The sequence below is a fragment of the Myxococcus sp. CA051A genome, from assembly GCF_013336705.1.
Taxonomy (GTDB): domain Bacteria; phylum Myxococcota; class Myxococcia; order Myxococcales; family Myxococcaceae; genus Myxococcus; species Myxococcus llanfairpwllgwyngyllgogerychwyrndrobwllllantysiliogogogochensis.
Window position 1 is genome coordinate 866,609 of the sequence record NZ_JABUMS010000001.1, and the last position, 54,667, is coordinate 921,275.

At 69.6% G+C, this 54,667-nt stretch carries 55 protein-coding genes (1 of these 55 only partly in view); 24 read left to right on the plus strand and 31 right to left on the minus strand.

The window, feature by feature from the left end; translation table 11 throughout:
- Together HUA74_RS03470 and HUA74_RS03475 are read right to left on the minus strand one after the other, a co-directional pair.
- Positions 1–37, minus strand: partial view of a GGDEF domain-containing protein gene (locus tag HUA74_RS03470; protein ID WP_141644120.1) — the beginning only. 875 nt of this gene lie to the left of the window's left edge; the window shows 37 of its 912 coding nt (coding positions 1–37); the start codon lies at positions 35–37; the stop codon falls past the left edge of the window.
- 85 nt (positions 38–122) lie between these two features.
- Complete coding sequence (locus tag HUA74_RS03475; RefSeq protein WP_141644119.1) at positions 123–1,169, minus strand: asparaginase; 1,047 nt, start codon at positions 1,167–1,169, stop codon at positions 123–125.
- Positions 1,170–1,225: 56 nt separating this feature from the next.
- On the opposite strand from HUA74_RS03475, the gene HUA74_RS03480 reads away from it, so the two are divergent.
- The 3 genes from HUA74_RS03480 to truD are packed head-to-tail and all read left to right on the plus strand — an operon-like array spanning position 1,226 to position 4,612.
- Positions 1,226–2,236, plus strand: a complete 1,011-nt coding sequence (locus HUA74_RS03480) for a DsbA family protein (RefSeq protein ID WP_371817187.1) — start codon at positions 1,226–1,228, stop codon at positions 2,234–2,236.
- A gap of 7 nt (positions 2,237–2,243) precedes the next feature.
- Entirely contained in the window at positions 2,244–3,590 is a 1,347-nt protein-coding gene (locus HUA74_RS03485; RefSeq protein WP_141644118.1) for a DUF4388 domain-containing protein, read from the plus strand.
- Positions 3,587–4,612, plus strand: a complete 1,026-nt coding sequence (gene truD, locus HUA74_RS03490; protein WP_141644117.1) for a tRNA pseudouridine(13) synthase TruD — start codon at positions 3,587–3,589, stop codon at positions 4,610–4,612. Before HUA74_RS03485 ends, truD begins: the two co-directional genes overlap by 4 nt.
- Before the next feature lie 514 nt (positions 4,613–5,126).
- On the opposite strand, the gene HUA74_RS03495 is transcribed toward truD, so the two are convergent.
- Together HUA74_RS03495 and HUA74_RS03500 are read right to left on the minus strand one after the other, a co-directional pair.
- On the minus strand, positions 5,127–6,542 hold the full coding sequence (locus tag HUA74_RS03495; protein ID WP_174453407.1) for an OmpA family protein: 1,416 nt from the start codon (positions 6,540–6,542) through the stop codon (positions 5,127–5,129).
- Positions 6,543–6,559: 17 nt separating this feature from the next.
- Positions 6,560–6,886, minus strand: coding sequence for a DUF4398 domain-containing protein (locus HUA74_RS03500; RefSeq protein WP_141644115.1), 327 nt, complete (start codon positions 6,884–6,886; stop codon positions 6,560–6,562).
- A 151-nt stretch (positions 6,887–7,037) separates the two neighbouring features.
- On the opposite strand from HUA74_RS03500, the gene HUA74_RS03505 reads away from it, so the two are divergent.
- Positions 7,038–8,030: a HEAT repeat domain-containing protein gene (locus tag HUA74_RS03505; protein ID WP_141644114.1), complete on the plus strand. Its 993-nt coding sequence runs from the start codon at positions 7,038–7,040 to the stop codon at positions 8,028–8,030.
- Positions 8,027–8,983, plus strand: coding sequence for an N-acetylmuramoyl-L-alanine amidase-like domain-containing protein (locus tag HUA74_RS03510; RefSeq protein ID WP_174453408.1), 957 nt, complete (start codon positions 8,027–8,029; stop codon positions 8,981–8,983). The genes HUA74_RS03505 and HUA74_RS03510 overlap by 4 nt, the downstream gene beginning before the upstream one ends.
- A gap of 3 nt (positions 8,984–8,986) precedes the next feature.
- Here HUA74_RS03510 and HUA74_RS03515 read toward each other — a convergent pair whose 3' ends face one another.
- Both HUA74_RS03515 and HUA74_RS03520 read right to left on the minus strand, forming a co-directional pair.
- Positions 8,987–9,433, minus strand: a complete 447-nt coding sequence (locus HUA74_RS03515) for a putative signal transducing protein (RefSeq protein ID WP_174453409.1) — start codon at positions 9,431–9,433, stop codon at positions 8,987–8,989.
- Between the two features lie 84 nt (positions 9,434–9,517).
- The gene (locus HUA74_RS03520; RefSeq protein WP_141644111.1) at positions 9,518–9,907 is read right to left on the minus strand and encodes a response regulator; all 390 of its coding nucleotides are present in this window, start codon (positions 9,905–9,907) and stop codon (positions 9,518–9,520) included.
- Positions 9,908–10,055: 148 nt separating this feature from the next.
- On the opposite strand from HUA74_RS03520, the gene hpf reads away from it, so the two are divergent.
- Together hpf and HUA74_RS03530 are read left to right on the plus strand one after the other, a co-directional pair.
- On the plus strand, positions 10,056–10,415 hold the full coding sequence (gene hpf, locus HUA74_RS03525; protein WP_141644110.1) for a ribosome hibernation-promoting factor, HPF/YfiA family: 360 nt from the start codon (positions 10,056–10,058) through the stop codon (positions 10,413–10,415).
- 145 nt (positions 10,416–10,560) lie between these two features.
- Positions 10,561–12,627, plus strand: coding sequence for an MXAN_5187 family protein (locus HUA74_RS03530; protein ID WP_174453410.1), 2,067 nt, complete (start codon positions 10,561–10,563; stop codon positions 12,625–12,627).
- A 117-nt stretch (positions 12,628–12,744) separates the two neighbouring features.
- On the opposite strand, the gene HUA74_RS03535 is transcribed toward HUA74_RS03530, so the two are convergent.
- The 5 genes from HUA74_RS03535 to HUA74_RS03555 all read right to left on the minus strand — a co-directional run bounded on the left by HUA74_RS03535 (position 12,745) and on the right by HUA74_RS03555 (position 20,993).
- Positions 12,745–14,424, minus strand: coding sequence for a PAS domain-containing sensor histidine kinase (locus tag HUA74_RS03535; RefSeq protein ID WP_174453411.1), 1,680 nt, complete (start codon positions 14,422–14,424; stop codon positions 12,745–12,747).
- A 70-nt stretch (positions 14,425–14,494) separates the two neighbouring features.
- Positions 14,495–15,868, minus strand: coding sequence for a peptide ABC transporter substrate-binding protein (locus tag HUA74_RS03540; protein WP_174453412.1), 1,374 nt, complete (start codon positions 15,866–15,868; stop codon positions 14,495–14,497).
- The gene (locus tag HUA74_RS03545; RefSeq protein ID WP_174453413.1) at positions 15,865–17,217 is read right to left on the minus strand and encodes a VCBS repeat-containing protein; all 1,353 of its coding nucleotides are present in this window, start codon (positions 17,215–17,217) and stop codon (positions 15,865–15,867) included. The genes HUA74_RS03540 and HUA74_RS03545 overlap by 4 nt, the downstream gene beginning before the upstream one ends.
- The gene (locus tag HUA74_RS03550) at positions 17,214–19,832 is read right to left on the minus strand and encodes a penicillin-binding protein 1A (RefSeq protein ID WP_174453414.1); all 2,619 of its coding nucleotides are present in this window, start codon (positions 19,830–19,832) and stop codon (positions 17,214–17,216) included. Before HUA74_RS03550 ends, HUA74_RS03545 begins: the two co-directional genes overlap by 4 nt.
- 99 nt (positions 19,833–19,931) lie before the next feature.
- Positions 19,932–20,993 (minus strand): tetratricopeptide repeat protein, encoded by a 1,062-nt coding sequence (locus HUA74_RS03555; protein WP_174453415.1) that lies wholly within the window; start codon positions 20,991–20,993, stop codon positions 19,932–19,934.
- 195 nt (positions 20,994–21,188) lie between these two features.
- On the opposite strand from HUA74_RS03555, the gene xth reads away from it, so the two are divergent.
- The 4 genes from xth to HUA74_RS03575 all read left to right on the plus strand — a co-directional run bounded on the left by xth (position 21,189) and on the right by HUA74_RS03575 (position 25,340).
- Entirely contained in the window at positions 21,189–21,959 is a 771-nt protein-coding gene (gene xth, locus HUA74_RS03560; RefSeq protein WP_141645701.1) for an exodeoxyribonuclease III, read from the plus strand.
- Positions 21,960–22,017: 58 nt separating this feature from the next.
- Positions 22,018–22,839 carry an alpha/beta hydrolase gene (locus tag HUA74_RS03565; protein WP_254624929.1) on the plus strand — a complete coding sequence of 274 codons (822 nt, stop codon included), beginning with the start codon at positions 22,018–22,020 and terminating at the stop codon, positions 22,837–22,839.
- Between the two features lie 70 nt (positions 22,840–22,909).
- The gene (locus HUA74_RS03570; RefSeq protein ID WP_174453416.1) at positions 22,910–24,082 is read left to right on the plus strand and encodes a threonine synthase; all 1,173 of its coding nucleotides are present in this window, start codon (positions 22,910–22,912) and stop codon (positions 24,080–24,082) included.
- A gap of 304 nt (positions 24,083–24,386) precedes the next feature.
- Positions 24,387–25,340, plus strand: coding sequence for an alpha/beta hydrolase (locus HUA74_RS03575; protein WP_217443328.1), 954 nt, complete (start codon positions 24,387–24,389; stop codon positions 25,338–25,340).
- A gap of 25 nt (positions 25,341–25,365) precedes the next feature.
- Here HUA74_RS03575 and HUA74_RS03580 read toward each other — a convergent pair whose 3' ends face one another.
- Positions 25,366–26,220 carry a DUF4157 domain-containing protein gene (locus HUA74_RS03580; protein ID WP_174453417.1) on the minus strand — a complete coding sequence of 285 codons (855 nt, stop codon included), beginning with the start codon at positions 26,218–26,220 and terminating at the stop codon, positions 25,366–25,368.
- Between the two features lie 93 nt (positions 26,221–26,313).
- Between HUA74_RS03580 and HUA74_RS46770 the strand changes: the two genes are divergently transcribed.
- Both HUA74_RS46770 and HUA74_RS03585 read left to right on the plus strand, forming a co-directional pair.
- Positions 26,314–26,502, plus strand: a complete 189-nt coding sequence (locus tag HUA74_RS46770) for a hypothetical protein (RefSeq protein WP_174461309.1) — start codon at positions 26,314–26,316, stop codon at positions 26,500–26,502.
- Between the two features lie 128 nt (positions 26,503–26,630).
- A complete protein-coding gene (locus HUA74_RS03585) occupies positions 26,631–27,182 on the plus strand; it encodes a hypothetical protein (RefSeq protein ID WP_141645705.1) in 552 nt (183 codons plus the stop codon).
- A 177-nt stretch (positions 27,183–27,359) separates the two neighbouring features.
- On the opposite strand, the gene HUA74_RS03590 is transcribed toward HUA74_RS03585, so the two are convergent.
- The 7 genes from HUA74_RS03590 to HUA74_RS03620 are packed head-to-tail and all read right to left on the minus strand — an operon-like array spanning position 27,360 to position 33,431.
- Entirely contained in the window at positions 27,360–28,286 is a 927-nt protein-coding gene (locus tag HUA74_RS03590) for a hypothetical protein (protein WP_141645706.1), read from the minus strand.
- A gap of 21 nt (positions 28,287–28,307) precedes the next feature.
- Positions 28,308–29,030 (minus strand): double-CXXCG motif protein, encoded by a 723-nt coding sequence (locus HUA74_RS03595; protein WP_174453418.1) that lies wholly within the window; start codon positions 29,028–29,030, stop codon positions 28,308–28,310.
- Between the two features lie 6 nt (positions 29,031–29,036).
- Positions 29,037–29,201, minus strand: a complete 165-nt coding sequence (locus HUA74_RS03600; protein ID WP_174453675.1) for a DUF2380 domain-containing protein — start codon at positions 29,199–29,201, stop codon at positions 29,037–29,039.
- A complete protein-coding gene (locus HUA74_RS03605) occupies positions 29,198–31,150 on the minus strand; it encodes a 3-oxoacyl-[acyl-carrier-protein] synthase III C-terminal domain-containing protein (protein WP_254624876.1) in 1,953 nt (650 codons plus the stop codon). The genes HUA74_RS03600 and HUA74_RS03605 overlap by 4 nt, the downstream gene beginning before the upstream one ends.
- Positions 31,151–31,193: 43 nt before the next feature.
- The gene (locus HUA74_RS03610) at positions 31,194–31,925 is read right to left on the minus strand and encodes a LytTR family DNA-binding domain-containing protein (RefSeq protein ID WP_174453419.1); all 732 of its coding nucleotides are present in this window, start codon (positions 31,923–31,925) and stop codon (positions 31,194–31,196) included.
- The gene (locus tag HUA74_RS03615; protein WP_174453420.1) at positions 31,922–32,968 is read right to left on the minus strand and encodes a sensor histidine kinase; all 1,047 of its coding nucleotides are present in this window, start codon (positions 32,966–32,968) and stop codon (positions 31,922–31,924) included. Before HUA74_RS03615 ends, HUA74_RS03610 begins: the two co-directional genes overlap by 4 nt.
- 10 nt (positions 32,969–32,978) lie before the next feature.
- Positions 32,979–33,431: a nuclear transport factor 2 family protein gene (locus HUA74_RS03620; protein ID WP_174453421.1), complete on the minus strand. Its 453-nt coding sequence runs from the start codon at positions 33,429–33,431 to the stop codon at positions 32,979–32,981.
- A gap of 339 nt (positions 33,432–33,770) precedes the next feature.
- Between HUA74_RS03620 and HUA74_RS03625 the strand changes: the two genes are divergently transcribed.
- The gene (locus HUA74_RS03625; RefSeq protein WP_174453422.1) at positions 33,771–35,408 is read left to right on the plus strand and encodes a GMC family oxidoreductase; all 1,638 of its coding nucleotides are present in this window, start codon (positions 33,771–33,773) and stop codon (positions 35,406–35,408) included.
- A 91-nt stretch (positions 35,409–35,499) separates the two neighbouring features.
- On the opposite strand, the gene HUA74_RS03630 is transcribed toward HUA74_RS03625, so the two are convergent.
- The gene (locus HUA74_RS03630) at positions 35,500–36,015 is read right to left on the minus strand and encodes an OmpA family protein (RefSeq protein ID WP_141645711.1); all 516 of its coding nucleotides are present in this window, start codon (positions 36,013–36,015) and stop codon (positions 35,500–35,502) included.
- Positions 36,016–36,245: 230 nt separating this feature from the next.
- Here HUA74_RS03630 and dgt point away from each other — a divergent pair, with 230 nt between their 5' ends.
- The gene (gene dgt, locus HUA74_RS03635; protein ID WP_371817188.1) at positions 36,246–37,697 is read left to right on the plus strand and encodes a dGTP triphosphohydrolase; all 1,452 of its coding nucleotides are present in this window, start codon (positions 36,246–36,248) and stop codon (positions 37,695–37,697) included.
- Positions 37,698–37,715: 18 nt separating this feature from the next.
- Here the strand turns inward: dgt and HUA74_RS03640 are convergent, their stop codons facing one another.
- Positions 37,716–38,171, minus strand: coding sequence for a VOC family protein (locus HUA74_RS03640; protein ID WP_174453423.1), 456 nt, complete (start codon positions 38,169–38,171; stop codon positions 37,716–37,718).
- A gap of 244 nt (positions 38,172–38,415) precedes the next feature.
- Here HUA74_RS03640 and HUA74_RS03645 point away from each other — a divergent pair, with 244 nt between their 5' ends.
- Both HUA74_RS03645 and HUA74_RS46570 read left to right on the plus strand, forming a co-directional pair.
- Positions 38,416–39,489: a histidine kinase gene (locus tag HUA74_RS03645; protein WP_174453424.1), complete on the plus strand. Its 1,074-nt coding sequence runs from the start codon at positions 38,416–38,418 to the stop codon at positions 39,487–39,489.
- Complete coding sequence (locus HUA74_RS46570; protein WP_174453425.1) at positions 39,482–40,312, plus strand: response regulator; 831 nt, start codon at positions 39,482–39,484, stop codon at positions 40,310–40,312. The genes HUA74_RS03645 and HUA74_RS46570 overlap by 8 nt, the downstream gene beginning before the upstream one ends.
- Positions 40,313–40,457: 145 nt before the next feature.
- On the opposite strand, the gene HUA74_RS03655 is transcribed toward HUA74_RS46570, so the two are convergent.
- From HUA74_RS03655 to HUA74_RS03675, 5 genes are all read right to left on the minus strand, one after another.
- Positions 40,458–41,492 carry an NADP-dependent oxidoreductase gene (locus HUA74_RS03655; protein WP_174453426.1) on the minus strand — a complete coding sequence of 345 codons (1,035 nt, stop codon included), beginning with the start codon at positions 41,490–41,492 and terminating at the stop codon, positions 40,458–40,460.
- A gap of 158 nt (positions 41,493–41,650) precedes the next feature.
- A complete protein-coding gene (locus HUA74_RS03660) occupies positions 41,651–42,253 on the minus strand; it encodes a TetR/AcrR family transcriptional regulator (protein ID WP_141645716.1) in 603 nt (200 codons plus the stop codon).
- Positions 42,254–42,489: 236 nt separating this feature from the next.
- On the minus strand, positions 42,490–44,013 hold the full coding sequence (locus HUA74_RS03665) for a hypothetical protein (protein WP_174453427.1): 1,524 nt from the start codon (positions 44,011–44,013) through the stop codon (positions 42,490–42,492).
- Between the two features lie 106 nt (positions 44,014–44,119).
- The gene (locus tag HUA74_RS45380) at positions 44,120–44,845 is read right to left on the minus strand and encodes a hypothetical protein (protein WP_254624877.1); all 726 of its coding nucleotides are present in this window, start codon (positions 44,843–44,845) and stop codon (positions 44,120–44,122) included.
- A gap of 60 nt (positions 44,846–44,905) precedes the next feature.
- Positions 44,906–45,124 carry a hypothetical protein gene (locus tag HUA74_RS03675; RefSeq protein ID WP_174453428.1) on the minus strand — a complete coding sequence of 73 codons (219 nt, stop codon included), beginning with the start codon at positions 45,122–45,124 and terminating at the stop codon, positions 44,906–44,908.
- Between the two features lie 96 nt (positions 45,125–45,220).
- Here HUA74_RS03675 and HUA74_RS03680 point away from each other — a divergent pair, with 96 nt between their 5' ends.
- Positions 45,221–45,895 (plus strand): SOS response-associated peptidase, encoded by a 675-nt coding sequence (locus HUA74_RS03680; protein ID WP_141645719.1) that lies wholly within the window; start codon positions 45,221–45,223, stop codon positions 45,893–45,895.
- 11 nt (positions 45,896–45,906) lie between these two features.
- Here HUA74_RS03680 and HUA74_RS03685 read toward each other — a convergent pair whose 3' ends face one another.
- On the minus strand, positions 45,907–46,296 hold the full coding sequence (locus HUA74_RS03685; protein WP_174453429.1) for a DoxX family protein: 390 nt from the start codon (positions 46,294–46,296) through the stop codon (positions 45,907–45,909).
- Positions 46,297–46,432: 136 nt separating this feature from the next.
- Here HUA74_RS03685 and HUA74_RS03690 point away from each other — a divergent pair, with 136 nt between their 5' ends.
- Positions 46,433–47,848 (plus strand): neprosin family prolyl endopeptidase, encoded by a 1,416-nt coding sequence (locus HUA74_RS03690; protein WP_174453430.1) that lies wholly within the window; start codon positions 46,433–46,435, stop codon positions 47,846–47,848.
- A 237-nt stretch (positions 47,849–48,085) separates the two neighbouring features.
- Positions 48,086–48,400, plus strand: coding sequence for a hypothetical protein (locus HUA74_RS03695; RefSeq protein WP_141645722.1), 315 nt, complete (start codon positions 48,086–48,088; stop codon positions 48,398–48,400).
- A gap of 46 nt (positions 48,401–48,446) precedes the next feature.
- Here HUA74_RS03695 and HUA74_RS03700 read toward each other — a convergent pair whose 3' ends face one another.
- Positions 48,447–49,961, minus strand: coding sequence for an Hsp70 family protein (locus tag HUA74_RS03700; RefSeq protein ID WP_141645723.1), 1,515 nt, complete (start codon positions 49,959–49,961; stop codon positions 48,447–48,449).
- 120 nt (positions 49,962–50,081) lie between these two features.
- The gene (locus HUA74_RS03705; protein ID WP_141645724.1) at positions 50,082–50,654 is read right to left on the minus strand and encodes a helix-turn-helix domain-containing protein; all 573 of its coding nucleotides are present in this window, start codon (positions 50,652–50,654) and stop codon (positions 50,082–50,084) included.
- A 47-nt stretch (positions 50,655–50,701) separates the two neighbouring features.
- Between HUA74_RS03705 and HUA74_RS03710 the strand changes: the two genes are divergently transcribed.
- Entirely contained in the window at positions 50,702–51,394 is a 693-nt protein-coding gene (locus HUA74_RS03710; protein WP_174453679.1) for an AzlC family ABC transporter permease, read from the plus strand.
- Positions 51,391–51,699, plus strand: coding sequence for an AzlD domain-containing protein (locus tag HUA74_RS03715; RefSeq protein WP_174453431.1), 309 nt, complete (start codon positions 51,391–51,393; stop codon positions 51,697–51,699). The genes HUA74_RS03710 and HUA74_RS03715 overlap by 4 nt, the downstream gene beginning before the upstream one ends.
- A gap of 51 nt (positions 51,700–51,750) precedes the next feature.
- Here the strand turns inward: HUA74_RS03715 and HUA74_RS03720 are convergent, their stop codons facing one another.
- Positions 51,751–52,014: a hypothetical protein gene (locus HUA74_RS03720; RefSeq protein ID WP_174453432.1), complete on the minus strand. Its 264-nt coding sequence runs from the start codon at positions 52,012–52,014 to the stop codon at positions 51,751–51,753.
- A 295-nt stretch (positions 52,015–52,309) separates the two neighbouring features.
- Here HUA74_RS03720 and HUA74_RS03725 point away from each other — a divergent pair, with 295 nt between their 5' ends.
- Both HUA74_RS03725 and HUA74_RS03730 read left to right on the plus strand, forming a co-directional pair.
- The gene (locus HUA74_RS03725; protein WP_174453433.1) at positions 52,310–53,731 is read left to right on the plus strand and encodes a hypothetical protein; all 1,422 of its coding nucleotides are present in this window, start codon (positions 52,310–52,312) and stop codon (positions 53,729–53,731) included.
- A gap of 78 nt (positions 53,732–53,809) precedes the next feature.
- Entirely contained in the window at positions 53,810–53,947 is a 138-nt protein-coding gene (locus HUA74_RS03730; RefSeq protein ID WP_174453434.1) for a hypothetical protein, read from the plus strand.
- A gap of 62 nt (positions 53,948–54,009) precedes the next feature.
- Here HUA74_RS03730 and HUA74_RS03735 read toward each other — a convergent pair whose 3' ends face one another.
- The gene (locus HUA74_RS03735; protein WP_174453435.1) at positions 54,010–54,324 is read right to left on the minus strand and encodes a DUF6289 family protein; all 315 of its coding nucleotides are present in this window, start codon (positions 54,322–54,324) and stop codon (positions 54,010–54,012) included.
- Positions 54,325–54,667: the final 343 nt, after the last annotated feature.

A 54,667-nucleotide genomic window follows, 5' to 3' on the forward strand; every position in this document is an offset into this window, starting at 1 on the left:
CCGAAATGGAATGGACGGAAGTTTTCTCCTCGGACATCGCGCCACCCATCTTACGGGCCGTTTTTTCATGGCGGCAAGCATGCTGCCGGCTTCCTTGCCGGCAACCCTCGCCTGGATTGGACTCACCGCGTTGGTTTGTGGCTCCGGCGACCCGGGGGTTCCACTGTCTTGCGTCCGACGGTCAGCTCCCCGGCCACCGGTGTCTGGATGAAGCGCGCGAGCGCCTCCGGAGAGCGGGGGTGATAGGCCAGTCCCTGCATCAGCTTCACCAGCGCCGCCGAGGGCGTCAGGTCCGCGCCGCCCACGGCCCCCTGGGCCAGGGCCGCCGCTCCAGATTCGTAGAGACTGAGATCCACGCCGTTGCGGTGGGCCTGACTCACCACGACGACGGGCACGCCGCGCTCCCGGGCCTGGGTGAACAGGGGCAGGAGCGAGCGCCCGAGGGCCGGGTCGATGGGGAAGTTGCCGGCCCCGTATGCCTCCAGGACGAGTCCCCGGACATGCGGAAGCAACTGCAGGGGCAGGGCGGGGTCCAGCCCGGGGTAGACCTTCAAGAGGAAGACGCGCGGATCCAGCTTCTCGTACAGGCGGAAAGGGCCCTTCGACCGCAGTCCCGGCTCGAATGTCGCGTCCACGCCCAGGGTGCCCAGCACGGGGCAGTTCGGGCTCTCGAAGGCGTCGTACTCGGAGACCTTCACCTTGCGCGTGCGGTTGCCCCGGTAGAGGTGCGAGTCGAAGCAGATGGTGACCTCGCGCGGCCCCTGCAGCGCGGACAGCACCGCGTCGATGAGGTTGAGCCGCGCATCCGAGCGGACCTCCCCCAACGGCCGCTGGGAGCCCGTCAGCACCACGGGGCAGGGCGGGTTGCGCAACATGAAGGACAGCGCGCTGGCCGTGTAGGCGAGCGTGTCCGTCCCATGGGTCACCACGGCCCCGTCGAAGTCCTTGAGCTGCTGGTGCAGGTGGGTGGCCATGCGCTGCCACAGCTCCGGCTGCATCTCCGAGCTGTCCACGTTGCTGATCAGCTGCAGCTCGATGTCCGCGAGCTGGAAGAGCTCCGGGACGCGGGCCTTGAGCGTCTTGAAGAAGGCAGCGGGGCGCAGGGCGGATGGCCGACCTCCGGCCATCCCCAGCGTGCCACCGGTATGCAGGAGCAGGACTCTGGGCATGATGGGCAAGGGTGCTTCCCTGCCAAGGCTTGCGTTGCTTTACAAGCCCCGCGAGCGTGGCTAAGACCCGCCGCGTGCTCCTCTCCTGCTGGAAGCGTGTCATTCCCCTGCTGGCCGCCGTGGCGCTGACCAGCTCGGGCTGCAAGAACCCGGAGGGCTCCGCGCCCGCCTCGAACCCGGCCCCGGCCGCCGCTCCGGCTCCCGCCGCGACTCCGCCGCCGCCCCCGGCCCCTCCGGCCGCCGCCCCGACGGACCCCGCCGCGGCCCTCTCCGGCATCCCGGGCATGGACTTCTCCTCGCTCTCCGCGGCCTCCAAGCGGGAGCTGGCCACCGTCCTGAGCGACGAGTTCTGCTACTGCGGCTGCCCGCACACCCTGGGCGCCTGCCTGAAGTCGCACAACACCTGCCGCCACGCCAAGCGCATGGCCCGCGTAGCCGCGCGCATGGTGTCCGAGGGCAGCCCCGCCACCGAGGTCATCGTCCAGCTGTCCCAGTACTACGGCGCCTTCCGTGAGCAGCGCGCCCAGTTCAAGGTGGACGACCGGATGTGCATGGGCGCTGTGTCCGCCCCGGTGACGGTCGTGGAGTTCTCCGACTTCGAGTGCCCCTACTGCGCCAAGGCCCGTCCCGTCCTGGAGGCCTTCGCGAAGAAGAATCCGGCCCAGGTGCGCTTCTGCTACCTGCCGTTCCCCCTGTCCAACCATGTCAACGCGGTGCCCGCGGCGCAGGCGGCCCTGTGGGCGAGGGATCAGGGCAAGTTCTGGCAGATGCACGACGCCCTCTTCACCCACCAGGAGAACCTCAAGCCGGAGGCGCTGCCCGCGCTGGCGAAGGGGCTGGGGCTGGACGGCGCGAAGCTTACGGCGGTGCTCAAGTCGGACGCCTACAAGCAGGAGCTGGAGGGCTTCCGCAACCAGGGCCGCGCGGCGGGCCTGTCCGGCACGCCGACCGTGTACTTCAACGGGCGCGCGCTCGACCTGAGCTTCATCCAGGAGGACCTGCTCAACCACAGCCTGGAGGATGAGCTGGAGTGGGTGAACAACAAGAACGCCTGGGCAGCCGACTGACACGGAGATGACGCAAAGGTTCCGCATCGACGCGGGGCAACTCGTCCCCGAGGATCGCCAGAGCCCCTCTCCATTGACGGGGCGCTCGGGGACGTACGCGCTGATGCCCACGTCCCCGGACCTGCTCGTCTTCTCCCGGGGCCCGAGCGAGGGTGGCACCATCGCCGCGCCGCGCGTGGTGCTCTCCGGTGACGCGGGCGGCTTCCCGCTGTCGGACCTGATGGCCTTCCTCAGCCAGTCGCGGTGGAGCGGCATCATCCGCGTCCACTCCCCTGGCGGCGAGCGCTCCGTCACCTTCCGGGACGGCGAGGTGCGCGGCGCCTCGTCGGACGACCCCGCGGACCGGCTGGGCGAGGTGCTGGTGCGTCTGGGCTACGTGGACCGCACGCAGGTGGAAGCCGCGCTCAAGGGCCAGCCCCCGTCCAAGGTGGGCCGCGCCCTGGTGGAGAAGGGCTTCCTGCAGGCGCACGACCTCTTCAAGTGCGTCACGCATCAGGTGAGCGAGATCTTCCACGCCATCGTCCTGTGTCGGGAGGGGAGCTTCTTCCTCATCGACCAGCCGGTGGATGAGAAGGCGAGCCACTCCATCCAGCTCTCCACCCAGAGCCTGTTGATGGACAGCATCCGGAAGATCGACGAGATGGCGCACTTCCGGAAGCGCATCCCCCATGGCCGGCTGTATGTGGCGCGCAAGCGTGCCTCGGATGGGAAGCTGGAGGAGGATGAGGACCGGGTGCTGGGGCTGCTCGACGGCCGGCGCACCATCCTGGAGCTGGGCCACGCCGCCCGCCTGTCCGAGTTCGACATCACCAAGGTCGTCTTCCGGTTGCTGGAAGGCGGCTTCGCGTCGCTGACGGACAAGCCGCTGCTCGTGCCCGCCGGCCCCGTGCCGACGGTGGGGCCCACCGGGGCCCAGACTCCGGCCACGCCCGTGCCCGCGGGCCCAGGGCGTCCGGTCGCGAGCGCCGCTCCGGCGGTGGATCCTCGCCCCGTGGCGCGCGTGTTCAACTTCATCTTCCGGGAGATTCGCGACGAGGTGGCCAAGCAGGGCATGGACCGCGAGTTCATCGCCGCCGCCAACGCCGCGCTCTCCGGACAGGCCTTGTCGTCCTCTCCCGTGCTGGAGGGCCTGGCCTTCCAGTCGGATGGGAGCCTGGCCGAGCCCCGGTTGATGGATGCCTTCGAGCGGCACCGCGCCCAACTGGGCAGCGAGCCGCTGGCGTCCTTCAAACAGGCGCTCAGTGACGTGATGTTCTTTTTGCTGTTCCAGGCCGGTGAGCTTCTGGAGTCGCGCGCGGACGAGGACCTCGCCCGTCGCGTGAAGGAGCTGCTGGCGACGCTCGAGGGGCCGTGACGACGGATTCGGATTGGCCGCGGTTGACGGCGGATGTGCCTGGTTGTGGTGGTGCCTTCAAGCTGGTTCCCGAAGACTTCGAGGTCGAGGAGCTTCCCGCCTACCAACCGTCGGGCGAGGGAGAGCACCTCTACCTGTGGCTGGAGAAGCGCGGCCGGGACACGCGCGAGGTGGTGCGGGCGCTGGCCTCGTCGCTGGGCGTGTCCGAGGACGACATCGGCGTGGCGGGGATGAAGGACCGGCAGGCCGTCACGCGGCAGTTGCTCTCGGTGCCCGCGCGCGCGGAAGCGCGACTGGGGGAGTTCGCGCTGGAGGGCGTGCAGGTGCTGTGGTCGAAGCGGCACGGCAACAAGCTGCGCACCGGCCACCTGCGGGGGAATCGCTTCAAGCTGCGCCTGCGGGGCGTGCGTGACGTGGAGGCCGCGCGAGAGTGCTTCTCGCGACTGTCCGCGGGCGGTGTTCCCAACTACTTCGGCGAGCAGCGCTTCGGCCGTGCGGGAGACAACGCGGACCTGGGCCGGTTGCTGGTGCTGGGGCAGCGGCTTCCGAAGCGGCCCGAGCGCTTCCAGCGCAAGCTGTACCTCTCCGCCTTCCAGTCGCGCATCTTCAACCGGGCGCTCGCCGAGCGCGTGCGTTCCGGCACGCTGTCCACAGCGCTGCTCGGTGACGTGCTGCGGAAGGAAGAGACGGGCGGCCTCTTCGTGTGCGAGGCGCCGGATGTGGATGGTCCGCGCGTCGCGTCGTTCGAGGTGAGCCCCGCCGGGCCGTTGTTCGGCCCGAAGATGACGGCCGCCACCGGAGCGGTGGGCGAGTTCGAGGCGAGCCTGCTGGTGGGAGAGGGCGTCACGCCGGATGACTTCAAGCGGGGTGGGGGCGAGACGGAAGGAGGGCGCAGGCCATATCGCGTCCGCCTGGGCTCGCCCGAGCTGACGCCGGAGGGCGAAGACCTGTGGCTCGCGTTCGAACTGCCCCGGGGCGCGTACGCCACCGAGGTCCTCCACGAGCTGCTGAAGGACGACTGACGTCCTCTCGCTGGGGTGATGCCCTGGCGCGAGGCCTGATGGGGCGCGCCCGCGCGGGCCCTTTCGTCCGCGACTCCTCTGGGATGTTGCGCTCGCGTGCGTGACTTCCAGGGCAGCGGATGCGCTGAAAAGCAACGCGCCCTCGGGCTCTGTTCCCGGAGGCGCTGACCGTGCATGCCCCGGCCTTGGGGGCTGCGTACGCGGGACACCCGTCGCGTACACCGTGTGCGGCGAGCGTGAATGCCCCGGCCTTGGGGGCTGCGTACGCGGGACACCTGTCGCGTGCACCGTGTGCGGCGAGCGTGCATGCCCCGGCCTTGGGGTGGGGGACCGCCTGCTGCGTGACTTCGGCCGGGCGGAGAGAGGCCCGGCGTGAAGCCCTGGCGGGCCGCTCGCCCGTGCGTGCTGTCGAGGACACCCCACGCGCTGAAAAGCGAAGCGCCTCCTCGGGACGAAAGCCCGGGAGGCGCTGGTCCTGCTTGCCCCGGCCTTGAGGTGGCCGGGGCGGGGCTGCCTACTGCGTGACGATGTTGAACTCCGTGCGGCGGTTCTGCGCACGGCCCGCCTTGGTGGTGTTCGGCCCGATGGGACGCGTCTCGCCGAAGCCCACCGCCTCCATGCGGCCCGGGTCGATGCCCTTGCGCAGCAGCTGCGCCATCACCGCGTCGGCGCGCTTCTGCGACAGCTTCAGGTTCGACTCATCCTTGCCGAGCGAGTCCGTGTGGCCCTCGATGCGGACCTTCTGGATCCAGGGCGCATCCCTCAAGGCCGATGCCACGTCCTCGAGGATGGCGGTGCTCTGCTTGCCGATGATCTTCGCGGAGCCGGACCCGAAGAGGATCTGCTTCTTGATTTCAATCCGGTCCTTCTTGATGACGACGTTCTTGTACTGCTTCGGGCAGCCGCGCTCTTCCTTCGTGCCAGGCGCATCCACGCACGCATCGAGTCGGTCCACCACGCCGTCATTGTCCGTGTCCTTGTCCGCGCAGCCGCTGTTCTCCGGCGGACCCGCCTCGGTCGGGCACTTGTCCTGCGCATCCGCCAGGCCGTCCGCGTCGTTGTCCAGGTCCGGGCAGCCGTCCTCATCCTGGAAGCCGTCCTTGTCCTCGGGCTCGTCGGGGCACTTGTCCTGCCCGTCGTTGACGCCGTCGCCGTCCTTGTCCGGGCAGCCCATGTTCTGCATGGAGCCCGTCTCGTTGGGGCACTTGTCCTGGGCGTCGACGATGCCGTCGTTGTCGTTGTCCAGGTCCGGGCAGCCGTCCTCGTCCTGGAACCCGTCCTTGTCCTCGGCCTGGTCCACGCACTTGTCCAGCGGGTCGACGATGCCGTCGCCGTCGCGGTCCTTCGGCGCCTCGGCCGGGCAGCCCTGGTTGTCGGCGACTCCCGCCAGCACCGGGCACTTGTCGTTGGCGTCGAGCACGCCGTCGTTGTCGTTGTCCGCGTCGGGGCAGCCGTCCTCGTCCTGGAAGCCGTCCGTGTCCTCGGCCTGGTCGGGGCAGGGGTCGTCCTTGTCCAGCACGCCGTCCCCGTCGCTGTCCGTCTCCTCGATGCGGACCACCACCTGGGGCTGCTGCGGCTTGGTCTCCGTGGGCTGCTGCGGCTGTTGCGGCGCCTCCGGGCGCTCACGCACCAGCACCTGGCGCGGACCGCAGTTCTTCGACAGCTCCAACGCCCGGTCCACCGCCGTGTCGGCGACGCGGACGTGCGAGGCGGCGCGGCCGCTGTTGCCCTGGCTCAGCTCACCCTTGGCGAAGTCGAGGTAGGCCTCGGCGGTGGCCAATTCCACTGGGGCGCAGCGCAAGGCGCCGCTGCGGCGGGCCCGCTCGACATCCGCGGCGAGCACCTGGGTGTCCGCGCGAATCTTGCTGCCGCTCACACAGCCGGCGACCAGGAGGAGGGACAGCAGCGCTGCAAGGGAGGGACGCGTCATCGGGAGCGCTCGGTGCGTCACGGGTTCGGGGTCCGTTCGCCAGTGCCAGTGTCGGAATCGCTGCCAGCCACGGACATCGCCTTCTCGCGGGCTTCATTGGCGAAGCGGGAGGCCTTCACCGCGAAATCCACACCGGCTTGATAGTCGGAGTAGCCAACCTCCTCGCGAGCCTTCTCCAGATACAGGTTGGCGGCGGTCCACTCGTACGGGGCCAACTTGTCGGCCCCGGCCGTGCGCGCTGCCTGAATCTGGACTTCGGCGTCGAGGATGTTCGCGGTGGACTTCACGGGGCCGCACGCGGTGAGCGCCCCCGCCACCGCCACCAGCACCGTCAGGTTCTTCATAGGGTGGCGCCTCTAGAGGAGGGAAAGAGGCATCGGTCGTATCAATCGCCTCTTGGGGGGTCAAGAATCGGGCATACCCCGTTGAGGAGGGGGGCCGGCCGGCGCCTGGGACTTTGACGACCGGCGCCACCCTTGCCATCGTCCCCCTCCCGTGCGCCCGTCCGTCCTCTCCGCCCGCTTCCTGGTGTTGCTCGCGCTGCTCCTACCCCCCCTGGCCCTGTCCGCCCAGGCCTCCGCCGCCAAGCGCGGCGAGCGCCGTGCCGAGACGGAAAAGGTCATCCAGACCGTCATCCAGGGAGGAGCCGTCCCCGCCGCCGTCTCCCGGCTGCGCTACCTGCGCGAGGAGCCCTATGCCGCCGACCTCATCAACGAATCCATGCGCCGGGTGCTGGAGGAGCGGGTCCGCCGCAACCTCGTCGCGGTGCTGGCGGGACTGGACACGCGTTCCGCGGAGCCGGCCCTGGTCCGCTTCGCCGGCGACGGCGACAGCACGGTGCGTATGTACGCCGCGCAGGGCCTGGCCCGGCTGAAGAGCCGCAACGTCCAGGTGCTGCTGCCGCTGCTGGATGACAAGAGCAGTGGCGTTCGCCGGGACGCGGCCCGGGCCCTGGGCGCCTCGCGCAACCCGAAGATGGGCAAGGCGCTGATGGCGGCCGCCAAGCAGGAGCAGGAGCTGGAGGTGCGCGCCATCATGCTGGCCGCCGCGGGTGAGACGGGCGACGCCAAGCAGGTGAAGCCCCTCAAGGAGTACCTGACCAACGACTCGGAGAGCACCCGCTTCGCGGCGGCGCGCGGCCTGTGCCGCCTGGGTTCGCCCGAGGGCTTCGCCTTCGCCAACAAGCTGCTCGGCGCGCAGGACCGCTTCGTGCGCCGGCAGGGGCTGGAGCTGTTCGAGGGAGTCGCCGCCAAGAAGGCCACCCCCGCGCTCAAGCCGCTGCTGGAGGACAAGGACCGGGGCCTGGCCGCCGGCGCCGCGCGCATCCTCTACCAGGGCGGAGACAGCGCCATGCTGGACTGGCTGGTGCTGGCCTCGTGGAACGCCAAGGGCGAAGAGAAGCTGTCGTACGAGAAGGAACTGGAGACGCTCCAGCTCCAGGATGACCGGCGCAAGGCCATCCTCCGAAGGGCGGGCGTGGCGCAATGACGTGGGCGGTGGTGCTGGCCGCGGCGCTCGCCACCCAGGCGACCCCGGCCTCCTCGACGAAGGCCTCCGCCACGCCCGGCGCGGCGCGGATTCTCGACTCCGGCTCGGCGGCGGCCCAGGCGGCCACGGCCACCCCCGCGCGCCCCAACGGCTGGACGGGCATGGACGCGAGCGCCTTCGCCGCCCTGGTGTCGGAGGCGTCCAACGCGCCGTTGACCGAGCGGCTGCTGTCCATGAGCCAGCGCTTCGTCAACACGCCCTACGTCCTGTCTCCTCTGGGAGAAGGCGCGGGCGTCGATCCTGATCCAACGTTCCGCCTGGACGCGGTGGACTGCCTCACCTTCGTCGAGCAGTCCCTGGCGCTGGGGCTCGCGCGCACGGAGCCGGAGGTCGCGCCGCTGCTCGAGCACATCCGCTACGCCCAGGCCCCGGCCTATGAGGACCGCAACCACATCATGGAAGCGCAGTGGCTGCCCAACAACATCCGCAAGGGCTTCCTGCGCGACGTGACGCGGCGCTTCGGGGGCGAGGACGCGGTGGCCGTCACGAAGACGCTGACGCCCGTGACCTGGCAGTCCCGCTCGTCCCAGGCGCTCCAGCTCCCCAAGGCGCGTCAGCCGGTGGGCACCTTCGCGATGAACATGATTCCGCTGGAGCGGGTGATGGAGCATGCGCGCTCCATCCCCTCCGGCACCATCCTCGTGGTGCTGCGCGAGGACCTTCCGCTGAAGGCCACCCGCGTGACGCACCTGGGCTTCGTGGTGCAGCGCAAGGGCCGCACCTACCTGCGCCATGCCTCGCGCGGGGGCTACAACCGCGTCGTGGACGAAGACTTGGAGACCTTCCTCGGCCGCAACTCCCGCTATGCGAAGTGGAAGGTCACCGGGGTGAGCCTCTTCGAGGCCCGCCGTCCGGAGTCCTCCGCGCCCGGCGCCGTCGTCCGCTCACCCTGATGTTCAGAGGGCGGATGGGGGGGCGGCCGACTGCTCGGTCTCCCGCTCCTCGTCCTCGGCGGCCCTGACGGCCTCGTCGTTGGTGGCCGCTTCCTGGGCCCGCTCCCGCTCGATGAGGGCGGCGGCGCGCTCCTGCTGCTCCTCGGGCACCAGGATTTCCCACCAGGGAAGCAGGGTGCCCGTGGTCAGCTTGTCCACCACGCCCGAGCGACCCGCGCGCACCAGCACCGGGATGTCCGTCTCCTGGAGCAGCTCCACGAAGACCTCCACCATCAGCGGGTTGTCCGTGGTGCCCGCGCGCACGAAGACGCGCTTGTCCAGTTCATGCGGGAGCGGGAGCCCCCGGCTGCGCATCTCTCCTACGTCCACCAACCGTGGGTTGCCTGGACAGTCCGAGCATTGCTCGATGTCGTCCCGGTATTCCGATCCGCACCTGGCGCAGTACTTCATGTCTGTCCCTCCTGCCCGTGGATGTCCTGGAGGGACATAGTAGGTCTGGTGTCCTGCCGCGGCACCGGGGGCCAGTCCTTCCGTTCACTGCCGGGCGTCGTCGTCGCCCTGCCAGCGGCGGGCCTCGTCTCCCAGGCTGCCGACGGCGCTGCTCAACCGCTCCACGTCGATGGGCTTGCGCAGCACCAGGTCACAGTGCTCGGCGCCGTCCACCTGGGTGTAGCCGGAGACGAGGATGACGCGGGTGCGTGGCGCGCGAGCCTTCACCCGCCGGGCGAGCTCCGTGCCACACAGCCCCGGCAGCGACTCGTCCGTCACCACCACGTCCGGGAGCGTGCTCTCGAAGGCCCGCAGGCCCGCGAGCCCGTCGTGGGCGGTGACCACGTCGAACTCGAACTCGAGCAGCTCCGCGAGGAGCTCCCGGCTGTCACCATCGTCCTCTACGAGGAGGACCTTGATTCGCTCGGCACCCATGCGTCTGGGTAACTCTGGCCCTTGTCGGATTCGTCCGCCGCGAGGACGCGGGGCCAGGTGCCTCGTCGCCTGGAGGGCAGGCGGGTGGAAGAGCCCCCCTCACCGGCGGGCGGGAGGCTGTCCATCTTCGAGCCTTGGAGGTGATGCCATGAAGGTGTTGATGCGGGGCGTGCATCTGACCCTGACGGAGTCGCTGAGGGACTACCTGCAGGAGCATCTGGTGCGCCACATCGAACGGTATGCGGACGACGAGGCGGCGGAAATCGACATCTCGCTGGTGGACATCAACGGTCCGAAGGGTGGGGTGGACAAGGAGTGCCGGGTGACGGTGCGCATGCCAAACTTCGCTTCCGTGCATGTCACCGAGCGGGCGGAGACGCTGTTTCCCGCCATCGACGCGGCGCGTGACCGGCTGGAGCGCACCCTGCGCAAGGCCGTGGACAAGCGCCGTGACGTGCACACGGACGGGCTGCCCGACGACGTGGCGGCGAACGTTCCGAGCTATTAGCCGGGGGCCTGCCTCGGTGTAGGGCCCGGTCTTCCCGGTCGTCCACCGGGCGGCCGGGCCCGCGTTGTCCGCTGCCCGAATCTTGCTGGGTCCGAATGGTGAACGCTATAAGCGGAACCCTTCACCCATGGGCTAAAGGACGGCGATGGTCCGCCTCAAGTTCCTCCTCTTCGCGTTCCTGGTCATTGGACTGGGGCTTGCTCATCTCCCGATGCTGTCGGGACCGCTTCGCGCGCGCGCGGTGGACGGAGCCACGGCCCAGTCCGCCTCGGGTGTTGCCGAGGTGGCGCGTCGCGTGGACGCGCGTCGCGCGGAGGTGCAGGCGCTGGCGCTGAAGCTGGCCGCCACGCCGGACGTCGCCTCCGCTGTCCACGCGCTGCTTCCCCCCAAGCCCGTCGCCTCCGTGCGTCCCCCGTCGCGGGACAAGGACAAGGCCGACGACAAGGACGCCCTCCAGCCGCTGACGGCGGAGCGCTTCACCGCTGTGCGGACGGCCGTCGAGGCCGTGCTGCCCAAGGAGCTCAAGGGCGCGGTGGTGGCGCTGGCCGCGCCGGACGCCGCGTTCCATGCCGTCGCGGGCGCGGAGCCGTCCTCGGATGCCACGAAGCTGGACGTCGCCGCGCTGGCGAAGGCCGGCACCTCGGTGGTGGACGCGCTCGGTGCGGCGCACGTTTTCGCCTCGGTGCCCGTGCTGTGGGGCGGGGACTTCGGCATGCAGCCGGCGGTGACGCTGGTGGTGGGCGCGCCGCTGCTCGACGAGGGCGCGCTGGAGGCCGCGGTGCAGGCCACCGGCGTCTCCGCGCTCGGGTTGGTGAAGGGGGACTCGGTGACGGCCGTGGGGCCGGACAAGTTGCTCGCGGAGGGCTCGCTGGCGCAGTTGGCCAACGCGAGCGGAGTGGTGCTGCGCCGCGGCAGCCTCCAGAACCTGGGCCCGCTGGGCCTGCCTCTCATGACGGAGGGCGATGCCATGGGAGGCAAGGCGCCCCTGTCGGTGGGCTCTCGCCGCGCGCTGGAAGGCACGCCGCTGGAAGTGCTCGCGGTGGCCGGGACGCAGCCGGTGCTGGGTGCGCTGGCGGACTACCAGCAGAACGCGCTCGTCGCGCTGGCGGGGCTCCTGGGCCTGACGCTGGTGTGGACGGTGCTGATGGGTGGCTCCCGCTCGGGCTCTGGCGACGACGTGCAGGGCACCTCCGACACGCTCAGCCTGTCGGCCGCGATGGCGGCGAATGCGCAGATGCACGCGCAGGTTCCTCACGCGCCGCAGCCGGTGGCGCCCACGCCGACGCCAGGTCCGCTGCCAGACCCGTTCGCCTCGGCTCCGTTCGCCGCCCCGCCGACGCCGGGCCCGTTGCCGGACCCGTTCGCGCGTGGGGCTCCTCCTCCGGCGGTGGCTCCCCTGTCGGATCCGTTCTCCATGGCGCCCCCGCCTCCGGTGGCCCAGCCCTTCGGCTCGGCGGACCCGTTCTCCATGGCGCCTCCGCCTCCGGCGGCCCATCCGTTCGGCTCGGGGGACCCCTTCGCGCTGCCGCCTCCGGCCCCCGCGCCGGTGTCGAACCCGTTCGCTTCGGCGGATCCGTTCGCGCAGGCGGATGCGTTTCCGTTCCCCGCGCCGCCTCCCGCGATTCCGCCGCCTCCCGCGGCCAGTCCGTTCGGTTCGTCGGGCGCGTCCATGCCCTTCGAGCCCGAGCCGGGTGGCTTCTCCGCCTCGGGTGAGCCCCTGTCGACGGCGTCGCCTCGGCGCGGCGCTTTCGCCTTCGAGGACCAGCCCACGGCGGCGTACACGCTCCAGCAGGCGGCGAACCCGTTCGCCCTGGCGGCTGCTCAGTCGCCGGACAACCCGGAGACGACGCGCGTCGCGGCCATTCCGCGCGAGCTGCTCCAGGCCAGCGCCCGGCCGGCCGAGGTCCCCATTCCGTTGCCGCCTCGCGCGGGGGGGCCCGCCGCCATTCCTCTCCCGGGCGCGGGCCCGTCGGGCAACTCCGCGGTGGCGCTCTCCGAGGAGCAGCACTTCCAGGAGGTCTTCCGCGAGTTCGTCACCACCCGTGAGCGGTGTGGCGAGCCGGCCGACGGCCTGACGTACGACAAGTTCGTGCAGAAGCTGCGCAAGAACAAGGAGCAGCTCGTCCAGAAGTACGCCTGCAAGACGGTGCGCTTCCAGGTCTACGTGAAGGAAGGCAAGGCCGCTCTCAAGGCCACGCCCGTCAAGGACTGAGCGCGGCTTCCACCGCGTGACGACATCGGAGCCCGGGGCGACACATCGCCTCGGGCTCTGTGCTTTTCAGGTGCTGGTGCTGAACCGGGCCCGGGCGATGGCTCCTGGCGAGGCTGCCTACGGGGCGCTCGCGGCGCCGGTCGCCATGAGGTCCGCGCGTGGGAGCACCACGCTGAAGCGCGCGCCCTGGCCCGGCTCTCCGCCGACCTCGAGCTTGCCGCCATGCTCCTGGAGGATGCGCGCGGCGATGGCCAGCCCCAGGCCCGTTCCGCCGTCCTTGGTGGTGAAGTAGGGCTCGAAGATGCGGGCGCGGTGCTCGGCGGGGATGCCCGGGCCGCTGTCCTCGACTTCGATGATGGCGTCCGCGTCGGTGCCCTTCACTCGCACGCGCAGGTGGCCACCCTTGCCGGTCATGGCCTCCTCGGCGTTCTTCACCAGGTTGACCAGCACCTGCGTCAGCATGTCCCGGTCCACGCGCGCCACCACGCCCGTCTGGAGCGCCGGGAGTATCTGGATGCCCTCGGGAGGTGTCGCGTAGAGGGCCAGCACGCTCTGCGTCAGCTCGGACAGGTCCACGGGCGCCAGTTGCGGCTTGGGCATCCTCGCGAAGCGGCTGAACTCGTCGACGATGCGCCGCAGCCGGTCCACCTCTTCCAGCACCACGCCCGCGCTCTCCTTGAAGAACTCCGGGAAGCGAGGGTGCCCGGCCTCCTGCGCCGCCAGCAGCGTCTCCAGCGACATGCGGATGGGCGTCAGCGGGTTCTTGATTTCGTGGGCCAGTCGCCGCGCCACTTCCTGCCACGCGGCGATGCGCTCACTGGCCACCAGTCGTTCCGTCGTCGCCTTCAGCTCGGACGTCATGTGGTTGAACGTCCGGACCAGCTCGCCCACCTCGCCCGTGGCGGCGGCCGTCACCTGGACATCCAGCGCGCCTTCCGCCACGCGCCGGGCACCCTCGGTGAGCGCCTCCACCGGCCGGGTCATCCACCGCGACACCAGCAACCCGAGCAGCATGGCGAAGGCGCCACCCAGTCCGGCCAACAGGAGGAAGGCGCGCATGACGCCTTCCTCGGCCTCGCGCGCGGCGGCACGGCTGAAGACGAGTCGCACCGTGGCGGCGTCGCCCAGGGGCAGCTCGCGCGCCACCGTGGGAGGCAGCGCCGTGCCGGCCCGGGCCAGCTCGGTGTCACCAGAGACGAGCGAGACTTGCGCCTGGGTCAGCCGCGCGAGGTGCTGGGCCAGACTGTCGTCGAGCAGCACCCCGCCCACCGCCCACAGGCGCAGGTCCCCGTAGTCCACCGGGCGCGCGGTGACGAGCGCCGGCATCTGTCGCAGGCCCGAGGAGGTGCGCACCTCCACTCGCACCGGGACGGGCTTCGACGAGGCCACTTTCGTGACGGCGAAGAGGGCCGGGTCCGGGTCTCCGCGCCGCGCGGGCAGGTGTCCGGAGGACAGCACCGTGCCGCCCCGGTCGAAGAGGGCGAGCACCGTCAGCCCCCGCGTCTTCATCAGCGCTTCCGCCGTGCCTGCTTGAATGGCTCGGGTGGGGCGCTCTCGGGCCTCGCGGGCGAGGTCCTCCATGGCGGCGCTGTCCACCAGCTCCTCCACCGCGCGTCGGGCGGTGGTGGCCGAGCGCTCCAGCGACTCCTGGGCGCTGGTGGTGGCGGCCTGCATCCGTGCGTCCAGTTCACGGGACAACGTGTCGCGCAGGCGCGAGAGGGTGGGCAGCACCACCACCGCGAGCGGCACCAACGCGAGCAGGGCGAAGGCGAGGGCCAGCCGGGTCCTCAGGCGCAAGGGGCCATCCTCCAGACCGCGCCTCGTGGCCAGCAACTCAAGCGGTCCTCGACGCCCTCCCTCGCGCGCGTCATGGACGCCCCCCGGTCCCCGCTCCCTCGGGTGGAAGAATGAAGGCGCCGTCCAGCATGGGCAGGCCCTGCGCATCCATCACCAGTCCGCCCACTTCCGGCACCACGCGCAGCCCGAGCCCTTGCGCGTACAGCGGGAGCAAGGGCAGCGATGCGGCGAGCGCCAGGGCCCGCTCGCGAACCCGAGCATCCCGCGCCGCCGCGTCCGACAGCGCGCCGATTGCGGGCAGCTCCACGCCCAGCAGGTCCTTGCGCCCCCCCGCGTCCAGCACCACCGCCAGGGCGGGGCCAGGAACAGGCGGAAGGAGCAGCGCGTGCAGCATCAGCTCGAAGTCGCCCTTGGCCCAACGGGCGCGCAGCGCGGAGCGCGTGAGGGGCTCCAGGGCCACGGTGTAGCCCCGCTCGTGCAGCTTCACCTGGATGCGCTCGGCCACCGCGCGCTGGTCCTCCAGCGCCGCGTCGTAGACGAGCGTCACCGTGCGCGCCGGACCCGATGCGGGCGCCGCCGGGCGAGGCTTGGGCCCCTGTTGCATCAGCGCGGGTGGCAGCAGGTGCGGCATGGGCACCGCCGGGCCGCGCACGAAGAGGCGCGTGAGGTCCTCGCGGTCGATGGAGCTCTCCACTGCCTGCCGGAAGTCCGCCGGAACGCGCCGGGGCGAGAAGGCGAGATAAGTGGCGTAGAGCAGTGCGCCCGACGCGTTGTCCGTCTCCGAGGCGACCCCCAGCTCCAACTGTGCCTGCCGGGTGGACCAGAGCCGGGCCAGTCCCCGCTCATCCGTGGAGGTGAGCAGCAGCCGGTCCAGGTACGGGCGCCCACGTGGCCAGCCGAGCTGCGCATCCAGCGTCCCGCGCCCCGCCGAGGAGAACGGGCCCGGAGTCGACGAGGCCACGGGCGCGGCCAGGGCCGGGTGGCACAGCGCGCGCTCCAAATCGGGCCACGGAAACGAGAGCGCGAGCTCCAGCGAGGCACCGCTCGCGTTGACCTGCCGTCCCTCGCCGCGCAGCGGATAGAGCAGGGCGCGGTAGGGCGAAGCCCCTTCGGTGCTGGACAGTCGCATCCACGCACGCGCCAGGGCACCCGCCGTGGCGGCATTGGGGAGCATCACCCGCGCGGATTGCGGAGTAGGGCGCGACAACTCACGGGCCAGCGTGGGGCGCGCCTCGCCTTCCGGTGTCACAGCGCAGACAGGCCGGGACAACAGCCCCAGCAGCGTGGCTTCGAGAGGAGTGTCGGCGAGCGCGGGCTCTCCAATCTCGGGCGGCCCGGCATGGGCCACGCGCAGCTCTCCGCCATAACGGGGCCGTCCGGCCGCGAGCGCGGACGCGGAGCCCAGGAGCACGAGACTGGCGAGGGCGATGCGACGGGACTTCATGGAGCACCCTGGCGAAGGAGGAACAGCTCACCGGTGCCATCCGGCTTCCACAGGCCCACGACCACTTCACGGCGCTCGTCGCCATCCAGGTTGGCCGTCACCACGAACAACGCGCGCCCCGCGGGCAGCGCGCCCTGCCACAGCGGCTCGTGCACCGTGGGGTCTCCTCCGTTGAGGGAGTGGACGCGGAGCACGTCCGGTGAAGGCTGGAGCAGGGTGGACGTGGTGATCAGCTCCGGCGTGCCGTCTCCGTCCAGGTCGCCCAGGGCACTGCCCGCGCCCAGCGCGCTCAGCCGCGTCGGCGCCGCACCCGCGCGCGGATAGAGTGAGCCGGTTCCATCCGCGTGCACGAAGAGCATCCTCGGCGGCGCGAGGCTCGCGGTGGTGAAGGGCGCGGAGGGTGTCACGGGCTTGCCGTCCGCGAGCCGCACCTCGGCCTGGAACGCGGTCTGCCCGGGGACGAAGCTTCCTCGCTCCACGGGCCCCAGCGGCGCGCTGTCCAGCGTGCCCACGGGCCGCAGCGTGCTTCGACCCTTCTCCAGCACGAGCACTTCTCCGTGCGCGCGACGCGTACTCCACGCGGCCAGCCGGGGTGGCCCCGACAGCACGGCCAGCGCGCCAAAGGGCTCCCGCGTGGCGGCGTTGCCGAAGGGCAGTGCGCCCAGCTCCCTGCGGGCCAGCAGCCGTCCATCCGCCGCGAAGACGGACACGTCCGCCTCCGTCAGCACCGCGATTTCGTCGCGGCCATCCCCGTCCAGGTCTCCCGCCGCGAGCGCCGCCACGGGCTGCTCCAGCCGGACCAGCGTCGCACCCAGAAGTCGGATGCCCCGAGGACCACTCGTGGGAGGCGACGTCGTCGAGGGGGCCACCGAGGCCAGGGCGAGCACCTCCGCGTCCGCGTCCACCGACTCGACGAGCGCGCCCGCCGGCCGAGCGGGGCGTGTCGGCGCGCGGCCCGACCAGAAGTTGACCCACGTGCCCAGCGCGTCCCCACGGGCCCGCAAGGCGCCTGCCTCCACATCCAGCGTCAGCCTCACCAGCGTGCGCGCCCCCTGCGCGCGCGCCACGCCCTCGGCGGCCTCGGCGCTCGCGGCGTCCACCACGGTGGGCGCCAATCCCTCCGCCGACAGTCGCGCCGCGAGCACGCTGCCGACGGCGCGTCGCAGCTCGGCCGAGCCTCCCGAGAAGTACAGCGCCACGGGCGCCTCGGCGGGCAGGGCGCGCACGGAGGCGGACAGCTCCCGCGCGAGTCGCTGGACGGCCGAGGCGGTTTCGTCGGGGGAAGTCTGCGATGCGGCACTGGCCGCGAAGGCGAAAAGCAGCGGTGCGAGGACCCGGGCTCGGCTCACAGACCCTTCCTGTTGCCTTCGTTGAGGAAGAACTCGTCGGTCGTCACCTGGCCCGGAGGCGGGGCCTCGGCGGTGGGCTGGGTGCCCTCGAGGAACGGCTCCAACCGGCCTGGGACGGAGGCGCCAGCCAGCAGCCCGGTGGCGGGGTCGATGCGAACCTGGAGGATGCCGGCGGGCACCTCGAAGTCGCGCGCGGGCAGGCCCTCGTGGGCCACGCGCATGAACTGGAGCCAGATGGGCAGCGCGGCGCGACCACCCGTCTCGCTGCTCCCCAGCGGCGAATTGTTGTCGAAGCCCACCCACGCGCTGGCCACCCAGTCCACCGTGTAGCCGGAGAACCACGTGTCCTTGGACTCCTGCGTGGTGCCCGTCTTGCCAGCGGCGGGGCGATTCAGCTCGCGCACGGCCTTGGCCGTGCCTTCCTCCACCACGCTGCGCATCAGGGACGTGGTGAGGTACGCGACGGCGGGAGAAAGCGTCTCCTCGAAGGCTGGCTGATGCTCCTCCAACACCTTGCCGCGCGAGTCGCGCACGCGCAGCAGCATGAGCGGCTCCGCGTAGCGGCCATTCGCCTGGAGCGTGGAGTAGGCGTTCACCGCCTCCAGCATCGTCACCTCGCCGGTGCCCAGCGCCAGCGTCAGGTTCTCCGGCATCGGCGAGTGGATGCCCGCCCGTCGCGCGAAGTCGATGACGGTGGGGGGCGTGAGCGCCTCGATGAGGCGCACGGACACCGTGTTCTTCGACTTGGTGAGGGCCGTGCGCAGCGTCATCGGCCCTTCGAACCGCCGGTCGTAGTTCTGCGGCTTCCACGCCTTGCCCGTGTACGGGTCCCGGATGGACTCCGGCGCGTCGTTCACTTGAGACAGCGGCGTGTAGCGTCCGCTGCCCAGCGCCGCGGCGTAGAGGAAGGGCTTGAAGGACGAGCCCGGCTGACGCCTGGCCTGCGTCGCGCGGTTGAACGACGAGCGCGCGGCGTCATACCCGCCCACCAGCGCCACCACGTTGCGGTTCTCCGGGCGGATGACCACGAGGCCACCTTGCACGAGCGGCACCTGGTCCAGCGTGGCCTCCACGAACGCCGGCGCGGGAGGCGCCTTCAGGATGCGCACGTAGACGAGCTGCCCCTTGGCGAACACGTCCGAGATGTTCTTGGGGGCGCCCTTGCCCTTCTGTCGGGCCCAGGTGACGGTGGAGTACGCAATCTCCGCGGTGCGGCCCACCAGGTCCACGCGCGCCACGTTCCGCTTCTCGTCCAGCTCGGTCACGTAGCCCGTCAACCGCAGCCCTTCCGACAGGGGCTTCAGCAGCACGGCGCGCACCATCAGCTCCTCCTCGGAGGGAGGGGCCTCGTCCTCGGGCGTGAGGTCCGGGCGCTGCTCCTCCGCGCCATCCTCCTCGGTCTCCACCTTCGGCTCCGGCGTCGCCGCCTTCTCCTCCTGCGCGAGAGGCGCCAGGTCCGCCACGTAGCCCTGGTCCTTCAGTCGGCGGCCCGCCTCCTCGATGCGCGTGGCGACCATGCCGCGCAGGCGAGCCCACTTCTCATCCTCCAGCGTGCCTCGCGGACCCCGGTAGCCCTGGCGCCTGTCCACGGCCTCCAGGCCTTCACGCACGGCCTGCTCGGCGGCGACCTGGAGCTTGGGCACCATGGCGATGTCCACCCGCAGGCCACCATTCATCACCGCGTGCTCGCCATAGCGCTCGATGAGCGTGCGACGAATTTCCTCCGCGTAGTACGGGCCCACGCCCCGCTCGGGGCGCGGGGCCAGGACGATGGGCTTGTCCAGCTCCGCTTCCGCCACGTCGCGCGGCACGAAGCCGTGGTTGGCCATCTGCCCGAGCACGTACCGCTGACGCGACTTCGCCCGCGTCATGTTCGTCTCCGGGTTGATGCGGTGGGGAATCTGCACCGTGCCCGCCAGCACCGCGGCCTCGCCCACGTTCAACTCCTTGGCGTGCTTGCCAAAGTAATAGAGCGCGGCCTCCTCCACGCCGTAGCGGCGCTTCCCGTAATAGGACTGGTTGATGTAGAGGCCGAGAATCTGGTCCTTGGTGAGCGCCTCCTCGACGCGCGGGGTGAGGATCCACTCGCGAATCTTGCGCGACAGGCTGCGCTCGGGCGTGAGCAGCAGGTTCTTCACCACCTGCTGCGTAATCGTGGACGCGCCGGACTTGCGGCTGCCGGGGATGAGGTTCTTGATGGCGGCGCGGGCGATGCCGAACGGGTCCAGGCCCACGTGCTTGTAGAAGTCCGCGTCCTCGGCGGCCAGGAAGGCATCGCGGACATGGGGCGGCAGGTCCGCGACGCGCACCACGGTGCGCTTCTCATGCGCGTACTCGGCGCAGATGCTCCCGTCCGCGCACGTCACCTTGGTGACCTGGGGCAGCTCGTAGTGCTGGAGCGCGTCCACCGAGGGCAAATCCCGGCTGTAGTAGACGTACGCCCCCACGCCGACCAGCACGACGAGCAGCAGGCCCACGGCGCCGGTGATGAGCAGCCGCCGGGTCCACTTCCAGAGGCGCGCGCCAAACCCGGGGCGGGGCGGAAGGGGCGCGGGCGCCGGGACGGGAGGCGGGGGAGCTTCGGGCGGAGTGGGCATCACAGGGGCCAGGGTCATGTGCTTCTCGACGGGGGCTGCACGTTAGACCAAGTCGGATTTTGAATTCGGGAATCGGACCGGGCCGCACCCGGAGGCTGGCCTCCAGGCAGGGGAGCGCTACGGCGTTTCGGGCATCGGGGAGAGCACCTCCCGTGCCCGAGGCTCGGGCGAGTCCAGGTCCACCTGGGCCACGCGGCTCAGGCGGTCCGCGTTGACGCGGGCCTGGACGTAGCGCGGGGACAGCCGGGTGGCGGTGCCGTACGCGGCGCGGGCCTCTTCCTTGCGGCCCAGTCGCTCCCACGCCACGCCGAGGTTGTTGTGCACGTAGGCCACGTTCGGCAGCAGCTCCGCGGCTTGCGTGAGCACCTCGGCGGCCTTCGCGTTCTCTCCCGCGCGCAGGTACGCGAAGCCCAGGTTGTTGAGCGCGTAGCCATGCTCGGGGTCCAGGTGCACGGCCTGCTGGAAGCGGAGGATGGCCGACGCCAGCTCCCCGCCCACCAGGTGCGCGCGGCCGAGCACCTGGTATGCCTCCGCGTCCTCCGGAGCGCGCAGCACCGCCTCCTCGCCCACGCGCACCGCCTCCCCGTGGCGCCCCAGGGACACGAGCAGTCGGGCCTGCTGGATGAGGGCCCCCGCGTCCTCGGGCACCAGGCTTCCCAGCCGCGCGTACGCCAGCAGCGCGACGTCGGACTGGCCCTGGAGGCGGGCGAGCCGGGCGGCCAGCGTCAGCGCGTCCGTGTCGGCCGGGTCGTCATGCAGCGCGCGACGCACCTCGGTGAGGGCGCCGGACACGTCGCCCAGCTCGCGCAGGGAGCGCGCGCGGCCCAGGTGGTCCACGCGTCGACCGTGCTCGTGGGTGAGCGCCAGGACATCCTCGGGCGCCGGGCGGGGAGGCTGCCCGACGGTGGGGCTCGGGCCTTCCGGCGGGGCGAGGGGAATGGGGAGGGGAGCCTCGGTGAAGCCCTGGACCGCCTCAGGGCCCGTGCCCGTGTCGCGGGTGCGCGCCGCGTGCTGGTCGGCGAGGGCGAGCCACGGGCGCCACGTGGCCGGCAGAGGCACGTCGCTCCACGCGGCCAGGCCGAGCGCGGCGAGGCAGGTGGGCAGCAGGGACTTCTTCAGCGCGGGGGGCAGGGTGAAACCCAGGGTGCGGCGGGTGGCCTTCCTCGTCCTCGGGCTCATGGCGACCTCGACTCCAGGCGGGGCGTCCGAGAAGGACGCTCCGGGCGGACACCTGTGGGCGTCCTCCCACCCGGGGCTATTGCGATGGCCGTGCCAGGGGCCTGCCCCGAGGGCATGAGACAGGGTGTGTCCCTGGGGCCGCACGCGAGGGGAAAACCGTGGCGGGGGCGTGGGTGTCGTGCGACGGTGCCCGCGATGAAAATCGCCACCTGGAACGTGAACTCGGTGAGGGCCCGTCAGGAGCGGCTGCTCGAGTGGCTGAAGAGCGCGCAGCCGGACATCCTCTGCCTTCAGGAGCTGAAGTGCACGGAGGACGACTTCCCGATGGAGGCCGTGCGCGACGCCGGCTACCACGCGGCGGTCCACGGGCAGAAGACCTACAACGGCGTGGCCATCCTCGCGAAGGAGGAGCCACGCGACGTGGTGAAGGGGCTGTCGGACGGCGTGGATGACACGCATGCGCGCCTCATCGCCGCGACGGTGGCCGGCATCCGCGTGGTGAGCGCGTACGCGCCCAATGGCCAGACGGTGGACTCGCCCCAGTACGAGTACAAGCTCGAGTGGTACGGACGCCTGCGGCGCTACCTGGACACGCGGCACAAGCCCGACGAGGCGCTGGTGCTCGGCGGCGACTGGAACGTGGCGCCCGAGGACATCGACACCTACGACCCGAAGCTGTGGGAGGGCCAGACGCTCTTCACGCTGAAGGAGCGGGATGCGCTCCAGCGGCTGCGCGCGTTCGGACTGACGGATGCGTACCGGAAGCTGTACCCGGACACGCAGCGCTTCTCGTGGTGGGACTACCGGATGCTCGGCTTCCCGAAGAACCTGGGGCTGCGCATCGACCACCTCTACGTGTCGGCGCCGCTGGTGCCCAGGCTGACGGGCTCGGACACGGACCGCGAGGCGCGCAAGGGCAAGCAGCCCTCGGACCATGCGCCGGTGTGGTTGGAACTGCGGGACTGAAGTGGGGAGGACAGCCGTGATTCAGCTGCGATGGCCGATGGTGTGCGTGGGGCTGGGGATGTTCCTCGTGGGCTGTGCGTCCGCGGGCAAGCCGCCCGAGGCCGCGGAGGCGCCCGAGCCCGTGCCCGCGCACCAGACCTTCACGCTGGAGTCCGCGAAGCTGAAGGAGGTCCGCCACATCGCCGTCTACACGCCTCCTGGCTACGACGCGGCGAAGGACACGCGCTTCCCGGTGCTCTACATGCCCGACGGTGGGCTCAAGGAGGACTTCCCGCACGTCGCCTCCGCCGTGGACGCGGCCATTCGCGCGGGCGAGCTGCGGCCGCTGCTCGTGGTGGGCGTCGAGAACACGGTGCGGCGGCGCGACATGACGGGGCCCACCACGGTGGCCACCGACAAGGAGGCCGCGCCCATCTCGGGAGGCTCGGACGCGTTCCGGGCGTTCTTTCGCGACGAGCTGATGCCGGAGGTCCGCCAGCGCTATCGCGTGACGGAGGAGCGGGCCATCATCGGGGAATCGCTCGCGGGACTGTTCATCGTGGAGACGTTCTTCCTGGAGCCGGAGCTGTTCGGCACGTACCTCGCGCTGAGCCCCAGCATCTGGTGGAACGCGGAGTCGCTGGTGCGTCAGGCGGGTGAGCGACTCACGGCGCGCTCGGACCTGAAGGCCGCGCTGTACGTGTCCTCCGCGAACGAGGTGGATGACATCGTCCCCGCCGTCGAGCGGCTGCGCGAGGTCCTCCGGGTGAGCGCGCCCACGGGCTTGAAGTGGGAGGTCGAGCCTCGGCCGGACCTCCGCCACGACAACATCTACCGGTCCACCGCGCCGGCTTTGCTGCGCAAGTGGCTGCCTCCCGTGGCCGCCGAGACCGCGCGGTAGGGCCGTCGTCGCGGGGGACAGCAGAGAGCGCCCAGCCTTCACACCCGGCCTGGATTAGAGTCGGAGCCCCATGCCCGTCATCCGACTCGACTGTACGAAGTGCGACCGGACGTTTGCGCCGGGCTCCGTGCTGAACCTGTGCACGTCCTGCAGTGCTCCCCTCTTCGCGCGCTACGACCTGGAGCGCGCGGCGAAGACGCTTCGGCCCGAGGCCCTGGCGACGCGGGAGCGCTCCATGTGGCGCTATCACGAGGTGATGCCCGTGGAGGACCCCGCGCAGCGGCTCAGCCTGGGCGAAGGCTACACGCCGCTGCTCCATGCGCCGCGCCTGTCGGAGTGGCTGGGGCTGAAGCGCGTCATGGTGAAGGACGAGGGCGGAAATCCCACCGGCTCGTTCAAGGCGCGCGGCCTGTCGGCGGCGGTGTCCATGGCGAAGGTGCTGGGGGCGAAGGCGGTGTGCCTGCCCTCCGCGGGCAACGCCGGGAGCGCGCTGGCGGCCTATGCGGCGCGGGGTGGCCTGGAGGCGCACGTCTTCGTGCCCAAGGACATCGCGAGCCTCTTCCTCATGGAGACCCGTGCCTACGGCGCGCACGTCGAGACGGTGGACGGCCTCATCACCGACGCGGGCAGGGTGTGCGCCAGCCTCGCGCGTGAGCATGGCTGGTACGAGTGCGCCACGCTGAAGGAGCCCTACCGCGTGGAGGGCAAGAAGACGATGGGCTACGAGCTGGCGGAGCAACTGGATTGGACGCTGCCGGACGTCATCCTCTACCCGACGGGCGGAGGCACCGGACTCATCGGCATGTGGAAGGCGTTCGAGGAGATGGAGACCATGGGGCTCATCGGCTCGAAGCGTCCCCGGATGGTCGCGGTGCAGGCGGAGGGCTGCGCGCCCATCGTGAAGGCGCATGCGGAAGGTCAGCCGGATGCGCCCATGTGGCCCGGGGCGACGACGCACGCGCACGGCCTTCGCGTGCCGAAGGCGCTGGGCGACTTCCTCATCCTCCGCGCCGTGAAGGCCAGCGGAGGGACGGCCATCTCCGTCACCGAGGAGGAAATCGTGCAGGGCACGAAGGAGCTCGCGGCCTCCGAGGGACTCTTCGCGGCGCCCGAGGGCGGGGCCTGCGTGGCCGCGCTGCGCAAGCTCCAGTCCGCGGGCCAGGTGGCGCCGGACGAATCCGTGGTGGTCTTCAACACGGGCACGGGCTTCAAGTACGTGGAGAACATGGCCCCGCTCTGGTGAGCGCGGCCACGAGCCCCGTCGACAGCGGTGTCGCCTCCTTCGTCGAGGTGCGCCGCGATTCCCAAGCGGGCCTCGCGACAAGGTGCGGTGCGTCAAGCCTGGCCGAGTCCCTCAAGAGGCAACAAGTCGCACCTGAATCGCGGTGTGGCGCCCATGATGAGCGACGCGCTCGATGCGCCACTCGAACGGCGAGCACCCGTGCAGGAAGCGCCGCGGGTGGCCCAAGATGGGGAGTGCGCTCAATAGAAGCCACGCTCGACTCGTGACGCGCCACGGGTGCGCCTCGAACGGTGAGGAGTCTCCCTTGAATCATGTCCCGCGCCGCCCGCTGAGAGCCGCACCCCGCGATGTTTCCTCCAGCGCGAGCAGTCCCTCGCCCGGAGAGCCCGCCCTCCTGTGTGAGGGCACCGGCCGCGCGAAGGTGCGCCGGGAGGTTCGGGGGGACTCGGGGCGGCGGGTGCGTGTCTTCGTGGGTGGAGTACTGGCCCTGTGCCTCACCCACTGCGCGACCTCACCCACGGCCTCGCGCACGGCCCCACCGCCACAGGCCCCTGAAACGCCCACCGTGGCCTCGGATGGCCGCGTGCACGCCCGACCCCATGCGGCGACCACCGAGCCAGGGCCGCTGGGGCTGCATCCGCTGGGCCTCGGTGGCGCGCGGGACGGACTGCTCTACGTGCCTCGCTCCTATCGTCCGGAGCAGCCCGCGGCGCTGATGCTGGTGTTGCACGGCGCGAGGGGAAACGCGGGACAGATGCTGGAGGCGATGCAGGCGTTCGCGGAGGCCGAAGGCCTCATCCTGTTGATACCGGAGTCGCGAGGCGTGACGTGGGACCACAAGCTGGCCACCCCGGGCGCGGACCTGGCATTCCTCGACCGGGCCCTGGCCCATGTCTTCGCGCGCTATGCCGTGGCGAAGGAACATCTCTCCGTCGCGGGCTTCTCGGATGGGGCGTCGTATGCGCTGGCGCTCGGCATCCTCAACGGAGACCTGTTCCCGCGCATCCTCGCCTTCTCACCCGGGTTCGTTCACGCGGCGGAGCCTCGGGGTGTGCCGCGCGTCTTCATCTCCCACGGGGACAAGGACGCGGTGCTCCCCGTCGAGCAGGCGGGCCGGCGCATCGTCGCCGAGCTGGGCGCCGCGGGCTTCGACGTGCGCTACCACGAGTTCGCGGGCGGCCACTCCCTTCCCGCCGACGTCCTCCGCGTCGCCGCGCAATGGCTTCGCGAGACGACCGCGCCCGTGAGCGCGGAGTGACTCACGGGCGGGGCTTCCGTTCAGCTCACAGCCACTTCGGACGAACCCAGTCCAGGAGGCCATCCTTGGCGCGCTTGAAGGGCTCCGTCACGTTGTCCCAGACCTCCTTGCCCGCGTCCTTCACGCCGTCGACAACCTTGTCCTTGAGCTCCTTCAACTCCCCCGTGGCCTTGGAGAAGTCCCAGTTCGGGTCGCCCTTGCCCTCGCGCAGTTGCTTCACCGCGTCGTCGAGGTAGGCGGTGTGGTCCTTGCCGCCTTCGCCGACGAACGGGCGCTTGCCGTCGAAGTAGCCCTGTTTGACGGCGTCCTGGATGAGCTCGCCCTGCTGCTCGGGGTTGAGGTCTCCCCACTTCTTGCCGGACTTGATGCCCTCTTCCCAGTTGTAGCCCTGCCCCGCGCTCTGGGCGACCAGGGCCTTGGCCGCGTAGTCCGCGCCATGGTTCTGGTATTGCCAGACGTGGGTGGCCTCGTGGGTGAGGAGGTCCTTGGAGGGCGGGAAGTTGGACGAGCCGTCCTGCTTCGTCGGGTTGACGAGAATCTTGTTCCCCACCGTAAAGGCGGGCGTGTAGCGCGTGAGGTTGTCGAAGAGCGCTGCCGGGCCGTTGACCACGCTGACCTTGTCCAGGTCCACGCTGTCGCCGAAGACGCCCTTCAAGTCCTTCTTCTGCGCGTCCGTCAGCGCCTGACCCTCGACCTTGTCGGCCGCATCCTGGACCTTCTTGAGGAGCGCCTTGCCGGGGATGGGCACGGAGGGAATGAAGTCATCCACGATGTTCCGGGTCACCGCCTGCGCCACCGGCTTCGCCTGCGGCTTGGGCGCTACTTCTTCCTCGGGCCGGCGGTAGACAGGCTGACGCTTCTCGATACGAACAGGGGCCATTGCGTGACTCCTCTTGGGGAGGGGGGCTGAGTCATTTGAATTGTCTGAAGTTGCCTCCGCTTTGTTTCCTCAAATTGTGAGATGTGTGAGTCCATGACGACGCCACCGCCCGAGTCCCTCCCTTTTCCGGAGAGTCTCTGCCATCGCTGCGCGGCGCCCCCGCGCTATGTCCAGACGCGGACCTCCGTCTTCATCATGTGCCCGCTGTTGCCCGGGAAGTATCCGCCGCAGCCGGTGCGGGCTTGCGCGCTCTTCCGCCCCGCGGAATCCAATCCCAGTTGAAATGGATGAGGGCAACGGAGGGAGCAAGCCCTCGTTGTCGCGGGCAGGTGGGCGAGGAGGGTAATTGCGAGTGCTTCCGGCCGTCCCCAACTGTGGCGCGCAGTCCAGTCACTGGGAGGAGGGACTTGATGGTCGCCAGGAAGAGCACGCGCGCCTCGACGCGCACCCGTACGATGACGCCCCGGAAGAAGCGGACCGTTTCCCGCACGAGCCGCGCCAAGCCGCGTCGTGTCAATGCGACGAGTCGGCGCCGCGTGGGGGCCCGAGTCACCACGGCCAGCAGCAGGTACACGCGGCCCGCGCTGAGGGAGCGCATCAAGAAGCGCCTCATGGCGGGCACCCGAGGCGGACGCGCGGGCCAATGGAGCGCTCGCAAGGCGCAGCTTCTGGCGACGGAGTACGAGAAGGCCGGGGGCGGCTATCGCGGCCGGAAGACGGGCACCCAGAAGTCGATGGTGGCGTGGACCCGCGAGGCGTGGGGGACTCGGACCGGCGGCACACGTGCGCGTCGCGGGGCCACCACTGCTCGCTACCTGCCGAAGGAGGCGTGGGGCCGGCTCAGCGCGCGGCAGAAGCAGGCAACGGACCGCCGCAAGCGGATGGCGTCGCGTCGCGGGCAACAGTACGTGGCGAACACGCCTGCCGCGCGTCGCGCTCGCAAGATGGCGTCACGGCGATGACGCCCAGGAGTCCCGCCGTGGGGTGATGCACGGCGGGCTCCCGGTTCAGTGGCACCGCCACGAGGTTCCCTGGAAACGCCACTCGAGGCGACGGGCGCGGTGCCACTTGGGGAGGAGGCGTGTTGGCTTCTCTCCACTTGTCCTCCGAGCGGCCGTGTTGTTCGCGGACGTGGGGCCTCAGGCCGCCTCGGGTGAGGAGGGCTGGAAGTTCGGCGCGACGATTCGGGCGAGCTGGGGCATCCGGCCGTGCTTGCACTCCACGAGGAACGCGTGGAGCGACTCCGCGGAGAGGCCGTGCAGCATGAGGCGGAAGCCCGCGCGCAGCGTCGTCAGGGGCACCATGGGGTGGCGGTTGTTCACCAGCGCGACGAGTCCCGGTGCCTGGAGCAGCGTGGCCACGTAGATGGCGATGGTCTCGTCCAGTTGCAGGGAGTTGCTCGCGCGCCAGAAGTCCCGGTCGGTGAGGAACAGTTGGTAGACGGGGGTGAAGACCTCAATCGCTGACTGGAGGTCGAGGAAGTTCGTCCACCGGTCGGGCAGCTCCTCCAGGGGGAACTCGTCCGACACGCCGCTGAAGTCCAGCCGCGTGGGAGGGGTGAGCGTCTTGCCCTGGTCTCTGAGCGCGCGGTTCAGGCGGATGACGAAGTTGAAGAGGTTGAGGTCGTGGTTGAGGAAGATCTCATCCTTGACGTGCTCCAGGTTCGTCGGACGGATGGGGCTGGTGGGGACGTTCAGCTCCTTCGTGTTCCGGGCGATGAAGTCGAGAATCTCCGAGCCCACGTGGAAGTGACGCAGGATGAGGAAGTTCGCCTCGGGGCTGACCCAGACGCGCAGGCCCCAGGCGAGCAGCCGGTGCAGCCACTTCGACGAGGTGAAGCGGTTGGGGATGAAGATCTTCATCACCTGGAAGAGGACGATGTACATCCGGGCGAGTGGCCGGACGACGGGCAGCAGGAACTGTCGCGAGCGCGAGCGCTGGTCCACGAGCAGGGCCGCCTTGGTGCGCTCATGCATGGGCAGGCTGCGGTCCAGGAACAGCGCCACCCAGGGGTCCGGGTCCCTCGGGTCATGCGGTTGATTGTTCAGCAGCTCGATGGGGTCCATGGTGTGCCTCTCGCAAGGAGCTTAGCGGCTGGGCAGCTCGCGGAAGATGAGACCGTCGAGACCCAGCCTGCTGACTGTCTCCCTGAAATGCTCAGTGCCGATGACCATGGAGGCGAAGTTCCCCACGCGAAACAGGTCCAGCTCGGACGGGAGTGAAGCCGCGTCGAGGATGGGGTCCTCGGGGCGACTGAATCCATGTCGCCCGCAGGTGGGGCAGGGTGGAGGTACCTCTGGGGGAATGCAGTCAGGATGAAGTCGACCGTGTGGTTCGACCTGTAGCTCGAGGAGGTCCGGTCCGTTCTTGCTTCGGAAGCGCAGTTCGGTGGGGCAACCGAGCAAGCCACGCACCCGTTCCGCGACCAGCGCATCAAGGACATCGCGCTGCACGAGAGGCTTGAGCCCCGCCACCCAGGAGATGCGAGCGAACTGGCCGCTGGCCCTGCCCGTCAGCGGTCCGAAGCCTGTTCCAGGGGGCAGCAATGCATGCGGCGGCGCAAGGGGGCGCACCAATTCTCGCAGTCGAGCGAACTCGGGGATTGGCTCGGGCCTGGCCCTCTCGAACTCCCGATGCTCTGGCAGTCGCGAGAGGTCAACGGCGGGGTACTCGTATCCCACGTCACTCCAGTTGGCGCCGCAGTCGTGGCAGCTCACACCGGGCAGGGCCCACTTGTGCCAGCCGTCCACGTCTCCGCTGTACTTCGCCCTCAGCGCTTTGTCCTCGCGCACCCAGAAGAAACGCCTCATCCGTCTTCACGCTCCCGGGCGGGAATAGTAGGGCTGGATGGGGCCGCCGACGAGGTCGAACCGATGAATGAGCTCCCCCGCGTGCTTGAAGATCTCCGGAGGAGCGGCTCGTGGGTTCTGCTCCTTGAAGTCACGCCACGCATCGTTCCACGCGCCCCCTCCACGCCTCAGACATTCCCCAGCTCCTCCAACTGAAGCAGGTACAGGCGTGCTGTCACCTTCGCCGTCTTCACGATGCGCGCGGCCAGCTCCGGGGTGAGGATGCCCGAGCCGAGCGCTCCGTCCAGTCTGTCCAGGTGCGTGGCGTCGTTGTCGCCGTGGTACAGGAAGAAGCGCACCTGCTCGTCCTCCAGCGAGAGCTGCTCCCGGATGGCCATGCCCCAGCGCCGCGCCACGCGACTGCCCAGGCCCTCGATGATGAACATCGCGCCCAGCAGGTCGAACGGATTCTCCTGGCTGGCGCGGTGGAACATCCACGCCGACAAGGCCTCACTGCCGATGTTCTTAGGCGCGCGGGTGATGGCCTCGTGCGTACCACCGACCGACACATAGTGCCGCTCCAGCATCTCGTAGTCCCGATGCTCATCCCGCGCGTGGCGGATGAAGGACGAGCGCAGCGCCAGATGCTCGGCGGTGATGCTCGACGCCGCGCGGGCAATCCAGCGCGAGCCCTCCACCACCTGCTGCCGCATGTTGATGAGCAGCTCGCGGTAGTCCTCCACCGTGAAGACGCCACGTGACAGCTTGTCGAGCACCGGCACACGCTGGAGCTTCGCCTCGAAGTCCACCCAGACACGCGTCAGCTCGCGCACCAGCTTCTCTCGGACCGGGTCTCCGCCCTCCTTGGGGCTCAGGGGCAACGGCCCCAGCTCCTCGGTGGCTCCGTTCGCCGGTGTCTCGGGGCCCGACACGATGTTCTGCGTGTTGGCCGCCGGAGTTGTGACGCCCACGTCGGGGACGACGGCCCGGCCCGGAGCAACGACAGTGAGCATCGCATAGCAGGCGATGAAGCCGCCGCTCTCCGGGACCATGCAGAAGATGCGCTGACCCGGGCGCACGCGGCCCTCGTTCACCAGCTCCTCCAGCATGAGGAAAATGGACGCGCAGCCGGTGTTTCCGCGCGTGGAGAGGTTGGTGAACCACCGCTCCTCGGGGATGCGCACGCCGCCCCGCTCCAGCAGCTTGACGATGGGCTGCTTGAAGAAGTGCGAGGAGTAGTGGATGCAGAACCAGTCCACCTCGTCCGGCTTGAGCCGGCCCTGGTCCATCAACGCGAAGAACCCATCCACGCCCAGCCCTACCAGCGACTCCAGCCGGCGGATGTCCTGCTTGATGTTGAAGGCCCCCGACGCGGCGGCCTCGGCGAACGTGGGCGAGTCAATCCACCCCGGCCCGAAGCCTCCATCGGCACCTCGGTTCGCTCCCACGTACATGCCCAGTTCGTGCCGGTTCGCATGGGAACGGATGTCCATCCACTCCACCTTGAGGCTGGGCCGGGTGGGGTGCGGTCGGTCCTGCACCACCGCGGCGCCCGCGCCGTCGGAGAGCATCCAGCGCAGGAACTCCGCCTCGAACGGCACGGTGTCCTCACCCGTGACTTCCTCGTAGTGGCTGGCCTTCAGCAGCCGGCTCACCAACTCGCTGGCGCAGACGACGGCGCGTCGAGCCTCTCCGCTGGCGACCTGGAGGGTGGCCGCCCGTAGCGCCTGCATCCCGCTGGAGCAGATGCCCTGAAGCGAGGCCACCTCGCACGCGGGCCCGCCCAGCGCACGGTGCACCTGGCTGGCGAAGCCGGGCAGCACCAGGTCCGCCTGCGTGGTCGCGGTGACCAGCAGGTCCATCTCCCCCAGGGAAATGGGCGAGCGCGACAGCGCATCATGGATTGCGTGGACCGCCAGGTCCCAGTTCCTGAACAGGCTGCGCTGCTCACGGTCGATGGCGTAGTGGCGCTGGGTGATGCCGTTCTGCGACAGGACGCGGGCCCGGGCCCGGGAGGGACGTCCTCGAACCTTGCCGAGATAGTCCTCCATCTGCTCGTTGGAGATGGGCTCGCCCGGCAGGAACTTCCCGAGGCTCGTGATGAAGGCGTCGTGGGGCATGGCCGGACCATATGTCGTCATGCCACGGGAGTCCCTGGGGCTCCTGTGCCGGGGAGGTGGCGCTTCAGGTCAGCCGGGACTTGAGTCGCGCCGCATACCGACGGCTCATGGAGAGCGGCGCCCCCGCGCCCCGGACGTGGACGCGAAATCCCTCGTCGCCTTCGCTCTCCACGCGCTCCACGCAGCCCAGGTTGATGATGGTGCCCCGGTGGATGCGGACGAAGTGCTTCTCCGGCAGCCGCGCTTCCCACTCCGAGAGCGGGCGGGGGAGCAGATGGCGCTGGCCGTCACGCGTCACCAGCTCCGAGTAGTCCCCGGCGCTGCACACGGCCGAGAGGTCCGAGACTTGAATGAAGCGCACCCGGCGCTCCCCGGACAGGAAGAGGTGGTCATCGAGCGCCAGCGGCCGAGGCGCTTCCACCGGTGTCGCGGGCATCGCGCGTTGGAGCACCCGGTCCACCGTGGCGCGCAGGCGCTGCGGGTGCACGGGCTTGAGCAGGTAGTCCAGGGCGTTGACCTCGAAGGCTCGCAGCGCGTGCGCGTCGTAGGCGGTGACAAAGACGACCTGGGCCCGGACCTCCACGCGCGACAGCAGGTCGAAGCCCGAGGCGCCCGGCATCTGCACGTCGAGGAAGAGCACGTCGGGGTCCAGCTCCGCGATGCGCTGCGCGGCCTCGTCCGCGTCCGCCGCTTCGCCCACCACCTCCAGCTCCGGGTGGGGCTTGAGCAGCTTGCGCAGTTCGTTGCGCGCCAGTCGCTCGTCATCCACCAGCAGCACTCCGAGCTTCGCGCTCATGCCGCCTCCCGCCGTGCCAGCTCCACATGAAGGGAGGCCTTCACCCAGCCGCCATCCGCGCCCACGGTGAAGCGATGCCGGCCCGGGTACGCGTGCTCCAGTCGCTCGCGGACATTGGCAAGGCCAGTGCCGGTGCTCTCGGGCCGAGACGTCGGCTCGCGCCATGAGCCAGTGTTGGCCACCTCGACCTCCAGCGTGTCGCCCTGTCGCGAAGCTCGAATGCGCAGCTCCAGCGGTCCCTTCTGACTGTCGAGTCCGTGCTTCACCGCGTTCTCCACCAGGGGGTGAATCAGGAAGCCCGGCAGCCGTGCCTCTTCCGCGCCGGGCCCCACGTCGAACGTGACGCGCAGCCGTTCCTCGAAGCGGATGCGCTGAATCTCCAGGTAGCTGCGAATCGCGCGCAGCTCCTCTCCGAGCGGCACCTCCCGCTCTCGCGTCTCCAACAGTGAGTAGCGGAAGAAGTCGGCCAGCTCCGTGATCATCTGCCTCGCGCGTCCGGGCTCCTCGTCCACGAGCGCGCGGATGGAGTTGAGCGCGTTGAAGAGGAAGTGGGGGTTCACCTGATAGCGAAGCATCTGCCAGCGTGCCTCGGTGGCGAGCGACAGGGCTCGCAGCGCGCGCTCCCGCTCCGCCTCCAGGTCGAGCCGGTAGGCATTGCCCAGGAACAGCGCGCTCCACGCCAGGAGGACGATGGTGCAGTTGAGCGCATCGTGAGTGAAGGCCGGATGGAACACGGGGACCAGCCCGAAGCTCCAGCGCAACAGCCCCAGCCACACCACGGCCAGCAGCGAAGAGAGCGTCAGGCCCACCGTGCCCAGCACCCAGGCCGGTGCGCGCCGCGCCCACAGCCGTGAGAGCACCCTCGCCATCGTCAAGCTGATGCCCAGGCCCAGCAGGGAGCGCACCAGCTTCAGTCCGATGACGAAGAGGTGCTCCTTCGTGCCGCCATGCTCCAGGTTGGGGATGGACAGGACATAGCCGGCGAGCGCGTACGCCCCCCAGCCCCAGAGCTGGACCTTCCAGAACCGAGCACCAAGCCGCATGCTCGGGGTTCTAGCGCTTCTGGATGTGAACCACCTTGTTGATGATCTTCCAGGCGCCGTCGGTCTTGATGACGGTGAGGTAGTCCGTCATGAACGCGTCGGGGTGGTCGAGCTCGACCTTGGCGACGCCCACGTCACCGGTGACGTCCAGGCTGACCAATCGGCGCTTGCGCTTCGCTTCGTCCGCGGCGGGCTTCCCGTTCACACCCGCGAGGTACTCGGCGGTGGTCTTCCTCACGAGCGCTCCATCCCGGTTGAGGAACATCTTCATCTCGTCGTGCATGGCCTCCCGGAAGGGGGCCACCTGTCCGGTGGCGTGGCCTTTCAGATAGAGCTCCACGGCGCGTCGCGCGCCAGCCTCGTCTTCCGAAGGGGCGGGCGTGCCGAGCGCGCTGCCCGAGGCGAGTACCGCTCCCACGATGACCGAGCCCACGGCGACCGCGTTCCTGAGGTGCTGCTTCATGGGGTGTCTCCTGTTTGCGTCGAGGTGTCGGCGACAGGGGTAACGGAGACTCGCCTGTCCGCACAGCGCGCTTCTTCCAACGGCGTCAGACACCGCTGGACGGTGCTGGCAGGCGACGAGCGGCGCGCCAGGCGCCGCCGGTTCCCACGAAAAGCGCACCGAGAAATCCCGATTTATGTCTCCTACCTGCCAGACAGGCGGGCAGCGCGGAGCGGTACGCCTGCTTCTCGGGGCCCTGGTGGTGGAGGTGTTTCGCATAGAGTGCTGCCGCCCGAGCAGGTCGCCCCGGTTGCGACGGTTCGGGATGGTGGCGCATCGGAACATGAGGACGGGAGACGCATGGACTGCGACTGGCTCATCATCGGCTCGGGCTTCGGCGGCAGTGTCAGCGCGCTGCGGTTGACCGAGAAGGGCTACCGCGTGGTGATGCTGGAGAAGGGCCAGCGTCTGCTCGCCGCCGACTTCCCGAAGACGAACTGGGACCTGAAGCGCTGGTTGTGGATGCCACAGCTCGGCTGGCGCGGCCTGTTCAAGATGACATTCTTCCGCCACGTCACCGTGCTGTCCGGCGTGGGGGTGGGCGGAGGCTCGCTCGTCTACGCGAACACGCTGCCCGTTCCGAAGGATGACTTCTTCGAGGCCACCTCGTGGGGGCACCTCGCGAACTGGAAGGAAGAGCTGTCCGGGCACTACCGCACCGCGCGACGGATGCTTGGCGCCACGCTCAATCCGCTCACCACGGTGCCGGACCGGGTGCTCGCGGAGGTGGGCAAGGACATCGGCCGTCAGGGCTTCGAGCCCGCCACCGTGGCGGTCTACTTCGGCGAGCCGGGCGTCACCGTGAAGGACCCCTACTTCGGAGGCGAGGGCCCGGAGCGAACCGGCTGCATCGCCTGCGGCGGCTGCATGCTTGGCTGTCGCCACGGCGCGAAGAACACGCTGGACCGGAACTACCTCCACCTCGCGGAGAAGCGCGGCCTCACGCTGCACGCTGATACCGAGGCGACGTGGGTGCGCCCGCTGCCGGAGGGTGGTTACGAAGTGGAGGCGCGCCAGGGCACCGGCCTGTTCTCCCGGAAGACGCTGCGCTTCACCGCGCGCAACGTCGTCTTCGCTGGGGGCGTGCTGGGCACCGTGGACCTGCTGCTGCGCTTGAAGGAGCGTCCGGACGGACTGCCCCGGCTGTCGGAGCGACTGGGTGACAGCGTGCGCACCAACTCCGAGGCCCTGGTGGGCATCGTGAGTGGGCACAAGGACCAAGACCTCTCGAAGGGCATCGCCATCGGCTCCATCCTGCACACCGACGAGCGCTCGCACCTGGAGCCGGTGCGCTACTCGGCGGGCTCGGGATTCTTCCGTCTGCTGATGGCGCCGCAGGTGCGCGGGACGACGATGCTCACGCGGGTGGCGCGGCTCTTCGCGCTGCTCGCGCGGCATCCATTGCGCTTCCTCAAGGCCTGGTTTGTTCCGGACTTCGCGCGGCGGACGATGATTCTCCTCTACATGCGCACGCTGGAAGGGCACCTGCGCATGCGGCGCGCGAGAGGGCTGACCACCGGCCTGCGCAGGGGCCTCACCACGGGCCTCCAGTCCGGCCCCGCGCCGACCTCCAACATGCCGGAGGCGTTCGACCTGGCGAAGCGCGTGTCCGACAAGCTCGACGGGTATCCCATGACGATGGTGAGCGAGACGGTGCTGGGCATCCCCACCACCGCGCACATCCTGGGTGGCTGCTGCATGGGAGACTCGGCGGAGACGGGCGTCATCGACCATCGCCACCGCGTCTTCGGCTACGAGGGCCTGTACGTGGTGGATGGCTCGGCCATCTCCGCCAATCCGGGCGTCAACCCTTCGCTCACCATCACCGCGCTCGCCGAGCGCGCGATGACGTTCATCCCAGCCGCGCACGCAGGCGACGAAGTGAAGAGGACCGTGTCGCCGGGTGTGTCGGAGACGGCGCCGCAGCTCACGCGCTGAGTTTGGGTTCAATCCCGGCAGTACACGCGGGCGACAGCGCCGTCGATGGAGTGACGGCGCCGCCCTCCCGCAACTGATGCGCTGACGACGGCTACAGGCGGACCTGGAGCTCGTAGCGGCGGTTCTTCGCCTTCTTCGCCTCGGTGTTGTCCGGCTTCACCAGGGGGCGATCCGCGCCCAGCCCCACGGCGGTGATTTCGCTCCGGGAGATGCCTCGGGCGACCAGCTCCTTGACGATGGCCTCCGCGCGCTGCTCGCTGAGCTGCTTGTTCTTCGCGGCGTCACCCGTCGAGTCGGTATGGCCAGAGACCTCGAACTTGTAGGTCTTCACTCCCGCGGCGGTGAGCTGCTTCTTGGCGTCGACGAGGGCGTTGGCGAGCTTCTTGAGCTTCGCGTCGCAGCCGGGGGCCAGCTCCGCGGTGCCCGTCTTGAAGCTGCACTGGTTCTTCTTCGCCTCGTCCGTCAGCTTGGTGTTGACCTTCTTCTCGACGGTGGACTTGCCCGCGTCGCCCGCGGCCTTCTTGATGGAATCGAAGGGGCTCTGCGCGGCGGCCACGCTCGGGACGGCCAGCAGCGACACGGCGATGCACAACGCCTTGAGCTTCATACGTGGGACTCCTTGGGTTCCAATGGGGAAGGGAACCGGGGACACAGGCTGCCCAGGGAGTCCTCTCCCGTCCAGCACCACGATGCCTCCCGGCCGATGGAGCCGCCGCCCGCCTGCCGAGGTGGGAGGGAGTACCCTCGGGATGGAGGTCCCGGGAAAACTTGCCTCGGCGTGTGGGCGGAGCAGCATGGACACCCGGAGTCCTTCCACGCAGCGACAGTGAGGCATCCGTGGGCAGCGGCAGTCGGACGGAGCGGTGGCGGCAGTTCCTCTCGGGGCACCGGGTGGGCTCGGACGTGAAGCCGGTGGAGGCGTTGGTGGAGAAGGCGCCCACCAGCTACGAGCATCTCCCGTTGGACGAGCGCACGCCGTACGACGTGGACTACGACCGCATCGTCTTCTCCAGCGAGTTTCGTTGCCTGCATGACAAGACGCAGGTCTTCCCCCTCTCGTCGAGCGACTACACGCGCACGCGGCTGACCCACAGCATCGAGGCGTCCTGCGTGGGGCGCTCGCTGGGCCAGCTCGCGGGCCGGGGACTGAAGATGCAGGACGTGAAGGTGGAGCCCTCGCACCTGGGCACCATCGTCGCGGCGGCGTGCCTGGCGCACGACATCGGCAATCCGCCCTTCGGCCACTCCGGCGAGGCGGCCATCCAGCACTGGGTGGAGCAGCGGCTCACGGCCCCGGGAAGCGCGCCTTCAAACCGCCCGAGCCCCTTCGGTTCTCGGGAGGAGTGGAAGGACCTGGAGAGCTTCGAGGGCAACGCGCAGGGCTTCCGAATCCTCAACCGGCTCCAGTCGCGCGAGCGGCGGGGCGGGCTGCGCTACACGGCGGCGACGCTGGGCGCGATGAGCAAGTACCCGCGCCCGTCCGTCCTCCCTGGCGGCCGCGAGCCGGTGAAGGGGCGCGTGTCGGAGAAGAAGTTCGGTTACTTCCAGGACGACCGTGTGCTGGCGCTGGAGGCCTATCGCGCCGCGGGCCTGCGAGAGCGCGAGGAGGGCGTCTTCTCCCGGCACCCGTTGGCCTTCCTCGTCGAGGCGGCGGACGACATCTGCTACGCGGTCATCGACCTGGAGGACTCCGCGAAGCTCGGCCTGATTCCGACAAAGGACGCCTGCGAGCTGCTGGACAAGGTGCTGCCGTCACCGGTGAAGGGCGAGGTCCGGCCGCCTCCGGCGCACCCGGAGACGCGGATGGCGCAGGCGCGGGCTCGGGCGATTGGCGTGCTCATCCAGGCGTGTGTGCGCGTGTTCCTGGAGCACGTGGAGGCGATGGAGGCGGGGGAGTGGGAGACGCCACTTGTCTCCGCGCGGGACGAAGTCCGCGTGCCGCTGAAGGTCATCAAGGAGCTGACGCGGCGCCAGGGCTACGAGAGCGAGCGCGTGCTGCAAATCGAGAGCGCGGGCTTCAAGACACTGGGTGGCCTGCTCGACATGTTCGCGGGGGCGGTGGTGACGGACACGCCCAATCGCGAGGAGAAGAAGCTGCGACAGCTTCTCCCCCTGGAGCTGTTTCAGCGGCCAGACAATCCGCTGAAGAGCGAGGACATCGGTGAGGCGCTCGCGAGGTTGTCCATGTACCAGCGGCTCCTGTGCGTCACGGACTACATCTCCGGGATGACGGACGGCTTCGCGGTGGAGCTGTACCAGCGGTTGTCCGGCATCAAGCTGCCGACCTAGCGGCGCCCTCTCCGTGCCTCAGGCGTGCAAGTCCTCCGCGGGTGCCCCCGTGCGGCGGTCGCGTCCGCGCTGGTCCAACTGGGACAGTGAGTTGTCGATGGCCAGGATGTTGCCCGACGGGTCCTTGAACCACGCGGACTTGATGTCCCCCATGGTGGCGATTCCATTGCGCGTCTGGATGCCCATCTCCGGAATGTCGTAGTCCTCGAGCTTCACGCCGGCGCTCCGCAGGCTGTCCACCGTCGCCTCCACGTCCTCCACGGCGAATGAGCACGCGGTCGCGGTGGAGCCGGAGGGCGTCGAGCGCTCATAGAGCAGCAGGTAGGAATCCCCGCCCGCGCGGAACATGGCCGCGCCTTCCTCCCCCAGCTCCGACACTTCTTCCAACCCCAGCACCTCGCTGTAGAACCGCCGGGCTGTCTTCAGGTCCGTCACCGCCAGGGTGGGCACCGCCTTCGTTCGTCCAAGTCCCATGGGCCTCGAGCCTCCTTCCGGGACAGGTGGGCACCAGGCGCGAGGCTCGCAAGCGATACCCCCGCCCGAGCCCCGGCTCTCCGAGGTGGCGAGGGAGGTGCGTCTCTCGGGTACCCCTGGCGCGACGTCGACGTAGGCCCCTCCTGGGGGCTCCGCTACACTCGGCGGCATCGTGACACCGCTGGAAGAAGAGACGCCGTCCTCCCCATGGCGGCGATGGCTGAGTCAGGTCGCGGTGTGGACCGTGCCCGGGACGCTCTCCGCGCTGGAGACGTACTTCTTCAGCCTGTCGAGCCCCAAGCCGCTGGAGCCTTGGCGCGCCTTCGTGTCACAGCTGCCAGCCTGGTACGTGTGGGTGCCCGCCACGCCCATCGTCTTCCACCTCGCGCGCAGGTGGCGGCTGGGGCGGCCCTTTCGTGCGCGAGCCTGGGCGAGCCACCTGTTGGCCTGCCTGGGCGTGGGGTGTCTCTTCGCGCTCGTGTACACCGCCTTTCAGCGCGCCTTCGTGCCAGCGATGGGCGCGGGTGGGCCTTCCTTCGCGATGATGCTGCTGCGCTACTCGCTGGGCTGGCTGCCGATGATGGCGATGACCTACGCGGCGGTGGTCGGTGTAGCGCAGTCGCTTGCCTCCCAGCAGAGGGCTCGGGAGAAGGAGCGTCAGGCCGCGGCGCTGGCCATCGAGCTCGCCGAAGCCCGGCTCCAGGCCCTCCAGGTCCAGCTCCATCCGCACTTCCTGTTCAACACCCTCAACGCCATCGTCGTCCTGGTGCGCGCGCAGGAGACGGACACGGCCGCGAGGATGCTCGTGCTGCTCGGTGACATCCTGCGCGGGTTGTTGAAGCAGGGCGCCACGCAAGAGGTCTCGCTGCGAGAAGAGGTGGCGGTGCTGTCGCGCTATCTGGAAATCCAGCAGCTTCGCTTCCAGGACCGCTTGCGCGTCGACTGGGACGTGGACGATGCCCTCCTGGACGCGCGGGTGCCGCACCTGGTGCTCCAGCCGCTGGTGGAGAACGCCATCCGCCACGGGGTCTCCGCGCGCACGGCGGCGGGCGTGCTGCGCATCCGTGCGCGTCGCCAGGGAGACGCGTTGTCGCTCGAGGTGGAGGACGACGGGCCGGGGCTCCCGGCTGGCTTCGACCTGGAGCGCAGCCCGGGCATCGGCCTGTCCAACACGCGGGCACGCTTGTCGCAGCTCTATGGCGACGCGGGGCGTGTCGTCGTGGCTCCACCGAGGGAGGGCGTGGGCATGGTGGCCACCGTCACGCTGCCCTTCCACGCTGTCGTCACGGCGTCCGAGGCGGGAGCCGCGCGTGGCTGAGCTGAGCGTCCTGCTGGTGGACGATGAGCCGCTGGCCCGGCGGGGACTGCGACAGGCGCTGAGCCGACACGCGGACGTGACGGTGTGTGGCGAGTGTCGTGACGGACGCGAGGCGGTGGCCGCCATCCACTCGCTGCGGCCTCACCTGGTGTTGCTCGACGTGCAGATGCCGGAGCTGGATGGCTTCGGCGTCATCCGGGAAGTGGGCGCGGCGCGGATGCCCGCGGTCATCTTCGTCACCGCATACGACACCTTCGCCGTCCGCGCGTTCGACATGCACGCGGTGGACTACCTGGTGAAGCCCTTCGCGGACGAGCGCTTCGACGAGGCGCTGCACCGGGCCCGGCAGCGACTGCGGCAGGGCGAAGCGGTGGAGCTGGGGCGGAAGCTCGCGGCCCTGCTGGCGGACGCGGCGGGCCCCGCTGTTCCCGCGCAGGGGACAGGGGCTGCCGGGCCACCCCCTTCGGAGCCCGCGCGTCCGGGCGAGCCCATGGAGCGGTTGCTGGTGAAGGTGGGCACGCGCTCGGTGCTGGTGCCGGTGGCGGACATCGACTGGATTGGGGCCGACGACTACTGCGTCACGTTGCACGTCGGGGACCGGGAGCATGTGCTGCGAGAGAGCCTCGCGGCCCTGGAGTCCAGGCTGGACGCGGAGCGTTTCGTGCGCATCCATCGCTCGGTCATCGTCAACGTGGGGCGCATCCGTGAGCTGCACCACGACTCGCCCACGGAGACGGTGGTGGTGCTGAGCACTGGCCAGAGGCTGCGGGTGAGCCGCACTCGCAAGGACGTGCTGGAGCGCAGGCTCGGCCGGGCCCGCTGAGCGGACCCTTCACGCGAACGCTGGCGGCATTCTTCCAGGGTAACAGGGGAGGGTGGCCATTCAGTCTCCGAAGCGGGCGCGGCGACAGGTGAACCCATCGACCTGTCCGCCGCGATGGCACCCCGGTGACCTGCCTGGGGCGACGTCAAACGTCGGCGACACGCACCACGAGCTTGCCGAAGTTGCGTCCCTGGAGCAGGCCGATGAGCGCCGTCGGCGCGTTCTCCAGGCCGTCGACCACGTCCTCACGCAGCTTCACCTGTCCGGCGGCGACCCACTCGCCCATGTCGCGGAAGAAGGCGTCGAAGCGGTCGGCGTAGTGGTCGAGGATGACCAGGCCCTGCACGGTGATGCGCTTCTGCAACACGGCCTTCATCACCCCAGGCAGCAGGTTCGGCCCCGCCGGCGGCGTCTCTTCGTTGTAGTGCGAAATCAAACCGCACACCGGCACGCGCGCGCCGACGTTGAGCAGTGGCAGCACCGCCTCGAACACCGCGCCGCCGACGTTCTCGAAATAGATGTCGATGCCGTTCGGGCAGGCGGCCGCGAGGTGTTCGGCCAGCCGAGGGTCTCTGCGGTCGAGGCAGACGTCGAAGCCGAGCTCCTCGACCGCGTAGCGGCACTTGTCCGCGCCGCCGGCGATGCCGACCACGCGCGCGCCCTTGAGCCGGGCGAGCTGCCCGACCACCGCGCCGACCCCGCCGGATGCGGCGGCCACGACCACGGTTTCGCCCCGCTGGGGGCGGCCGATGTCGAGCAGGCCCACGTAGGCGGTGAACGCGGGCATGCCGAGCACGCCCAGCGCCAGTGACGGCTGCGTCAGCGCGCCGAGCGGGACCAGGTCTTGCCCGTCCGACAGCGCGTAGTCCTGCCAGCCCGCTCTGCCGAGCACCAGGTCACCGGCGCGGAATCGCGGATGCCTGGACGCGACGACGCGGTTGACCGTGCCGCCCGCCATGGGGTCACCCAGCGGCACCGAGGGCGCGTAGACCGGAGGGATTTCGTCCATCACCTGGCGCATGTACGGGTCGAGCGACAGGTACAGCGTGCGCAGCAGCACCTGTCCTTCGGCGGGCGTCGGTACGGCGACTTCGTCGAGACGGAAGTCCCGGGGCGTCGGCGACCCGCGTGGACGCGCGGCGAGGACGACACGGCGATTGACGGCGGCATCTGGCTTCATGGGCTTGCTCCTGGGGTGTGGGGAGACGTTCTGCTGGAGCGCTCTGGCGCCGCCGCATGCACATGCACGGACGTCGCGAGAGCGGTGTGCGGACCGGAATAGACCGGTCGTCTAGTGGACTGGCAAAAAAAGGGGGCACACCCGTGCCCCGTTCCCGTTCAGCGGGCTTTCGTGAGACCCAGCTGCTTCCGTGTGGCGGCCATGACCGCGTCCAGTGGCGCGCGGTCGCGAGAAATCTTGGCGAGCAGGCTGGCGCCAAGCCAGCTCTGGTAGAGAGAGGCCGCGACAGCGTGCGAGTCCAGTGGGGCAGACAGAGAGCCGTCCGTCCTGCCCGCTTCGATGCAGCGAGCCAGGCGTTCGACGACTCCACGCGTCCCCTGTTCCAGTTCCGCGCGCATGCTCTCGGACAAATCGCTGACCTCCGCGCCGAGCTTGACCACGAGGCACCGGCTCTTCGCGTCGTCGCCGGTCTGCGAGTCGAGCCAATCGCGGAAGTAGGCGGTCAACCGCCGCGCGGCCGTGCCCCGCTGCGACAGCAGTGCGTCCATTCGCCCCAGGTAGTCGGTGAAGTACGCCTCGATGACCGCCTGCCCGAACGACTCCTTGGATCCGAAGTAGTGATAAAACGAGCCCTTTGGCACCTGCGCCGCCGTGAGCACCTCGGTCAGGCCGACTCCGGTGAAGCCCTTGCGCAGCAACAGTGGCTTGGCCACATCGAGGATGTGCTGGCGGACGTCGGTCGCGGCGGCGGGCGCGGTCATGCGTCGAACATAACGGCGCATTAGACCGGTCGTCTACTGAATCGGAGCCCCAGGCCGTAGAGCTCCACCCGCGCCGCGACGTCATCTACGGTCCGCTCCTGGAAGACGCCGCGCTCACGAAGGAAGGTCTCGACCCTGGCGCCAGCGCTCCCATCCACGAAGGGATGGGCTGCGCGGCCTCCCGAGTCCTTCCATGTGGCGTCAGTCCTCGCACACCCGTGATGGCGGACGGAATGTCACGGGGCCGGTACGCGCACCTTCTCCACGGCGGTGGTCACGTCGGACCACTCCCTGGCGCTCAGGTGCATGCCAAAGACGCGGGTCACCTCCAGCTTCTCGCGCGCGACGACCTCCACCGTCTCGGCGAGCTGTTGCACGTTGAAGAACGAGCCGTCCGGCATCGGCTGCACCAGGTCGCTGGTGTACAGGAGGCGGTGCTCGGGGAGTCCGACGAAGAGCATGCGCTCGCCCGTCTCGGTGCGCACAGGCACCAGTTCCAGGCGGTTCTTCCCGGAGCCCAGCGTGGTGCGCGTGCCGACGGGACGAATCGCACTGGAGCGAGGCGACTTCGCGAGCGCATCCGGCGTGAGGGTGCGGGGCGACTTCAAGAGGCGCTCCACCAGTGGACGGTTGAGGTCCAGCACATGGAGGGGCACCCCGCGAGCGACGTACTCCCGCAGTCCGCCGATGTGGGGCCACGCATCGCTGGTGGTCACCACGGCCTTCACCTTCACGCCCGGGAAGCGCCGCTGGGCCTCATCCATCACTCGCGCCGAGTAACCCGAGGACAAGGGTGCCTCGATGATGACCAGACCGTCGTCCTGCTTCACGAGGACGACGTCCCAGGCGCCGGGCAGGTGCACCACGCCAGGCACCAGCTCGACGGCGGGCCGGTCGGGCCGGCCCAGTGGAGCGGTCTCCGCCGTGGTCTTGCTCCGCGCCGCGAAGCCCTTGCGCACGTCCTCGGGAATGGAGAAGTCGGACTCGGACAACTTCGGCTCCAGCTCCAGCCGCGTCACCGTGAAGGAGTGATAGGCGTTGCCATTGCGCTCCCATTCCCAGTGTCGGGGGTAACGCAGGCCCCCTGACTCCAGGGACCAGGACTGGAACGACAGCCGGGTGCGCACGTCACCCCAGACGCTCCAGAAGAAGTCACCAGGGTGCGCGTCCACGGTCTCCACCTGAGTGGGCAGCCCGGTCCGGGCATTGAGGAACAGCTTCGCCGTCGCGCTCCCATGGTGGAACGTCACCACATGGTGGGGCACGTCCTGCAATACGGTGTCGGGAAGAGCGCGCAGGTCGGCGGCTTCCAGCGCGGTGAAGAGGACCCGCTCGGGAGCGAAGTCCAGGCGCTCCTCCATGTCCTGGAGCTGCGCGGCGCCGGCGGGGAACACCTTTCCACCGCGCTCCATCGCCACGACGCCGTCGGACAGCATCATCGTCACGGCCTGCCAGGAGTCGAGGCCCGCGGCCCCTCGGCTCTCCGTCTTCTGACGCAGGCGCCGGTGGCGCAGGTCCCGAACCTCCTCGAGTTGCTCGTACATGACGAGCCAGGGCGCGGCGGGGCGCTCGGACTGCTCCAGCAGGTTCCAGTGGCCGATGCCGTGAATGCGCAGGCTGGAGAGGGCCCGCAGCCGTGTTTCACCGCCCATGGCCTCCAGGGCGGCCTGGACGCGGGGCCGGGCGGTGTCTTCGGCGGAGCGCGCGGTGGAGGCGAACAGCAGTGTGGCGAGCACGAGTGACAGTGGAAGTCTTCTCATGCCCGCCAGGATGTCGCCGCGCGCATCACCCTTCCGGGGCGTGCAGGGAATGGCCTGAAACGCGCGGCGAGTGGTGAGCCCGGTGCGGCGAACGGCGTCGCGGGCTTCAGTCTCCGGAGACGGCGAGCTGCCAGTCACCCGTCTTGCTGATGCCCACGCGCAGGCCGTAGTAACTGTCGCGCGTCTCGCGCATGCCCTTCAACTCCGCCTCCGAATAGACGTCGGAAAGCGCCTTCCAGTCCTCCGGGTTCTTGACGCCGGTCACGTGAAGCCAGGGCCAGTAATAGATGCCGCCTTGCAGTGCGTAGGGAAGGTCCAGCACGTTGACGAGGCGCGCGAGGATGGGCTCGCCGTCGGCCTCTCGTTCCTTCCAGTACGCCGCGACGTCGTCGCCATCGCCGAAGGTGAAGCGCACGCTCTTGCCCTTTTCGTCCGCCAGCTTGGAGAGCTGCGCGTAGTCACAGGCCCTGGCGGCGGCGATGATGCGGCGGCGCATGTCCTCCACGGCCTTCGGCGGCGGCGGCGGGCCAGTACGCGGCTCCGGGAGAGGCAGGTCCATCGCGGAGCACTTCACGGCGCCCGCGTCGCCAGGGCTCCCAGCCAGGAGGCCCGCGTCCGTGGTGCCCGCGTCCTCCACGCGCGAGCCAGAGTCGGAGCTTGCGACAGTCCCATCACCCTCGGCTCGAGGACTCATGGGCGCGGCGGGGGGCTGAGTCTCCGTGGACGGAGGAGGTGTGCTGGCATCCTCCCCCAACGGCGGAGTGGAGGCGCGCGGGGTGCAGGCGAGGAGCGAGGCCGCGGCGCAGACGGACAGGAGCGTGAACCGGTTCATGGCCCGCCTATCTAGACCAGGGGCGGCGGGCGAAGGTCCGGTTTCAGTGCGCCGTGTCGTTCAAGTGCCGCCTTCTGGTGACTCGATGACGACCGCGAAGGGGTCGAAGGGCTTGTCGCTCTTCTTCTTCGTGGACGTGTTGGGCATGCCGTACTCGCCGGTGGGGTGCTCCGGTCGCACGGAGGTGTACGGGTCGATTTTCACGGGGACGCCGAACACCTTCGGATTCTTCTTCGGCTCCGACGGCCCGCCAAAGTTCGAACGGTTGTCTTCGCTCATTCCCGCAGTCTACCGCGTCGGCCGGCTGGTTGCTTTCGGGCCGGCCCTGCACGGACTGCTTGGGTCTCACCGTGGACAGGGCGATACTCCCGCCCCATGTGTGGCCGTGTCACCGTTCGGACTTCTCCAGACCAGCTCGTGGTGGAGCTGGGGCTTGCTGGCATTCGCGCGGCGGTGGATCGCCCGCGCTTCAACCTGGCGCCCACGCAGTTGATGCCCGTGGTGCCCAATGACGGCGCGCGGATGTTGGATGCGTTTCGTTGGGGGCTCATCCCCTCGTGGGCGAAGGACGCGAGCATCGGCAACAAGCTCATCAACGCACGCGGTGAGACGGTGGCGGAGAAGCCCAGCTTCCGCAGCGCGCTCAAGCGGCGGCGGTGTCTGGTGGTGGTGGACGGTTGGTATGAGTGGAAGCAGTCCACGAAGCCGAAGACGCCCTTCCTCTTCCACCGTGAGGACGACAAGCCCCTGGCGCTCGCCGGGTTGTGGGAGGAGTGGACGGCGCCGGACACGGGTGAGGTGCTGCGCACGTGCACCATCATCACCACGGGCCCCAACGCGCTGATGGCGCCGATTCACGACCGGATGCCCGTCATCCTCTCTCCGCAGGCGCAGGAGGTGTGGCTGCGTCCGGAGCCCCAGGAGGCGGCGGTGTTGTTGCCGCTGCTGGTGCCCGCCGTCGACGGAGGGATGGAGGCCTACGAGGTCTCGCGCGTGGTCAACATCCCCACGAACGACGTGCCCGCGTGTGTGGAGCGCGTGGCCGCATAGCGCGAGTGCCGCTACGCCTTGCGCCGCACGCGTGAGTCCAGGCTCCAGGGCCCTCCGCCGATGAGGGCCACCGCCACCATCACCGTGAGATAGATCAGCGCCAGCTCCATGCGCCCGAACGGGTCCGCGCGGTGGCGGAACAACGCCACCAGCATGGTGAAGCCCGCCATCGCCGCGGCCGGCCGTGTGAAGAGCCCCACCGCCACGAGCACCCCGCCCACCAGCTCCGCCAACGACGCGCACCACGCGAAGAAGAGCGGAAAGGGGAACCCCAGCTCCGCCACGCCCGCGGCGAATCGGGACATGTCTCCGGTGACTTTCGGCAACCCATGCCCCAGTCCCAGCGCGAGCCCAAATACAGCCCGCACCAGCGTCCAGCCCAACGCCATTCTTCCCACCATGTCGTAGTCCTCCAAAGCGTTGCCGCATCCTCGCATGACGTCGTCGTGCCTCGAACCGAAGGATTCCCGGCGAGGCGTTCATTCCCTGTCGCGTCGCGAATCGCGGCGGACATTCCAGAAGGAAAAGGGGCGCCCTATGAGCGAGCAGCGAAGGTCGTCGTGTGTCCAGCGCAAGGGGATGCGACTGGGGCTCATGTCATGGCTGTGTCTGAGCGCGGTGGGCTGTGGCGGTGTCGCCGAGCCCGAAGTCGCGGGGCCCGAGCAGTCGTCTTCCGCGTCCGCGATGCAGGTGGAGCGCGTGCGCGATTCGGCGGAGCTCGCGAAGATGCGGGACTACGTCGATTCGCTCTACGACGCGAAGTCCGTGGTGCACCGCTTCACCAGCAAGGGAGGAGATGGCATCGACTGCGTGCCGTTGTACGCACAGCCCGCGCTGCGGCAGCCTGGCATGGAGAATCACCGCATCCAGCTCGCTCCGGGAACCGAGGCCGTGCTCCCGCCCGAGCGCCTCGCTCCGTCCCCCACCGCGCCCTCTGAGAAGTGGCGGGCTCAGCCCGCGGCGCTGGAGGGCCTCGAGACGGCTCCAGACGACCTGGACGCCACCGGCGCGCTGCGCCGCTGCCCCGTGGGCTCCGTGCCCATTGTCCGGCTGACGCTCGACACGCTCAAGCGCTTCGAGTCGCTGGAGGACTTCCGTCAGAAGGTGCCCGGTCACCTGCGGGGCAACGTCTCGGTGGAGACCGACAAGCTCCGCTCGCTGGCGAGCGCCACGCCGTCCGCGCGCTCGGGCCCCACGGACCTGCACCAGTACGCGCACACCGCGCAAGGGGTGAGCAATTGGGGCGCGGAGGCCATCTTCAACATCTGGAGCCCGTACACGGAGCTGTCCAGCGAGTTCAGCCTGTCGCAGATGTGGGTCGTCCGTGGCTCGGGCTCGAACCTGGAGACGGTGGAGGCGGGCTGGCAGAAGTACCGCGACCTCTACGGCGATGACCGGGCGCGCCTCTTCATCTACTTCACACCCGACAACTACGGCAGCGGCGGCTGCTACAACTTGAGCTGCGGCGCGTTCGTCCAGGTCAACAACACCGTCAGCATCGGCGGAGGCTTCAACAACTACAGCGTCACCAACGGCGCGCAGTACGAGTTCAAGTTGATGTGGTTCAAGGATGGCACCACGGGCGCATGGTGGCTGAAGTTCCAGGACATCTGGGTGGGCTACTACCCGCGCACGCGCTTCGACGCCGCGGGGTTGATGGACCGGGCCGACGTCATCGACTACGGCGGCGAAATCATCGACAACCGCAATGGCAACCTCCACACGTCCACGGACATGGGCGGCGGCGCCTACCCGGGCGTGGGCTGGGCCAATGCCGCCTACACGCGCAACCTGCTCTACGTGGACACCACCAACGTCTATCGGGAGCCGACCTCGCTGGGCGCCTGGCGCAATGACAGCAACTGTTACGACATCATCCAGTACAACAACCCCGGTGGCTGGGGCCGGTACTTCTACTTCGGTGGTCCGGGCTACAACGCCAACTGCATGTAGTCGCCCCGCGTGACGGGGGCGGGGAGCGGGCGCAAGGCGGGCCCGTTCCCCATCGGGGTGCTCTGTCGGAGGGTGTCGGGGCAGGGGCGCGGGCCATGGCTGGCCCAGGACACGCGTCGAGGTCAGGTTGAAGGCTGGATGGGGGCCTCCTCTCACCGTGTCGGCCGGGCAAAGGGGCTCGGGCTCGCCCGGTGGTCAGGGTGGAGCCGAGCGGGGAGCCTCCGGAACGGGAGCGCCATGCAGACCGAGAACCCAACCCTGGACTTGGACAAGGTGGACGAGGCGGTGAGTGGGAACATCGTCGACGCGGGGCCGGACCACCTCACGGTGCACGACATCGGCGCGGGCGAGGACCTCACGCTGCGCATCGACGACCGCACCACCTACGGCTGGACGGATTCGCGCTACCGGGGGCAGTTGACCGACGCGGCCCAGGTCCGGGTGGGCTTCTATATCGCCGGAGGCGTGCACACGGCCGCGGAGATCATCGTGATGGACCCGGGGCAGGGCGAGTCCATCGCGGCGGAGGTCCTGCCCAGCCAGTACCAGTGAGCACGCACCGGAAGGGGCATAACGCCGCCTCCAGTAGACCCTGGCGCTACGAGGCGCGCTTGGGGGCGCGCAGGTCGGTGATGGCCAGGGGGTGGCGCGCGCCCTGGGGCGAGACGAGGGCCGCGTTGAGGATGAAGTCCTGGCCCATGCGCAGCTCCAGGGTGGTGGGCCCCTTGTGCGTGGTGCGCCAGTCCAGCTCGATGCGCACGGTGCCCAACAGCTCGCGCTCCACGGTGGTGGTGTCGAGCGACTCGAAGAGGGCGACGGAGATGGGGCCGGGGATGAGCGGCAGCTCCAGCGTCACGGACTTCGTCGCGGGCACCGGCGTGTTGGCCGGGATGACCTCGTGCTGCGCGCCGCCGGGCACCATGATGCCAATGGGCATGGGCACCACGTCCGCCAGCCCGTTGATGCCTCGCGCCAGGTTGCGCCCGAGGATGGCCGCGCCGACGGCGACACCCAGTTCCGGGTTGACCTCCTTGTCCGACGACAGGCGCTTGAAGTGGGAGAAGCGCTCGCGGATGACCGGCATGCGCGTCTGGCCGCCCACCAGCACCAACTCGTCGACGTGCTCGGCCTTCAGCTTCGCGCGCTCCAGCACGTCGTCGCACGCGGACGCGGCGCGCTCGATGAGCTGGAACACCATTGACTCCAGTTGTTTGCGCGTGAGCGTGTAGTCGAAGTCGACGAAGCCGCCGTCCTTCTGGGCGATGCAGGGCACGCGCAGCACGGTGGAGTCACGCGAGCTGAGCGTCATCTTCGCGGACTCGGCGGCGAACACCAGCCGCTGCATCACCACCTGGTTGCCGCGCAGGTCGATGCCGTGCTGACGCTGGAAGTCCGCCACCAGCATCTCGACGATGCGCTCGTCGAAGTTGGCGCCACCCAGGAACGCGTCGCCGCCGGTGGCCAGCACTTTCACGATGCGGTTCTGCACCGCGAGCAGCGTGGCGTCGAACGTGCCACCGCCCAGGTCGAACACCATCACCGTCTGCTCGGGGTTTCGCAGGTTGGCGTAGTAGAGCGCCGCCGCGGTCGGCTCGTTGATGATGGCGCGCACCTGGAGCCCGCACTGCTCGGCGGCCTGTCGCACCGCCTCGCGCTGGCGGATGCTGGCGTGCGCGGGCACGGTCAGCACGCACTCGCGGAAGGGCTCTCCGGCCGCGTGGGTCGCCAGCGTGAGAATCTGCCGGATGACCAGCTGGGTGACGTCCGTCAGCGACGTCACCTTCCCGTACATCTTCACCGCGGTGTAGCCGTCGGGTGCCTCGACGAGCTCGAAGGCGTACTTGTCCTTGTGCTGCGTCACGTACTCGGACTGGTAGCGGCGTCCGAGGAAGCGCTTGGCGCCGAAGACGGTGTGCCGAGGGTCGTCGATGATTTGCCGCCGCGCCGCGTAGCCGACGATGGCCTTGTCCGCCGCGTGGAACCACACCACTGAAGGCAGCGTGAAGCTCTTGTCCGTCACGGGCACCAGCCGCAGCTTGCCCGTCTTGTCGAAGAACGCCGCCGACGTGTTGGTGGTCCCGAAGTCGATTCCGAGGATGGGGGCCGTGCTCATTCGCCCCCGACTCTCCCACGTCCTGAGCAACGGTTCAGCTCCGGAGATTCCATGCTCTCCAGGCTCGCGGATTATTGCGCCCACGAGCTGTCCGTTCCACCACACCCGGGGTGGGTGTCCCTACACGTGCTCCATCACCATGACAGCGACGGTGTGGGGTGCGAGCGCCTCGTAGATGTGGGGCACGTCGCCGGAGAAGGTCGCGTAGTCGCCGGGGTTCAGCTCGACGGGTGCGTCGCTGGGGCCCGCGCGCAGGCGGCCCTTGCTGACGACCAGGTGTTCGACGCTGCCCGGAATGTGGGGCTGGGCGTGGCGGGCGGCGCCGGGCTCCAGGTTGATGACGTAGAGGTCCCTGCGCGCGCCTGGGGGGCAGGCGGACAGCATGATGCCGGTGAAGTGGGCCTGCTCGGAGCGGATGGCCGCGCCCTCGCCTGCTCGGATGATGCGCACCTCGCGGGTGGGCGGGTCGACGAGGCGGCTGAACGGCACACCCAGGGCCACGGCCAGCGCCCAGAGCGTCTCGATGCTGGGGTTGCCGGTGCCGGCCTCCAGTTGGGACAGCGTGGACTTGGAGAGGTTGGCGCGCCGGGCCAGCTCCGACAGCGACACGTCCGCGCGCTCACGCTCCCGGCGCAGCGCGATGGCGATGGCGTCCAGGGGACGGGGTGGCTTGGGCGTTCGTTTTACCGGCATGGTCGTTCTTATTGACGAACGACAGGCTTCTGTCCACATTGATGCGCATGGGAAATGTGGATCGCGCCCTCGTCCGGGATGTGGGCGCCGTGGCGCTGGCGTCCGGAGTGGTGGGCGTGTCGTTTGGCGCGCTCGCGGTGGCGGCGGGGCTGTCGGTGTGGATGGCCCTCTTCATGTCGGTGGTGGTGTTCGCGGGAGGCGCGCAGTTCGTCGCGGTGGGCATGGTGGCGGCGGGAGCCACGCCGGTGGCGGCGGTGTTCGCGGGGCTGTTGCTCAACGCGAGGCATCTGCCGTTTGGAATGGCGGTGGCGGACGTGTTGGGGAAGCGGTGGCCCATGCGGCTGTTGGGCGCGCACCTGATGGTGGATGAGTCGGTGGCGTTCGCCCTGGCGCAGCGTGAGCCCTCGCGCAAGCGCGCGGCCTACTGGTTGTGCGGCGGCATGTTGTTCGTGGCGTGGAACCTGGGCGTCGTGGTGGGCGGGTGGGCGGGACGCGCGGTGGGCAATCCCGAACTGCTGGGGCTCGACGCGGCGTTCCCCGCGAGCATGCTCGCGCTGCTGCTCCCGTCGCTGCTTCCTCCCAAGGAGGCGGACGCGCCCGATGCGGCGAAGAGCAGGGCCACGAAGGCGCGTCGGGTGGCGCTGGTGGGGGCGCTCATCGCGCTGGTGGCGACGCCGCTGTTGCCCGCGGGTGTGCCGGTGTTGTTGTCGATTCTCGCCGTGGGAGTGGCCCTGCGATGACGCTGTTGCCCATTTTGGTCCTGGCCCTGGGGACGTTTGGTTTTCGCATCGCCGGGCCGCTGTTGAGCGAGCGGCTCCAGTTGTCCGCGAGGGTGCAGGAGCTGATGTCCATGGCGACCATCGCGATGCTGGCGGCGCTCGTGGCCACGTCGACATTGGTGGCGCAGGGAGGCTTCGTGGGGTGGTCGCGGCCGGCGGGGGTGTTCGTCGGCGCGCTCCTGGCCTGGCGGAGGCTGCCCTTCATCGCGGTGGTGGTCGCGGCGGCCGTCACCGCGGCGGGGCTGCGCCTGCTCGGAGTGCGGTAACTCCGAGGGGAAGACGGCCCGCTCCAGGACACGGAGCGGGCCGTGAGCCACTCAGGGACAGGCGCCCTGGTTGTACCGCTTCGGATAGGGCGTCAGGGTGCCCGTGAAGACTGGATCCGCGCCACAGGCGCACTGCATCGTGCCGAGCACCGTCGTATAGGTCTTGTCGTAGTACTTGATGACGTACTGGCTCTCGCAGATGGCCTGTGCGGACACCTCACCCTCGGGCGAGGGGACTTCGTCTCCGCCTTCGTTGCCACCACCGCAGCCCACCAACAGCGCCGCCGCCAGCAGTCCTCCGAGAATGCTTCGCATGCGTCCTCCAGGAACGGGTCTCAGGTGCGTGTTGCACTTCGAGACTAGGTCATTGAACTCATCGCTGAAACCACGCCTCCGATGACGCAGCGCGCGCCCGGGCTTTCAGACAACCGTGGACGAAACATTCAGCCTGTCTAGACGACAGCGTCCCGATAACTCCCCGCCCTGAGTACGGTCCGAGGGCGAAGTCCTCACGAGTTTGTGCGCGTGCTTCGAGTGGGAACGGTTCGTGATTGACGAATCGGGCCACCGTCGTGGAGCCAGACACCGTGGGTCGTGATAGCTGCGACACATGCGAACCAACGGACGATGGCTCGAATTGACGTTGCTGACGACAGCCCTCTGCCTGGCGGCCTGTGACTCGGATGACGACAACCCGGGTCCGGATGATGCGGGCGTGAGTGACGCCGGCACGGCGGATGCGGGTGGCTCGGATGCGGGCGTCAGCGACGCGGGCCCTGACGGCGGCCCCACGGACCCCGGCTTCGAGCAAGGTGACGGCGTCTCTCGCGAGTCCACCACGGTGGGCGGAATCGCGGTGGACCGCTACACATGGACGGACTCGCAGGGCCGTCCGCGCACGGTGTCGCTGAAGCGGCAGACGTCCGCGGGCAATGGCGGCTATGCCGTCCAGTTGACCTATCAGGTGCGGGCCGGCGGAGACTGGCGCACCGTGACGGTGGATGGCACGGCCGGCGGTGAGAGTGGCTTCGGCTACTTCGTCGGGCACGAGCTGTACCGGCAGTTCGACAACGGCTCGTCCGGCACCATCGCGGGCCTGCATGGAGAGGATGACTCCCCGCTGGGGTATGGCTTCGCGGTGCAGGGCACGCACTCGGCCATCCTCCCGGGCTCCACGTTCGCGAGCCACACCTTCACCACGGCCTATCCGAAGTGGGGCACCCGGGTCGCCATGGCGGATGTGACGGCGAGCACTCCCGCGGCGTCGGCGGCCCATCAGAAGTTCATGGTGCCGCTCACCCTCCGGTGGGTCTTCCAGAAGGGCATGGACTTCCCGCGCATCGACACCCGGATGGACTTGGGCGAGGCGGTGGCGGGGCAGCTCTCGTTCGACATGCGCGGCCCCTACGGTGTCGTGGAGTTCGCGGACTCGGACACCCAGGCCGCGCTCAGCAACGTGCAGTGGGGTGACACGCGCAACCACTTCACCACGCAGGCGCCCGTGGCGAACCCGCTGACGACGCAGGCGGGCTGGACGTGGAACGAGCCCATCGGCACCACGCGCAAGTATCACAGCCTGCTCGCGCGGCACTCGAGCACGGGCGTGTTGTACGAGCTGGGCCTCGTCGAGCTGAAGCTGGGGCAGGACCCGGGACTCGTCTACGGCGGCTACAGCACCAACAACGGAACGACGAAGGCGGCCACGGGACGGGCGCTGTTGAGCGGGGACTTCTCCGCGGGCGAGTGGCCCTTCCAGTCCGCGCAGTACAGCGGGCTCAACGCGAACACGGGCGTGACGGGAAAGAAGTTCGCGTGGGGCTCCAGCCCGTTCTACGGCTCGGCGCTCTCCACCGTGTACTTCAACCCCGACTTCAGCACGTCCATCAACGCCTTCCCCGTGGGCAAGACGCTGCTCTACCGGACGTGTCTGGTGCTGGGCGTCTCCCCCTTCACCGACGCGAGCCGGAAGTCCCTGACGCGCGGGGTGGCGGAGAGCGCCTCTCCGAGCTGCGCGACGGCCGAGCCGCTCTGAGCCTGTCCTTCGAGGCCCCGTGACGAACGTCCGTCACGGGCCTCAGCGGGGGCGGGCAGCAGCACGTCGGCGACCTTCATGGCGAAGTTGTCGGCGTGGCCGTTGCCCCGGTTGGACAGGCACACGACGGTGAGCCCGTCGTCGGGGAAGCGCATCATGTCGCTGCTGAAGCCCCAGTCCCCACCGGCGTACCGGAGGGTGCGACGTCCGGCGTGACGTCCCCAGACGAGTCCGAAGGCATCATTGGCCTTGGGGTGCTCGAGTTCTCGCGGACGCCGCTACTCTCTCAGCCGCGTCTCCGGTGCTCCATCGCGGCAGTCGGAGGTGGTGTACGTCTCATGTCGTGAGCGGACACCCCAGGAGGCATGTTGGCCCTGGCAGTTCTGGCTGCGCCAGCCGACCAGGACGGTGTGGCCCTGGTCCGCGAAGTATTGATAGCGCTCCTCTTTTCGGGCGCCCCCTGCCGTCGGCCGCTCCTGTCTGACTTCAAGGGCTCCGGCTCCCTCCTCGATGGGGGCGCTGGTGCACGCGCTCAGCAGGAGTCCGGACACGAAAACCAGGGGCAGGGCGCGGCGCTTCCTGTCGAACGTCATCGTGCTTCTTCCTCCCGGGGGTTGAGTCCCGAGGTTCGCGTTCAGGGCGTTGATGACGGTTCCAGTGTGTTTCCCGGTGTGGCCCCTGTAGGTCGCTCGCCAGCAGGCGCTCAAAGGCGGAGCGATGGATGTTCCACTGCTGAAAGGGACTGGGCTGGCAGTCCGCCCGGAGGGTGATGCGCGCGCCGTCAGCGACAGGCTCCGGAGCACCCTCCACGCACGCGCCTGTCGCCGCGTTCTTCAATTGGACCCCTCGAAAGCCCGGCGGAGGCGCGGCCCCCTCGGCCTCGAAGGGTGTGAGGACCCACTGCTGCTCCAGCCCGCCATTGCAGCTCACGGCGGC

Bases quoted from the DNA above. Each gene is read 5' to 3' on its own strand.
- HUA74_RS03485 (WP_141644118.1), top strand. From the start codon at position 2,244: ATGACGCAAAGGTTCCGCATCGACGCGGGGCAACTCGTCCCCGAGGAT.
- HUA74_RS03660 (WP_141645716.1), bottom strand. From the start codon at position 42,253: ATGACCGCGCCCGCCGCCGCGACCGACGTCCGCCAGCACATCCTCGAT.
- HUA74_RS03580 (WP_174453417.1), bottom strand. From the start codon at position 26,220: ATGGCCCCTGTTCGTATCGAGAAGCGTCAGCCTGTCTACCGCCGGCCC.
- HUA74_RS03540 (WP_174453412.1), bottom strand. From the start codon at position 15,868: ATGAAGTCCCGTCGCATCGCCCTCGCCAGTCTCGTGCTCCTGGGCTCC.
- HUA74_RS03475 (WP_141644119.1), bottom strand. From the start codon at position 1,169: ATGCCCAGAGTCCTGCTCCTGCATACCGGTGGCACGCTGGGGATGGCC.
- HUA74_RS03695 (WP_141645722.1), top strand. From the start codon at position 48,086: ATGCAGACCGAGAACCCAACCCTGGACTTGGACAAGGTGGACGAGGCG.
- HUA74_RS03610 (WP_174453419.1), bottom strand. From the start codon at position 31,925: ATGAGCGCGAAGCTCGGAGTGCTGCTGGTGGATGACGAGCGACTGGCG.
- HUA74_RS03730 (WP_174453434.1), top strand. From the start codon at position 53,810: ATGGCGAAGTTGTCGGCGTGGCCGTTGCCCCGGTTGGACAGGCACACG.
- HUA74_RS03510 (WP_174453408.1), top strand. From the start codon at position 8,027: ATGACGTGGGCGGTGGTGCTGGCCGCGGCGCTCGCCACCCAGGCGACC.
- HUA74_RS03705 (WP_141645724.1), bottom strand. From the start codon at position 50,654: ATGCCGGTAAAACGAACGCCCAAGCCACCCCGTCCCCTGGACGCCATC.
- HUA74_RS03655 (WP_174453426.1), bottom strand. From the start codon at position 41,492: ATGAAGCCAGATGCCGCCGTCAATCGCCGTGTCGTCCTCGCCGCGCGT.
- HUA74_RS03675 (WP_174453428.1), bottom strand. From the start codon at position 45,124: ATGAGCGAAGACAACCGTTCGAACTTTGGCGGGCCGTCGGAGCCGAAG.
- xth (WP_141645701.1), top strand. From the start codon at position 21,189: ATGAAAATCGCCACCTGGAACGTGAACTCGGTGAGGGCCCGTCAGGAG.
- HUA74_RS03680 (WP_141645719.1), top strand. From the start codon at position 45,221: ATGTGTGGCCGTGTCACCGTTCGGACTTCTCCAGACCAGCTCGTGGTG.
- HUA74_RS03495 (WP_174453407.1), bottom strand. From the start codon at position 6,542: ATGACGCGTCCCTCCCTTGCAGCGCTGCTGTCCCTCCTCCTGGTCGCC.
- HUA74_RS46770 (WP_174461309.1), top strand. From the start codon at position 26,314: ATGACGACGCCACCGCCCGAGTCCCTCCCTTTTCCGGAGAGTCTCTGC.
- HUA74_RS03630 (WP_141645711.1), bottom strand. From the start codon at position 36,015: ATGAAGCTCAAGGCGTTGTGCATCGCCGTGTCGCTGCTGGCCGTCCCG.
- HUA74_RS03595 (WP_174453418.1), bottom strand. From the start codon at position 29,030: ATGAGGCGTTTCTTCTGGGTGCGCGAGGACAAAGCGCTGAGGGCGAAG.
- hpf (WP_141644110.1), top strand. From the start codon at position 10,056: ATGAAGGTGTTGATGCGGGGCGTGCATCTGACCCTGACGGAGTCGCTG.
- HUA74_RS03500 (WP_141644115.1), bottom strand. From the start codon at position 6,886: ATGAAGAACCTGACGGTGCTGGTGGCGGTGGCGGGGGCGCTCACCGCG.
- HUA74_RS03685 (WP_174453429.1), bottom strand. From the start codon at position 46,296: ATGGTGGGAAGAATGGCGTTGGGCTGGACGCTGGTGCGGGCTGTATTT.
- HUA74_RS03615 (WP_174453420.1), bottom strand. From the start codon at position 32,968: ATGCGGCTTGGTGCTCGGTTCTGGAAGGTCCAGCTCTGGGGCTGGGGG.
- HUA74_RS03515 (WP_174453409.1), bottom strand. From the start codon at position 9,433: ATGAAGTACTGCGCCAGGTGCGGATCGGAATACCGGGACGACATCGAG.
- HUA74_RS03735 (WP_174453435.1), bottom strand. From the start codon at position 54,324: ATGACGTTCGACAGGAAGCGCCGCGCCCTGCCCCTGGTTTTCGTGTCC.
- HUA74_RS03520 (WP_141644111.1), bottom strand. From the start codon at position 9,907: ATGGGTGCCGAGCGAATCAAGGTCCTCCTCGTAGAGGACGATGGTGAC.
- HUA74_RS03700 (WP_141645723.1), bottom strand. From the start codon at position 49,961: ATGAGCACGGCCCCCATCCTCGGAATCGACTTCGGGACCACCAACACG.
- HUA74_RS03570 (WP_174453416.1), top strand. From the start codon at position 22,910: ATGCCCGTCATCCGACTCGACTGTACGAAGTGCGACCGGACGTTTGCG.
- HUA74_RS03555 (WP_174453415.1), bottom strand. From the start codon at position 20,993: ATGAGCCCGAGGACGAGGAAGGCCACCCGCCGCACCCTGGGTTTCACC.
- HUA74_RS03620 (WP_174453421.1), bottom strand. From the start codon at position 33,431: ATGAAGCAGCACCTCAGGAACGCGGTCGCCGTGGGCTCGGTCATCGTG.
- HUA74_RS03605 (WP_254624876.1), bottom strand. From the start codon at position 31,150: ATGACGACATATGGTCCGGCCATGCCCCACGACGCCTTCATCACGAGC.
- HUA74_RS03565 (WP_254624929.1), top strand. From the start codon at position 22,018: ATGTTCCTCGTGGGCTGTGCGTCCGCGGGCAAGCCGCCCGAGGCCGCG.
- HUA74_RS03640 (WP_174453423.1), bottom strand. From the start codon at position 38,171: ATGGGACTTGGACGAACGAAGGCGGTGCCCACCCTGGCGGTGACGGAC.
- HUA74_RS45380 (WP_254624877.1), bottom strand. From the start codon at position 44,845: ATGAACCGGTTCACGCTCCTGTCCGTCTGCGCCGCGGCCTCGCTCCTC.
- HUA74_RS03710 (WP_174453679.1), top strand. From the start codon at position 50,702: ATGGGAAATGTGGATCGCGCCCTCGTCCGGGATGTGGGCGCCGTGGCG.
- HUA74_RS03550 (WP_174453414.1), bottom strand. From the start codon at position 19,832: ATGACCCTGGCCCCTGTGATGCCCACTCCGCCCGAAGCTCCCCCGCCT.
- HUA74_RS03715 (WP_174453431.1), top strand. From the start codon at position 51,391: ATGACGCTGTTGCCCATTTTGGTCCTGGCCCTGGGGACGTTTGGTTTT.
- HUA74_RS03720 (WP_174453432.1), bottom strand. From the start codon at position 52,014: ATGCGAAGCATTCTCGGAGGACTGCTGGCGGCGGCGCTGTTGGTGGGC.
- HUA74_RS03665 (WP_174453427.1), bottom strand. From the start codon at position 44,013: ATGAGAAGACTTCCACTGTCACTCGTGCTCGCCACACTGCTGTTCGCC.
- HUA74_RS03690 (WP_174453430.1), top strand. From the start codon at position 46,433: ATGAGCGAGCAGCGAAGGTCGTCGTGTGTCCAGCGCAAGGGGATGCGA.
- HUA74_RS03585 (WP_141645705.1), top strand. From the start codon at position 26,631: ATGGTCGCCAGGAAGAGCACGCGCGCCTCGACGCGCACCCGTACGATG.
- HUA74_RS03725 (WP_174453433.1), top strand. From the start codon at position 52,310: ATGCGAACCAACGGACGATGGCTCGAATTGACGTTGCTGACGACAGCC.
- HUA74_RS03590 (WP_141645706.1), bottom strand. From the start codon at position 28,286: ATGGACCCCATCGAGCTGCTGAACAATCAACCGCATGACCCGAGGGAC.
- HUA74_RS03530 (WP_174453410.1), top strand. From the start codon at position 10,561: ATGGTCCGCCTCAAGTTCCTCCTCTTCGCGTTCCTGGTCATTGGACTG.
- HUA74_RS03625 (WP_174453422.1), top strand. From the start codon at position 33,771: ATGGACTGCGACTGGCTCATCATCGGCTCGGGCTTCGGCGGCAGTGTC.